Origin of the sequence: Streptococcus oralis (assembly GCF_021497945.1) — a bacterium.
GTDB classification, from domain to species: Bacteria; Bacillota; Bacilli; order Lactobacillales; family Streptococcaceae; genus Streptococcus; species Streptococcus oralis_BR.
On sequence record NZ_CP046524.1, the window covers coordinates 262,137 to 319,807 of the forward strand.

Annotated in this window: 49 protein-coding genes, 2 pseudogenes and 1 riboswitch (2 of these 52 cut by a window edge); of the genes and pseudogenes, 36 read left to right on the forward strand and 15 right to left on the reverse strand. The window is 40.9% G+C overall.

From position 1 onward, the window contains the following. Both GOM47_RS01425 and GOM47_RS01430 read left to right on the forward strand, forming a co-directional pair. Positions 1-538, forward strand: partial view of an ABC transporter ATP-binding protein gene (locus GOM47_RS01425; RefSeq protein ID WP_235080836.1) — the 3' portion only. 530 nt of this gene lie to the left of the window's left edge; only the last 538 of its 1,068 coding nucleotides appear in the window; its start codon lies off the left edge, out of view; its stop codon occupies positions 536-538. A 10-nt stretch (positions 539-548) separates the two neighbouring features. Then, positions 549-1,478, forward strand: a complete 930-nt coding sequence (locus tag GOM47_RS01430; protein ID WP_001291316.1) for an ATP-binding cassette domain-containing protein — start codon at positions 549-551, stop codon at positions 1,476-1,478. Positions 1,479-1,565: 87 nt separating this feature from the next. Here GOM47_RS01430 and GOM47_RS01435 read toward each other — a convergent pair whose 3' ends face one another. Continuing rightward, on the reverse strand, positions 1,566-3,005 hold the full coding sequence (locus GOM47_RS01435; protein WP_235080837.1) for a TrkH family potassium uptake protein: 1,440 nt from the start codon (positions 3,003-3,005) through the stop codon (positions 1,566-1,568). 3 nt (positions 3,006-3,008) lie between these two features. Then, positions 3,009-4,358 carry a Trk system potassium transporter TrkA gene (trkA, locus tag GOM47_RS01440; RefSeq protein WP_235080838.1) on the reverse strand — a complete coding sequence of 450 codons (1,350 nt, stop codon included), beginning with the start codon at positions 4,356-4,358 and terminating at the stop codon, positions 3,009-3,011. 400 nt (positions 4,359-4,758) lie between these two features. Here trkA and GOM47_RS01445 point away from each other — a divergent pair, with 400 nt between their 5' ends. From GOM47_RS01445 to rpsI, 11 genes are all read left to right on the forward strand, one after another. Further along, positions 4,759-5,262, forward strand: coding sequence for a tRNA (cytidine(34)-2'-O)-methyltransferase (locus tag GOM47_RS01445; protein WP_235080839.1), 504 nt, complete (start codon positions 4,759-4,761; stop codon positions 5,260-5,262). Positions 5,263-5,302: 40 nt separating this feature from the next. Continuing rightward, positions 5,303-5,521: riboswitch (FMN riboswitch) on the forward strand. 153 nt (positions 5,522-5,674) lie between these two features. Next, on the forward strand, positions 5,675-6,238 hold the full coding sequence (locus GOM47_RS01450) for an ECF transporter S component (RefSeq protein WP_235080840.1): 564 nt from the start codon (positions 5,675-5,677) through the stop codon (positions 6,236-6,238). Next, a complete protein-coding gene (locus GOM47_RS01455; protein WP_235080841.1) occupies positions 6,228-6,878 on the forward strand; it encodes a phosphatase PAP2 family protein in 651 nt (216 codons plus the stop codon). The genes GOM47_RS01450 and GOM47_RS01455 overlap by 11 nt, the downstream gene beginning before the upstream one ends. Positions 6,879-6,905: 27 nt before the next feature. After that, positions 6,906-7,325 carry a chromosome partitioning protein ParB gene (locus tag GOM47_RS01460; protein WP_235080842.1) on the forward strand — a complete coding sequence of 140 codons (420 nt, stop codon included), beginning with the start codon at positions 6,906-6,908 and terminating at the stop codon, positions 7,323-7,325. Positions 7,326-7,329: 4 nt separating this feature from the next. Next, positions 7,330-7,779, forward strand: coding sequence for a GNAT family N-acetyltransferase (locus GOM47_RS01465; protein ID WP_235081266.1), 450 nt, complete (start codon positions 7,330-7,332; stop codon positions 7,777-7,779). Between the two features lie 269 nt (positions 7,780-8,048). After that, the gene (gene pheS / locus GOM47_RS01470; RefSeq protein WP_235080843.1) at positions 8,049-9,095 is read left to right on the forward strand and encodes a phenylalanine--tRNA ligase subunit alpha; all 1,047 of its coding nucleotides are present in this window, start codon (positions 8,049-8,051) and stop codon (positions 9,093-9,095) included. Positions 9,096-9,226: 131 nt separating this feature from the next. Continuing rightward, a complete protein-coding gene (gene pheT, locus GOM47_RS01475) occupies positions 9,227-11,632 on the forward strand; it encodes a phenylalanine--tRNA ligase subunit beta (RefSeq protein WP_235080844.1) in 2,406 nt (801 codons plus the stop codon). A gap of 250 nt (positions 11,633-11,882) precedes the next feature. Further along, entirely contained in the window at positions 11,883-12,776 is an 894-nt protein-coding gene (locus GOM47_RS01480; RefSeq protein ID WP_000895276.1) for an ABC transporter ATP-binding protein, read from the forward strand. Further along, positions 12,773-13,972 (forward strand): ABC transporter permease, encoded by a 1,200-nt coding sequence (locus tag GOM47_RS01485; RefSeq protein WP_235080845.1) that lies wholly within the window; start codon positions 12,773-12,775, stop codon positions 13,970-13,972. Before GOM47_RS01480 ends, GOM47_RS01485 begins: the two co-directional genes overlap by 4 nt. Before the next feature lie 210 nt (positions 13,973-14,182). Beyond that, positions 14,183-14,629, forward strand: a complete 447-nt coding sequence (rplM, locus tag GOM47_RS01490; protein WP_002876943.1) for a 50S ribosomal protein L13 — start codon at positions 14,183-14,185, stop codon at positions 14,627-14,629. Between the two features lie 18 nt (positions 14,630-14,647). Further along, complete coding sequence (gene rpsI / locus GOM47_RS01495) at positions 14,648-15,040, forward strand: 30S ribosomal protein S9 (protein ID WP_000075969.1); 393 nt, start codon at positions 14,648-14,650, stop codon at positions 15,038-15,040. A gap of 391 nt (positions 15,041-15,431) precedes the next feature. Here the strand turns inward: rpsI and GOM47_RS01500 are convergent, their stop codons facing one another. Further along, positions 15,432-16,310 (reverse strand): LysR family transcriptional regulator, encoded by an 879-nt coding sequence (locus GOM47_RS01500; protein WP_235080846.1) that lies wholly within the window; start codon positions 16,308-16,310, stop codon positions 15,432-15,434. A gap of 112 nt (positions 16,311-16,422) precedes the next feature. Further along, on the reverse strand, positions 16,423-16,773 hold the full coding sequence (locus GOM47_RS01505; protein WP_235080847.1) for a helix-turn-helix domain-containing protein: 351 nt from the start codon (positions 16,771-16,773) through the stop codon (positions 16,423-16,425). Between the two features lie 359 nt (positions 16,774-17,132). Between GOM47_RS01505 and GOM47_RS01510 the strand changes: the two genes are divergently transcribed. Together GOM47_RS01510 and GOM47_RS01515 are read left to right on the forward strand one after the other, a co-directional pair. Next, the gene (locus GOM47_RS01510) at positions 17,133-18,758 is read left to right on the forward strand and encodes a malolactic enzyme (RefSeq protein ID WP_235080848.1); all 1,626 of its coding nucleotides are present in this window, start codon (positions 17,133-17,135) and stop codon (positions 18,756-18,758) included. Between the two features lie 83 nt (positions 18,759-18,841). Continuing rightward, entirely contained in the window at positions 18,842-19,789 is a 948-nt protein-coding gene (locus GOM47_RS01515) for an AEC family transporter (protein WP_235080849.1), read from the forward strand. A 431-nt stretch (positions 19,790-20,220) separates the two neighbouring features. On the opposite strand, the pseudogene GOM47_RS01520 reads toward GOM47_RS01515, so the two are convergent. Then, positions 20,221-21,489, reverse strand: a pseudogene (locus tag GOM47_RS01520) (ISL3 family transposase). 125 nt (positions 21,490-21,614) lie between these two features. Here GOM47_RS01520 and GOM47_RS01525 point away from each other — a divergent pair. The 8 genes and pseudogenes from GOM47_RS01525 to GOM47_RS01560 all read left to right on the forward strand — a co-directional run. Next, positions 21,615-21,857 (forward strand): annotated as a pseudogene (locus GOM47_RS01525) (type ISP restriction/modification enzyme); the annotation flags it as partial. 4 nt (positions 21,858-21,861) lie between these two features. Further along, positions 21,862-23,226 carry an SIR2 family protein gene (locus tag GOM47_RS01530; protein WP_235080850.1) on the forward strand — a complete coding sequence of 455 codons (1,365 nt, stop codon included), beginning with the start codon at positions 21,862-21,864 and terminating at the stop codon, positions 23,224-23,226. After that, a complete protein-coding gene (locus GOM47_RS01535) occupies positions 23,213-24,832 on the forward strand; it encodes an ATP-binding protein (protein WP_235080851.1) in 1,620 nt (539 codons plus the stop codon). Before GOM47_RS01530 ends, GOM47_RS01535 begins: the two co-directional genes overlap by 14 nt. A gap of 278 nt (positions 24,833-25,110) precedes the next feature. Then, positions 25,111-26,019, forward strand: a complete 909-nt coding sequence (locus GOM47_RS01540; protein ID WP_235080852.1) for a hypothetical protein — start codon at positions 25,111-25,113, stop codon at positions 26,017-26,019. A 525-nt stretch (positions 26,020-26,544) separates the two neighbouring features. After that, positions 26,545-27,156: a rhomboid family intramembrane serine protease gene (locus GOM47_RS01545; RefSeq protein ID WP_235080853.1), complete on the forward strand. Its 612-nt coding sequence runs from the start codon at positions 26,545-26,547 to the stop codon at positions 27,154-27,156. 195 nt (positions 27,157-27,351) lie between these two features. Continuing rightward, complete coding sequence (locus GOM47_RS01550; protein WP_000284675.1) at positions 27,352-28,038, forward strand: XRE family transcriptional regulator; 687 nt, start codon at positions 27,352-27,354, stop codon at positions 28,036-28,038. A 3-nt stretch (positions 28,039-28,041) separates the two neighbouring features. Beyond that, on the forward strand, positions 28,042-29,457 hold the full coding sequence (locus GOM47_RS01555) for a Y-family DNA polymerase (RefSeq protein WP_235080854.1): 1,416 nt from the start codon (positions 28,042-28,044) through the stop codon (positions 29,455-29,457). After that, positions 29,454-29,816, forward strand: a complete 363-nt coding sequence (locus tag GOM47_RS01560) for a hypothetical protein (protein WP_235080855.1) — start codon at positions 29,454-29,456, stop codon at positions 29,814-29,816. Before GOM47_RS01555 ends, GOM47_RS01560 begins: the two co-directional genes overlap by 4 nt. A 326-nt stretch (positions 29,817-30,142) precedes the next feature. On the opposite strand, the gene GOM47_RS01565 is transcribed toward GOM47_RS01560, so the two are convergent. Next, positions 30,143-36,562: an alpha-L-fucosidase gene (locus tag GOM47_RS01565; RefSeq protein ID WP_235080856.1), complete on the reverse strand. Its 6,420-nt coding sequence runs from the start codon at positions 36,560-36,562 to the stop codon at positions 30,143-30,145. Between the two features lie 341 nt (positions 36,563-36,903). After that, the gene (locus GOM47_RS01570) at positions 36,904-37,380 is read right to left on the reverse strand and encodes a glutathione peroxidase (protein WP_235080857.1); all 477 of its coding nucleotides are present in this window, start codon (positions 37,378-37,380) and stop codon (positions 36,904-36,906) included. Between the two features lie 222 nt (positions 37,381-37,602). On the opposite strand from GOM47_RS01570, the gene GOM47_RS01575 reads away from it, so the two are divergent. After that, positions 37,603-40,806, forward strand: a complete 3,204-nt coding sequence (locus GOM47_RS01575; RefSeq protein ID WP_235080858.1) for an LPXTG-anchored hyaluronate lyase — start codon at positions 37,603-37,605, stop codon at positions 40,804-40,806. A gap of 125 nt (positions 40,807-40,931) precedes the next feature. Here GOM47_RS01575 and GOM47_RS01580 read toward each other — a convergent pair whose 3' ends face one another. From GOM47_RS01580 to GOM47_RS01595, 4 genes are read right to left on the reverse strand one after another with little or no spacing between them, the layout of a single operon-like run. Next, entirely contained in the window at positions 40,932-41,561 is a 630-nt protein-coding gene (locus tag GOM47_RS01580; RefSeq protein ID WP_235080859.1) for a bifunctional 4-hydroxy-2-oxoglutarate aldolase/2-dehydro-3-deoxy-phosphogluconate aldolase, read from the reverse strand. A 9-nt stretch (positions 41,562-41,570) separates the two neighbouring features. Continuing rightward, positions 41,571-42,572 (reverse strand): sugar kinase, encoded by a 1,002-nt coding sequence (locus GOM47_RS01585; protein ID WP_235080860.1) that lies wholly within the window; start codon positions 42,570-42,572, stop codon positions 41,571-41,573. A 30-nt stretch (positions 42,573-42,602) separates the two neighbouring features. Further along, positions 42,603-43,244, reverse strand: a complete 642-nt coding sequence (locus GOM47_RS01590; protein WP_235080861.1) for an RpiB/LacA/LacB family sugar-phosphate isomerase — start codon at positions 43,242-43,244, stop codon at positions 42,603-42,605. An 18-nt stretch (positions 43,245-43,262) separates the two neighbouring features. Continuing rightward, positions 43,263-44,078: a gluconate 5-dehydrogenase gene (locus GOM47_RS01595; RefSeq protein WP_235080862.1), complete on the reverse strand. Its 816-nt coding sequence runs from the start codon at positions 44,076-44,078 to the stop codon at positions 43,263-43,265. A gap of 269 nt (positions 44,079-44,347) precedes the next feature. Here GOM47_RS01595 and GOM47_RS01600 point away from each other — a divergent pair, with 269 nt between their 5' ends. The 8 genes from GOM47_RS01600 to GOM47_RS01635 are packed head-to-tail and all read left to right on the forward strand — an operon-like array spanning position 44,348 to position 51,362. After that, a complete protein-coding gene (locus GOM47_RS01600) occupies positions 44,348-44,782 on the forward strand; it encodes a PTS sugar transporter subunit IIA (protein ID WP_007519198.1) in 435 nt (144 codons plus the stop codon). A gap of 11 nt (positions 44,783-44,793) precedes the next feature. Next, positions 44,794-45,984 carry a glycoside hydrolase family 88 protein gene (locus tag GOM47_RS01605; protein ID WP_235080863.1) on the forward strand — a complete coding sequence of 397 codons (1,191 nt, stop codon included), beginning with the start codon at positions 44,794-44,796 and terminating at the stop codon, positions 45,982-45,984. 10 nt (positions 45,985-45,994) lie between these two features. Continuing rightward, a complete protein-coding gene (locus tag GOM47_RS01610) occupies positions 45,995-46,486 on the forward strand; it encodes a PTS sugar transporter subunit IIB (protein WP_009730649.1) in 492 nt (163 codons plus the stop codon). 14 nt (positions 46,487-46,500) lie between these two features. Beyond that, positions 46,501-47,280 (forward strand): PTS mannose/fructose/sorbose/N-acetylgalactosamine transporter subunit IIC, encoded by a 780-nt coding sequence (locus GOM47_RS01615; RefSeq protein ID WP_000026610.1) that lies wholly within the window; start codon positions 46,501-46,503, stop codon positions 47,278-47,280. Further along, positions 47,267-48,085 (forward strand): PTS system mannose/fructose/sorbose family transporter subunit IID, encoded by an 819-nt coding sequence (locus GOM47_RS01620; RefSeq protein WP_000148013.1) that lies wholly within the window; start codon positions 47,267-47,269, stop codon positions 48,083-48,085. Before GOM47_RS01615 ends, GOM47_RS01620 begins: the two co-directional genes overlap by 14 nt. Continuing rightward, entirely contained in the window at positions 48,085-48,378 is a 294-nt protein-coding gene (locus tag GOM47_RS01625) for a preprotein translocase subunit YajC (protein WP_235080864.1), read from the forward strand. The genes GOM47_RS01620 and GOM47_RS01625 overlap by 1 nt, the downstream gene beginning before the upstream one ends. Before the next feature lie 21 nt (positions 48,379-48,399). Beyond that, entirely contained in the window at positions 48,400-50,301 is a 1,902-nt protein-coding gene (locus GOM47_RS01630) for an alginate lyase family protein (RefSeq protein ID WP_235080865.1), read from the forward strand. A gap of 59 nt (positions 50,302-50,360) precedes the next feature. Then, on the forward strand, positions 50,361-51,362 hold the full coding sequence (locus tag GOM47_RS01635) for a LacI family DNA-binding transcriptional regulator (RefSeq protein ID WP_000412460.1): 1,002 nt from the start codon (positions 50,361-50,363) through the stop codon (positions 51,360-51,362). Positions 51,363-51,472: 110 nt separating this feature from the next. On the opposite strand, the gene GOM47_RS01640 is transcribed toward GOM47_RS01635, so the two are convergent. From GOM47_RS01640 to GOM47_RS01650, 3 genes are read right to left on the reverse strand one after another with little or no spacing between them, the layout of a single operon-like run. Next, entirely contained in the window at positions 51,473-51,808 is a 336-nt protein-coding gene (locus tag GOM47_RS01640; protein WP_084872233.1) for a hypothetical protein, read from the reverse strand. A 10-nt stretch (positions 51,809-51,818) separates the two neighbouring features. Next, on the reverse strand, positions 51,819-52,361 hold the full coding sequence (locus tag GOM47_RS01645; protein WP_235080866.1) for a DUF3278 domain-containing protein: 543 nt from the start codon (positions 52,359-52,361) through the stop codon (positions 51,819-51,821). 15 nt (positions 52,362-52,376) lie between these two features. Further along, positions 52,377-52,571, reverse strand: coding sequence for a helix-turn-helix transcriptional regulator (locus GOM47_RS01650; RefSeq protein ID WP_001082470.1), 195 nt, complete (start codon positions 52,569-52,571; stop codon positions 52,377-52,379). 162 nt (positions 52,572-52,733) lie between these two features. Between GOM47_RS01650 and rsmH the strand changes: the two genes are divergently transcribed. Genes rsmH through mraY form a run of 4 tightly spaced genes read left to right on the forward strand, consistent with a single transcriptional unit; the run spans position 52,734 to position 57,253 of the window. Continuing rightward, positions 52,734-53,684: a 16S rRNA (cytosine(1402)-N(4))-methyltransferase RsmH gene (gene rsmH, locus GOM47_RS01655; protein ID WP_000159388.1), complete on the forward strand. Its 951-nt coding sequence runs from the start codon at positions 52,734-52,736 to the stop codon at positions 53,682-53,684. A 10-nt stretch (positions 53,685-53,694) separates the two neighbouring features. Further along, positions 53,695-54,012: a cell division protein FtsL gene (ftsL, locus tag GOM47_RS01660; protein WP_000840795.1), complete on the forward strand. Its 318-nt coding sequence runs from the start codon at positions 53,695-53,697 to the stop codon at positions 54,010-54,012. Between the two features lie 3 nt (positions 54,013-54,015). Next, positions 54,016-56,271 carry a penicillin-binding protein PBP2X gene (gene pbp2X / locus GOM47_RS01665; RefSeq protein WP_235080867.1) on the forward strand — a complete coding sequence of 752 codons (2,256 nt, stop codon included), beginning with the start codon at positions 54,016-54,018 and terminating at the stop codon, positions 56,269-56,271. A 1-nt stretch (position 56,272) separates the two neighbouring features. Next, positions 56,273-57,253, forward strand: a complete 981-nt coding sequence (mraY, locus tag GOM47_RS01670; protein WP_000625795.1) for a phospho-N-acetylmuramoyl-pentapeptide-transferase — start codon at positions 56,273-56,275, stop codon at positions 57,251-57,253. 69 nt (positions 57,254-57,322) lie between these two features. Here mraY and GOM47_RS01675 read toward each other — a convergent pair whose 3' ends face one another. Continuing rightward, on the reverse strand, positions 57,323-57,671 hold the end of the coding sequence (locus GOM47_RS01675; RefSeq protein ID WP_235080868.1) for an SIALI-17 repeat-containing surface protein. It continues 4,775 nt past the right edge of the window; 349 of the gene's 5,124 nt are visible here — the last part of the coding sequence; its start codon lies off the right edge, out of view; the stop codon is at positions 57,323-57,325.

The following is a 57,671-nucleotide window of genomic DNA, read 5'->3' on the forward strand; positions in this document are numbered from 1 at the left end:
TCCAGATATCTTGATCTGTGACGAGCCAACAACGGCCCTTGACGTAACCATCCAAGCGCAAATCATTGATTTGCTTAAAACCTTGCAAAATGAGTACCACTTTACCATTATCTTTATCACCCATGACCTTGGTGTGGTAGCAAGTATTGCCGATAAGGTAGCGGTTATGTATGCTGGTGAAATTGTAGAATACGGTACTGTTGAGGAAGTCTTCTATGATCCACGTCATCCATATACTTGGAGTCTCTTGTCTAGCTTGCCTCAGCTTGCTGATGATAAAGGGGAATTGTACTCTATCCCAGGAACACCACCGTCTCTTTATACTGAGTTGAAAGGTGATGCCTTTGCCCTTCGTTCAGATTATGCGATGCAAATTGATTTTGAACAGAAAGCACCTCAGTTTTCAGTCACTGATACCCACTGGGCTAAGACTTGGTTGCTTCATGAGAATGCTCCTAAAGTTGAAAAACCTGGAGTCATTGCAGATTTGCATGACAAGATTCGTGATAAAATGGGCTTTGCTCATCTAGAAGACTAGGAGGAAGGAAATGTCTGAAAAATTAGTAGAAATTAAAGATTTAGAAATTTCCTTCGGTGAAGGAAGTAAGAAGTTTGTGGCGGTTAAAAACGCCAACTTCTTTATCAACAAGGGAGAAACTTTCTCTCTTGTAGGTGAGTCTGGTAGTGGGAAAACAACGATTGGTCGTGCCATTATTGGTTTAAATAATACCAGTAAAGGAGAGATTATCTTTGATGGCCAGAAAATTAATGGGAAAAAATCTCATAAGGAATCCTCAGACTTGATTCGTCGTATCCAGATGATTTTCCAGGACCCTGCAGCCAGCTTGAATGAGCGTGCGACAGTTGACTATATCATCTCTGAAGGTCTTTACAACTACCACTTGTTCAAAGACGAAGAAGATCGAAAAGAAAAAGTTCAAAAGATGATTCATGAAGTTGGACTTTTGAAAGAACACTTGACCCGTTATCCACACGAGTTTTCTGGTGGTCAACGTCAGCGTATCGGGATTGCCCGTGCCCTTGTGATGGAGCCTGATTTTGTTATTGCAGATGAGCCAATTTCAGCCTTGGACGTATCAGTGCGTGCGCAAGTTTTGAACTTGCTCAAGAAGTTCCAAAAAGAGTTGGGCTTGACTTATCTCTTTATCGCGCATGACTTGTCAGTTGTTCGCTTTATCTCAGATCGTATCGCGGTTATCTATAAGGGAGTTATCGTCGAAGTGGCGGAGACAGAGGAGTTGTTTAACAATCCTGTCCACCCATATACTCAGGCGCTTCTATCTGCTGTACCGATTCCAGATCCAATCTTGGAACGCAAGAAGGTCTTGAAAGTTTACGATCCTGACCAACATGACTATGAGACAGACAAACCATCTATGGTGGAAATTCGTCCAGGTCACTATGTTTGGGCTAACCAAGCAGAAGTTGCTCGTTACAAAGAAGCTCTTAAAAAATAAACAGATTAGGAGAGGACCGAATGGTCTTCTCATTTTTAATAGAAAAATTCCCCTTTTACGAGCTTGTAAAAGGGGATTGTATTGTAATTAACGTTTAGACCAAGTGCGTTTCATAAAGAGTAGTAAAATTGGGTAAATCTCTAAGCGACCTGCAATCATTGCAAAGGAGAGGAGGATTTTAGAGATGGGACTAAAGATGGCAAAACTCGAGGTTGTACCTAGAATAGGTCCGATATTGTTAAAACAGCTGAAGACCGCACTGGTCACGACTAGAAAATCATTGCTATCAAGACTGACGATAAAGATGAGAGAGAGTATAATCATCACGTAGATAGCAAAATATTTAAGAATCTTGTGCTGGGTATCCTTATCAATCACAGTTTTATTGACATGCAGAGTCAAGACACGGTGAGGGGATAAAATAGATAAAATCTGATTTTTGGCAATTTTTGTGAGGATGAGTCCACGGATAATTTTGAGACCACCAGCAGTTGAACCAGCTGAGCCACCGATTCCCATGAGGAAGAGGAGGATAAACTGGGAGAAGAGAGGCCAGTTGGTAATATCTCCGTAACCAAATCCAGTTGTCGTGATGATATTGGATACTTGGAAGAGAGCCATCTCAAAACTCTTAGAGACACCTTGGTAAAGGTGGAGGGTATTGAGAGTGATCAAACCTGTAGACACTAGGACAATAATCACATAAGCCCGCAGTTCTTCATCTCCAAAGAAGGCCTTGACCCGACGGAGCATGAGGTAGTAGTAGAGATTAAAGTTAACCCCAAAAACCAGAACTCCGATACTAACTAGATAGGTGATGAGTGAGCTACCGTAGTGGGCAATTCCGTCGTTATAGACGGTGAAGCCTCCTGTTCCCGCTGTTCCCATAGCGATGACAAAGCTATCAAACAAGGGCATACCTGCTAGATAGTAGATGACAACAAAGAGGGAGAATAGCCCTAGGTAAAGTAGATAGAGGATCTGGGCAGTGTTTTTTAGCTTGGATACGACCTTGCCAAAGACAGGTCCAGGGACCTCAGCCTTCATCACTTCCAAGTGGCTATTCTTGGCATTGTCCATAATGGCAAGTGCAAAGACGAGTACCCCCATTCCTCCGATCAAGTGGGTGAAACTTCGCCAGAAGAGGAGGGAACGACTGAGAACGGAAACATCTGTTAGGATAGTAGCACCAGTCGTTGTAAAACCAGAGCTAATCTCGAAAAATGCATCGATGATGCTGGGAATTTGTCCTGAAAAGACAAAGGGTAAGCCACCAAAGAAAGACCAGAGAATCCAACAGAGGGCAACGATTAAGACACCCTCCTTGGCATAAATCCGTTGATTTTTAGGTTTCCGTAAAACGCCAAAACAACCAAGAAGGACTAATATTCCAATCGTAGAAAAAAGAGCTATAAATACTTGGCTGGATTCTTGGTAATAGGTCGCTACACCAACAGGTACTAGAAGGAGAGCTGCCTCAATCAAGAGAAGTTTTGAGAGGAGGTAACGAATCATACTTTTATTCATTTTTTACCTCTCAATCAAATCATAAATTTTGGTGATGTTCGGCAATAAGGTCGTCACGAGCAACTTGTCTCCTACCTCAAGCATATCCTCTCCAGTAGGGAAGATTGTTTTTCCTTTTCGGATAATAGCTGCGATGAGAACCCCTTTTTTCAATTTCAACTGTGATAGAGGTTTGGCAGTCATTTTATTAGCTTCCTTGATATGGAATTGTAGGGTTTCAATTTGACCATTTGCAAGATGGTGCATGGCTTGAAGGTCTGAGTATTGGGCGTTTACCCGACCACGGATAAAGTGCATAATGGTATCCACTGCGATGATTTTCGGCGTGATGATACTTGAAAAATCAGGCGCATGGATAATTTCTAGGAGGCTGGTCCGGTTGACCTTGGTGATATTTTTCTGAACACCAACACGGTCAAGAAACATAGAGGTGATGATGTTTTCCTCATCAACCCCGGTTAAGGTTGTGACTGCATCATAGTGGGGAGCACTTTCTTCCAGCAAAATGTCTTTTGCAGTTCCATCTCCTTGGACAATATAGAGATTTGGGAATTTTTCACTAAAGAAACGAGCTCTTTCAGGATTAATTTCGATGACCTTGGTGTCAATACGGCTGTCTTTCAAGATGCCAACAAGATAGTAGGCAATTTTTCCAGCTCCAACGATAAGCAAACTTTTCACTGCACGCGATTTGAAATAGTTGTGGAAAAGCATCATATCCACACGATTTCCCGTAACAAAAATCCGATCCTTGTCCTGGATAGTAACATCACCACTTGGAATCATGAGTTGATGGTCTCTTTCCATAGCGCAGACAATGATGTTGCCAAATTTCTTACGAAAGTCTGAGATTGGCATTTGACAGAGCCCGCTAGAATCTTTGATAACAAACTCCATCAGGCTGACACGACCTCCAGCAAAACGCTCAACTGAGAGGGCATTAGGGAAATCGATGATATTTGAGATGGCACGGGCTGCTAAGAGTTCTGGGTTAACGATAAGTGAGAATCCAAGAATATTTTTCTCTTTGAAATAGGCATTGGAGTATTCAGGATTTCGCACTCGAACGATGGTTTCTTTAGCGCCCATTTTTTTGGCAAGTACCGCTGAAATCATATTCACTTCATCGTATTCAGTTAGAGCGATAAAGATATCACACTCTTGGACGCCGGCTTGCTCCAAGATGGCAAAGTCAGCACCATTTCCAAGGAGGCCCATGATATCAAAGCGACTGACAATATGGTTAAGTACAGCTTCATTTTGCTCGATGAGGACAACGTCATGGTTTTCCGCTACTAGTGAACGACAGAGGGCAAAACCGACTTTCCCTCCACCAACAAGGACAATTTTCATATAAAAAACCTACTTTTTCATGATGTAACTATCATACCCTTTTTTAGCAAAAAATGCACTTGCTAAGGCGATTTTTAGGGGAAGAAAGGCTTTTTTCAAGTTTTTGAAGCTACATTTGCTTAACTTCTATAACGATGTCTCTGATTTGAAGTGATTTTACTCTCTTGCTAAGGCTATTTTGAAAGTGAATGTCTCGGTATGAAAATATAATAAAAAAAGTAAAAAAATCAAGTCGTTTCTATTGACATTGATTCTGAAAGTGTTATACTAAGAAAGTAGTTTCGCTGATTTACTTCAAACCTGTTGTGAGGTAAGTTAACGATGCCTTAACCACGCTGTTTGCTGAGCTTGACTCCGAGCAGTGTGGCTATTTTTTTGCAATGGTGAAAGGAAGAAAGTCGTGACAAATCACATTGTATTATTTGAACCTCAGATCCCACAAAATACAGGCAACATTGCGCGTACTTGCGCTGCGACCAATTCTCCCCTCCACATCATCAAGCCAATGGGCTTTCCCATTGATGATCGCAAGATGAAGCGAGCTGGTTTGGATTACTGGGATAAGCTTGAGATTTATTTTTATGATAACTTGGCAGACTTTATGTCTCAGATGAAAGGGCAACTTTACTTGATTTCCAAATTTGCAGAAAAGGTCTATTCTAAAGCAGATTTGGCAAGTAGTGGGGATCATTATTTTCTCTTTGGGCGTGAAGATAAGGGCTTACCAGAGGATTTTATGCGCGAACATCCCGAAAAGTCTCTCCGTATTCCTATGAATGATGAGCATGTTCGCAGTCTCAATGTTTCCAATACAGTCTGCATGATTGTCTATGAGGCTCTTCGTCAGCAGAACTTTGCAGGTCTTGAGCTTGTTCACACCTATGAAGCAGATAAATTGAAATAATCAAAATGCTTGCACTTGCAAGCGTTTTTTGTTATGATTAGAGGGTCTTCAGGGCTGGGTGTGATTCCCGACCGGCGGTAAATTTGACTAGCTATTTTAGCTTTCTCGTTGTTGTCTTGTCTCGATATACTTTAAGTATTATCTTCGACTGCGACGCCTAGATAAATCTAAAATATCTTAGCCAAATAAGTCCGCGAGCGCAAGCTGATGTGGTGCGATTCCACAACCGACAGTATAGTCTGGATGGGAGAAGACGAAAGAATGGCTTTGTCTGTTCTGATGAGTTTATAGATGAATTGCAACCGCTTGCTCAACAGAGTGAGGGGGAACTTTTGGGATATAAAAAGTGAGAATAGATAGAGGGATCCTTTCCAACTTCTTCTGATTTTATAGAAAATTGGAGGAACCTGTTATGACAAACACACGTCGAATTTCGACCATCGCGATTTTATCAGCCATTTCATTTGTGCTGATGTACTTTGACTTTCCGCTTCTACCAGCGGCGTCCTTCCTCAAGATCGAATTTAGTATCTTGCCAGTCCTTGTGGGTCTGGTGGTCATGGACTTACCTGCTGCTCTAGGAGTTCTCTTGATGCGTTCACTCTTGAAGTTGCTTCTGAATAGCCAAGGAGTGAATACTTACATTGGTTTGCCGATGAATATCGTAGCTTTGGGAGTTTTTGTCATCGTATTTGCTTTGATTTGGAAAAAGGAACGGACAACCCTTCGTTTCCTACTAGGATCTCTAGCTGGAACTATTGGCTTGACCGTGGCAATGTTGGTTCTCAACTATGTCTATGCGGTTCCTTTATACGCGCAGTTTGCTAACTTTGATATTAGAGAAATTATAGGACTTTCTAACTACTTGATGACCATGGTTTTACCTTTTAACCTGATTGAAGGTTTAATCTTTGCCGTTTCATTCTGGTTGTTATACGTCCTCTTGAAACCAACCTTAAAACATTATGAGAGATAAACAAACATTTTTAATGAAGGGCAGTTTTGCCCTTTTACTTTTCGTCCTTCTTGGCTATATGGTTAAGTTCTATCCTGAAACGCTGGTCGAATTTGACCAACCGATTCAGACTGCCCTTCGTGGGGACTTGCCAAATTATTTGACAGTTCTATTCCGTGCACTTACGCATTTGATTGATATTCCAGTGATTATCACCTGGGTTGCCATTGCAGCCTTTATCTTTTATCGTAAGCAGTGGAAGATAGAAAGCTACTTCATGGCGGGCAATCTAGCCTTAGCCGGTCTTTTGATTGTGACCTTTAAAAATATTTACCAGCGCCCACGACCAGCTATCTTACACTTGGTAGAGGAGAAGGGATTTTCCTTCCCAAGCGGGCATTCTCTTGCAGTGACACTGATGGTAGGTACTTTGATTGTCATTCTCAGTCAACGAATTAAAAATCCAGTCTGGAGAAAAATCGTACAAATCGTTCTTGGGTTCTACCTAGTCAGTGTACTGGTGTCAAGGGTCTATCTGGGGGTTCATTATCCATCTGATGTTCTTGCCAGTTTCTGTGTGGGCTTGGGAGTCTTGTTTATCGAATTTCCCTTCTATGACAAGCTTCGCTTCCAATGGCGATTTAAAGGCAAGCAGAAGTGAGTATCGAATTCCCTTGAGGAGAAAGAAATGAAAGTCAACATAAAAGCTCTCCATCCGACTCAACTATACTTATCAGAAAAGAAACTAGAAGGCATCCAGACACTTTATCAATCGGCAGAAATCATCAATGTTGTTCCAATCAGTATTCTTGCGTTCGGAGACTGCTTGTTGATTACAGACGGGCATCACAGGGCTTATCAGGCTTTATTGGCAGGTAGGGATACGATTTCTGCTGAGTGGGATAGAGATGGTGGCGATGAACTGTATTATCTCTATGCGCAAGCTTGCGAGGAAAGAAAGATTTACTCTGTTTTGGATTTAAAAGACCGTATCTTAGCTCAAGATGAGTATGAAGCAAAATGGTATAACTGGTGCGATGGTTTTAATCAAGCAGCAACTCTTTTATTAAAAAGGAAAGCAGATGAAACAGGTCCTACAAATAGGTAGTGTATTGCGTCTTGTTCCTTATTATAAGGTCAATCATTGTGAGGAAGCTTTTGCTTGGTATCAGGATGTGAACTTGGTTTACCTCGTAGATGGTGTGAAGAGTCCTTACAGTCCAGCGACCTTGGAAGCTATGTATTCCTATTTGGATCAGCATGGTGAGCTTTTTTGGATTGAAGTCAAGGAGAAGGGAGAATGGTTTCCAATTGGGGATGTTACTCTATCTCAGGATAATCTTCCCATTGTGATTGGGAATCCCGCTTACCAACATCGAGGACTTGGAAAAAAGGTTCTAAGTACTTTGATTGAATTGGCTCGAGTAAAAGGATGGAAAGAATTGAGAGTCAAGGAAATCTACACCTACAATCATGCTTATAGGAGGTGTTTCAAGTCGCTTGGATTTGTGGAAAATGGAACAACAGAAAAAGGAACGAGTTTTATATTGAAATTAGTCTAATCTAACTTGTTTTTTAACTAAAAATTTGATAAACTATGTAGTAATCGAATAGAAATCCGCAAGACTAGTAACTCAAGGGAAGTATATCAGGGAGGAGGGCCATGACTGTAAGCTCTCTATATGAAAGCTGAGTGAATTCACTTGCGCATGGATTTAGAAATGAAGGTCTGACTTGTCAGATGAAACGGATGGTACCGCGTGTCAACGCTCCGAGTGGAGTTTTTGGCATGTGGTTTTCTTTTTATCTACGAGCGACTGATGGAGGAATTATGTCAACTATTGAAGAACAATTAAAAGCGCTTCGCGAAGAAACGCTGGCTAGCTTGAAGCAGATTACTGCTGAAAATGAAAAAGAGATGCAAGAATTACGTGTCTCTATCCTTGGTAAAAAAGGTTCGCTTACCGAAATTCTTAAAGGGATGAAGGATGTTTCTGCTGAGATGCGCCCAATCATCGGGAAACACGTCAACGAGGCTCGTGATGTCTTGACGGCCGCTTTTGAAGAAACAGCAAAGCTCTTGGAAGAAAAGAAAGTTGAAGCACAACTTGCTAGCGAGAGCATCGATGTGACCCTTCCAGGTCGTCCAGTTGCGACTGGTCACCGTCACGTCCTTACGCAAACCAGTGAAGAAATCGAAGATATTTTCATCGGTATGGGTTATCAAGTCGTGGATGGCTTTGAAGTTGAAAAAGACTACTACAACTTTGAGCGGATGAATCTTCCAAAAGACCATCCAGCTCGCGATATGCAGGACACTTTCTATATCACAGAAGAAATCTTGCTCCGTACTCACACGTCTCCAGTTCAGGCGCGTGCCATGGATGCCCATGATTTTTCAAAAGGTCCTTTGAAGATGATCTCACCAGGACGTGTATTCCGCCGTGACACGGACGATGCGACCCACAGTCACCAATTCCACCAAATCGAAGGCTTGGTTGTTGGGAAAAATATCTCTATGGCTGACCTTCAAGGAACGCTTCAGTTGATTGTCCAAAAAATGTTTGGTGAAGAGCGTCAGATCCGTCTGCGTCCATCTTACTTCCCATTCACAGAGCCATCTGTTGAGGTGGATGTTTCCTGCTTCAAGTGTGGCGGAGAAGGCTGTAACGTATGTAAGAAAACAGGTTGGATCGAAATCATGGGTGCCGGTATGGTTCACCCACGTGTCCTTGAGATGAGTGGTATTGATGCAACGGTTTACTCTGGTTTTGCCTTTGGTCTTGGTCAAGAGCGTGTAGCCATGCTCCGTTACGGAATCAACGATATCCGTGGATTCTACCAAGGAGATGTCCGTTTCTCAGAACAGTTTAAATAAGATTGAAACCTGAAATACAGTTCTATATAGTCGTTCTCGTTTTCTCATAGTTTAGAAATAGAAACGACTGACTCGAAGAAAAAGAAAGGAATTGAAAAGGTCTTACTCGGTGGGATCTTACAATCAGAATTATGCTTGTATCTTATAAATGGTTAAAAGAGTTGGTGGACATTGATGTGCCATCACAAGAGTTGGCTGAAAAAATGTCAACTACAGGGATTGAAGTGGAAGGTGTGGAATCACCTGCTGCTGGTCTCTCAAAAATTGTCGTCGGTGAGGTCTTGTCTTGCGAAGATGTGCCCGAAACACACTTGCATGTTTGCCAAGTCAATGTGGGCGAAGAAGAAGCCCGTCAAATCGTCTGTGGCGCCCCAAATGTGCGCGCAGGCATCAAGGTTATGGTGGCTCTTCCGGGAGCTCGCATTGCGGACAACTACAAGATTAAAAAAGGAAAAATCCGTGGTTTAGAGTCATTAGGGATGATCTGTTCATTAGGTGAATTGGGCATTTCTGACTCAGTTGTTCCAAAAGAATTTGCAGATGGGATCCAAATTTTGCCAGAGGATGCTGTTCCAGGAGAAGAGGTCTTCTCTTACCTAGACTTGGATGATGAAATCATCGAGCTTTCCATCACTCCAAACCGTGCAGACGCTCTTTCGATGCGTGGGGTTGCGCACGAAGTCGCAGCTATCTATGACAAGGCAGTCAACTTTAAAGAATTTGCTCTTTCAGAAACAGACCAAGTTGCAGCGGATGCTCTTTCTGTCAGCATTGACACAGACAAGGCTCCTTACTATGCAGCCCGTATTTTGGATAATGTGACTATCGCACCAAGTCCACAGTGGTTGCAAAACCTTCTTATGAATGAAGGTATCCGTCCTATCAACAACGTAGTCGACGTGACCAACTATATCCTGCTTTACTTTGGTCAACCGATGCATGCCTTTGACTTGGATACCTTTGAAGGGACTGACATCCTTGTGCGTGAAGCGCGTGCCGGTGAAAAATTGGTGACCTTGGACGGTGAAGAACGTGAACTTGCAGAAACTGACCTAGTCATCACTGTCGCAGACAAGCCAGTTGCCCTTGCAGGTGTCATGGGTGGTCAAGCAACCGAAATCTCTGAAAATTCTAGTCGCGTTGTCCTTGAAGCAGCTGTTTTCAATGGCAAATCTATCCGTAAGACCAGCGGTCGCTTGAATCTTCGTTCTGAGTCATCTTCTCGCTTTGAAAAAGGCATCAATGTGGCAACAGTCAATGAAGCCCTTGATGCGGCAGCTAGTATGATTGTAGAACTTGCGGGTGCGACGGTGCGTAAGGGCATCGTATCGGCTGGTGAACTTGATACCTCTGATGTAGAAGTTTCTTCAACCCTTGCAGACGTTAACCGTGTCCTTGGTACAGAGCTTTCATACGCAGATGTAGAAGACGTTTTCCGTCGTCTTGGCTTTGGGCTTTCTGGAAATGCGGAAGCCTTCACTGTCAGCGTCCCACGTCGTCGTTGGGATATCACCATCGAGGCAGACCTCTTTGAAGAAATCGCTCGTATCTACGGTTACGACCGCTTGCCAACTAGCCTTCCAAAAGATGACGGTACAGCCGGTGAATTGACTGCGACACAAAAACTTCGTCGCCAAGTTCGTACTATCGCTGAAGGAGCAGGTTTGACAGAAATCATCACCTACGCTCTGACAACGCCTGAGAAAGCAGTTGAGTTTACGGCTCAACCAAGCAACCTTACAGAACTCATGTGGCCTATGACAGTGGATCGCTCCGTTCTCCGTCAAAATATGATCTCAGGTATCCTTGATACAGTGGCCTACAATGTAGCTCGTAAGAACAAAAACTTGGCTCTTTACGAGATTGGAAAAGTCTTCGAACAAACAGGCAATCCCAAAGAAGACCTACCAAACGAAATCAACAGCTTTGCCTTTGCCTTGACAGGATTGGTCGCAGAAAAAGACTTCCAAACAGCAGCGGTTCCAGTTGATTTCTTCTATGCTAAGGGAATCCTTGAAGCCCTCTTTGCTCGTTTGGGACTAGGAGTAACTTATACAGCAACATCTGAAATCGCTAGCCTCCATCCAGGTCGTACAGCTGTGATTTCACTCGGTGACCAAGTTCTTGGTTTCCTTGGCCAAGTACATCCAGTCACTGCCAAGGCTTACGATATCCCAGAAACTTATGTAGCGGAACTTAACCTTTCAGCTATCGAAGCTGCTCTCCAACCGGCTGCTCCATTTGTGGAAATCACGAAATTCCCAGCAGTCAGCCGTGATATCGCCCTTCTTCTCAAGGCAGAAATTAGCCATCAAGAAGTTGTAGACGCTATCCAAGCTGCAGGTGTGAAACGATTGACAGACATCAAACTCTTTGACGTCTTCTCAGGTGAAAAATTGGGACTTGGCATGAAGTCAATGGCTTATAGCCTAACCTTCCAAAATCCAGAAGATAGCTTGACGGACGAAGAAGTCGCACGCTATATGGAAAAAATCCAAGCTTCTCTCGAAGAAAAAGTCCATGCAGAAGTGCGTTAACTCATCAATCCATCCTTCGGGGTGGATTTTTAGTTTCAAAAGGACAGTTCAGGATCAAAAATGAACAATTGGGGAGTAAAAGCTCTCAGCTATACTTTATTGGGTTATAATTGGTCTATCACTTGGGTACTCAAAACCCTTAGAGAGTTTAGTTTTTAAGGAAGGATGAACAAGATAAAAATGTACATAAATCCTTGTAAAGGCTATCAAAAAGGAGTATAATAAGTGCAACATATTTCGGAGGTGGAAAATGCTAGAAGTAAGAAATCTAGAGAAAAGTTTCGGTTCCAAGCAAGTCTTGTTTGGTGTAGATTTTCAGGCAAGTCCAGGACGGATTCTGGGGCTGGTCGGGAAAAATGGTTCTGGGAAAACAACGATTTTCCACAGTATTTTGAAATTTTTGGACTATCAAGGAGAGATCAGTCTGGATGGACAGGAGATTCGTCAGGAGACTTACGCTCGGATAGGTTATTTGCCTGAAGAACGCAGTCTCATGCCCAAGTTGACAGTCCTTGAGCAAGTTCGTTACTTGGCTACTCTAAAGGGCATGGATGCTAAGGAGGTCAAAGAAAAACTTCCTCAATGGATGGAAAAACTGGAAGTGAAGGGGAAATTGACTGACAAAATCAAGAGCCTCTCAAAAGGAAATCAGCAGAAAATCCAGTTGATTATCACCCTCATCCATGAGCCAGACTTGATTATCCTGGATGAGCCCTTTAGTGGTCTGGATCCAGTCAATACCGAGTTGCTCAAGCAGGTTATCTTAAAAGAAAAAGAGCGTGGGGCGACCATTATCTTTTCTGACCATGTCATGACCAATGTCGAGGAGCTTTGCGATGATATTCTCATGATTCGAGATGGGCGTGTGGTCTTGCATGGACCAGTCCAAGAAGTTCGCAATCAATACGGTAAAACGCGTCTCTTTGTTTCAAGTGAACGAAGCAAGGAAGAACTGGAAAGTCTTCCTCATGTCAAACAGGTGAGCTTGACCAAGCAAGGCAGTTGGAAATTGATTTTAGATGATGAGAGTGCTGGAAGGGAACTCTTCCCAATCCTCACTCAAGGTCAATACATCGCGACCTTTGACCAACAAGCTCCAACAATCGATGAAATCTTTAAACTAGAATCAGGGGTGGAAGTATGAGAAATATGTGGGTAGTTATTAAAGAAACTTATCTGCGACATGTCAAGTCCTGGAGTTTCTTCTTTATGGTGATTTCGCCGTTTCTCTTTTTAGGATTATCTGTAGGAATCGGCTATCTCCAAGGGTCTTCTATGGCCAAGAATAGCAAGGTAGCAGTGGTAACAACTGTTCCAACTGTGGCAGAAGGGCTCAAGGGTACCAATGGCATTAACTTTGACTATCAGGATGAAGCCAGTGCCCAAGCTGCTATCAAGGATGAGAAAATCAAGGGTTATCTAACTATTGATCAAGAGGACAGTGTCCTCAAGGCCGTTTACCATGGTGAAACTTCTCTTGAAACAGGTATCAAGCTAGCAGTAACCAATAAACTCAATGAACTGCAATACCAACTCAATCGTTCGGCAGCCAATTTGTCTCAAGAACAGGAAAAACGCCTGAGTCAAACCGTTGACTTTACTGAGAAGATTGATGAATCCAAAGAAGATAAAAAGATGGTTCAAACCATTGCGGCCGCAGGGCTTGGTTTCTTCCTTTATATGATTTTGATTACTTATGCTAGTGTCACTGCTCAGGAAGTAGCCAGCGAGAAAGGAACCAAAATCATGGAAGTGGTCTTTTCTAGTATCAGAGCTAGTCATTATTTCTACGCTCGCATGCTGGCTCTGCTTCTTGTGATTTTGACTCATATTGGAATTTACGTCGTGGGTGGGCTGGCTGCCATTCTGCTCTTTAAAGATATCCCTATCTTGGCACAATCTGGTATTTTAAACCACTTGGGAGAGGCCTTCTCGCTCAATACCTTATTGTTTGTCTTGGTTAGTCTCTTTATGTACGTTGTTTTAGCAGCCTTCCTAGGATCCATGGTTTCTCGCCCTGAGGATTCAGGAAAGGCCTTGTCGCCATTGATGATCTTGATTATAGCAGGATTTGTGGGTGTGACCTCTCTAGGTGCTGCTGGGGATAATTTAGTTCTGAAAATTGGTTCCTATATCCCTTTCATTTCGACTTTCTTTATGCCATTTAGAGCTATAAATGGGTATGCAAGTGGTCTGGAAGCTTGGACTTCTCTTGCCATAACGGTTGCTTTTGCAGTCACTGCAACAGTCTTTATCGGACGCATGTATGCCAGCCTAGTCCTTCAAACGGATGATTTAGGAATCTGGAAAACTTTTAAACGTGCCTTAGCTTATAAATAGGAGAGCCTCGCAAAAGCGAGGTTTTTCTAGATGTTAAACACTGAAATCAGCAAAAATATTTTTCATATCTATTGACTTTTAGTGGTAAAATTTGGTATGATAGTAGACGGTATTGTTTACCCCATTTGTAAGGCCCCGGAACCTTTCAAATACCCCGCGGACTGGAACATCCGCCCTGTAAACAAAAACGATATTCATATAGGAGAAATCATGAACAAAACTACATTCATGGCTAAACCAGGCCAAGTAGAACGCAAATGGTACGTTGTTGACGCAACTGATGTACCTCTTGGACGCCTTTCAGCAGTTGTTGCTAGCGTACTTCGCGGAAAAAACAAACCAACATTCACACCACACACTGATACAGGTGACTTCGTAATCGTTATCAATGCTGAAAAAGTTAAATTGACTGGTAAAAAAGCAACTGATAAGATCTACTACACTCACTCAAACCACCCAGGTGGATTGAAATCAATCTCTGCTGGTGAACTTCGTTCTAAAAATGCAGTACGTTTGATCGAAAAATCAGTTAAAGGTATGCTTCCACACAATACTCTTGGACGCGCTCAAGGTATGAAGTTGAAAGTATTCGTTGGAGCTGAGCACACTCACGCTGCACAACAACCAGAAGTTCTTGACATTTCAGGACTTATCTAAGGAAAGGAACAATAAAGTATGTCACAAGCACAATATGCAGGTACTGGACGTCGTAAAAACGCTGTTGCACGCGTTCGCCTTGTTCCAGGAACTGGTAAAATCACTGTTAACAAAAAAGATGTTGAAGAGTACATCCCACACGCTGACCTTCGTCTTGTTATCAACCAACCATTCGCAGTTACTTCAACTGTAGGTTCATACGACGTTTTCGTTAACGTTGTAGGTGGTGGATACGCTGGTCAAGCAGGAGCTATCCGTCACGGTATCGCTCGTGCCCTTCTTCAAGTAGACCCAGACTTCCGCGATTCATTGAAACGCGCAGGACTTCTTACTCGTGACTCACGTAAGGTTGAGCGTAAGAAACCAGGTCTTAAGAAAGCCCGTAAAGCTAGCCAGTTCTCAAAACGTTAATTCGTTGCTGGACAGCAGAATACAAACGAAAACACTTTGCATCTTGCAAGGTGTTTTTTCTATGAGAACTGGCGGTGCTCAATTAGGATAGCTCTAGCGACTTTAGTCGCGTAGAGATATGCTATGCACAGTTACCCCAAGAAAACAAGTGAAGCGATGTTTGATTGGAAGGTAACCACTGCACTCAAAATGTTCTTCGAAAGAATTACTGTACACCTTTCGGGTTGTTCTTTTTTATCGACACTTTGTAGATTTATAATTGGGGATCTCGTTGAATGGTATCAGGTAAATGAAAAATTCGGTGATAATATCCTATTTCTTCGTGCTTTAGTCTAATACCTATAATGTAAAAAACTCTAGCTATTAGGTAGTTGATAGTTAGAGTTTTTTTCTATTCATATGATTTAATGAGATTAAATAAGGATTCTACTTCTGATGACAGTGTAGCTGATTTGAGATAAGCGTAATAAACTGTAAATGTTATCTGGTCCTCCGGTATTAGAGGGATTTTTATTAAATCATCATCTTCATCAGAAAGTGCGATATCAGCCAGTAAACTAAGGCCGATACCTTTCTTTAAAAGTTCTTTAAGAATGACAATGTCGTCACTCTTGAAGAATATTTCTGCCCTGTTTTGATACTTCTGATTAAGAAGTTCAAAAGCTTTCAAGTGAACAAAGTGTTCGTCTAAAAGGATAAAGGGTTGATCTACTAAATCTCGAAAAATGAGGGAAGAAGCAGTAGCAAGAGGATGGTTCTTGGATAAAACGACATACAGTTCTTTATGAAATAGTTCATGCGTCTCTATTGAAGGATGATTGAGTGGTTCAATCAAACCGAGTAAGCTTGCATCAAGGTCTCCCTTGAGGAGAAGGTTTAATAACTCCACGGAGCCACCGCGGATGGGACGTATTTTTTTTAAAAAATCAAATTCTTTTTCTTCATTTAGAGAAGCAAAGAGATACTGTATGATAATAGGAGGAAATCCTACAGTAGAGTAATGAGCCAAAGAACGATTTATTTCTTTGCGAGCAGAAATGACCTCAGGTAAGATCAGTTCTGTGTGTTTCAGAAGGATTTCTCCTTGATGAGTCAGTTTGAAGGATCGGTGTGAGGGATCGTGGTGAATCAACTTACAATTAAAGGCCTCCTCTAATCGCTTGATGGCATAAGAAATAGAAGGTTGGCTAACTTTGTGCTGTTTTGCTACGTCTGTATAGGATTGGACTTGGCAGAGATCATAAAAATACTGTAGGTCTTTTAAGTTCATAAAGGCTCACTTTCAACATCTAGGGAAATAACCAGATAAATAATATTTATCCGTATCACTTCGTTTGACTATACGTTTTTTTACCAGTTATAATGTATGTGAGTCAGGGATATCAGAGATTATCTAAGATACTTTCAAAAATGACCAACATCTTTTCTCGTTTATCAATAGGGAGTTGTTTAATCTTCATGTTCAATCTCTTTAGTGAAAGATTTTCAGTCTTATCAGAGGTGGATTCAAGGCTACTAAAATTGAAAAACTCCTCTGGGGTCATCTGTAAGGCATCAATCACTTTTTCTAGACTGTGAATGGTCAGATTCACACTTTGGTTTTCTAGTTGATTGATATACTTAAGACCAAGTCCCGCCTGTTCAGAAAGTTCTTCCTGGCTCATTTTATTCTGTGTTCGAAAATATTTCACTTTTTGGGAAATATATTGTTGTAAATAGTTTTTAGTTGTCATATAAATAGAATACAAGTTTTGTATGACAAAAAAACACCTTAAAAAATACAAAGTACTTTATAGTAAACTTAAAGGATATTTATTTTAATTCGGATTGCCAATTTGTATGATTAGTTTCTTTTACTCGAAACTTTTAGTAAAGAGTGATCATCGAGAGTTTTATGAGTTCAGAACTTTATAAAATATAACAACTTAAAGTGCCATTAACAGTAGTGTTTTAAGTATAAAGAGCTTATTAGAAAATTGTTCTCGTAGACTCATTATAACATATGCGTACACAATAGTATTTTTTAAACAACAAAGTTTTCCAAACAATTCATTTTAAGTGGTATAATATTAGTAAAAAAGGAGGTTGCACTATGACTGCACATGATATTTTAAACAATCCTTTCCTTAATAAGGGAACTGCCTTTACCTTAGAGGAGCGAAAGGAACTAGGCCTTATTGGGTTATTGCCACCTTATGTCCAAACGATTGAAGAACAAGCAGCGCAAACTTATGCACAAATGGAAACAAAAGCCAATGATTTGGAAAAACGTTTGTTCTTAATGGAAATCTTTAATACCAACCGGACTCTTTTCTATTATCTCTTTTCTCAACATTTGGAAGAATTTAATCCAATTGTATATGACCCAACCATTGCAGATACGATTGAAGGCTATAGTGACCTTTTTGTAGATCCACAATATGCGGGATATCTTGATATCAATCATCCTGAAAATATTGAAGCTACTTTGAAAAATGCTGCCGGGGATCGCGAGATTCGACTCATTGTTGTAACAGATGCAGAAGGAATTCTTGGAATTGGAGACTGGGGAACAAATGGTGTCGATATTTCTGTTGGGAAATTGATGGTCTATACGGGTGCTGCTGGAATCGATCCTTCTATGGTCCTTCCTTTAGTCATTGATGCAGGGACTAACCGTGAAGAACTTCGTAACAATCCTAATTACTTAGGAAATCGTCACGAACGGGTCCGCGGAGATCGTTACTACGACTTCATTGACCAATTCGTTCAAGCAGCAGAACGTCTCTTTCCTAAACTCTACCTTCACTGGGAAGACTTCGGTCGCTTGAATGCTGCCAATATTCTTGAAAAATACCGGAAGCAAATTCCAACCTTTAATGATGATATTCAAGGTACAGGAATCGTTACCTTAGGTGGTATCTTTGGTTCATTGGATATTAGTGGTGAAAAATTAACAGATCAAGTTTATCTCTGCTATGGTGGTGGTACTGCGGGTGCAGGAATTGCCTCTCGTGTTCTTCGTGAAATGGTGAGTGAAGGTCTTTCCGAAGAAGAAGCTTATAAACGTTTCTTTATGGTTGATAAACAAGGTCTTCTCTTTGATGACATGGATGACCTAACTCCTGAACAAAAACCGTTTGCTAAGAAACGTGCCGACTTTAGTAACGCAGACAAGTTGACTGACCTGCTTGAAGTAGTGAAGACTGTGAAGCCAACCATTCTTGTAGGAACTTCAACTCAACCTAATACCTTCACTAAAGAAATAGTAGAAGCTATGTGCGAAAATACTGAACGTCCAATGATCTTCCCATTATCAAATCCAACCAAGCTGGCCGAAGCAAGCGCCAAAGATTTGATCGAATGGTCAGATGGCAAAGCTTTTGTCGCAACAGGAATTCCTGCTGATACGGTCTCTTATAAAGGTGTAGACTATGTGATTGGTCAAGCCAATAATGCCTTGATTTACCCGGGTCTTGGTCTAGGTATGTTAGCTTCTGAAGCAAGTCTACTGACAGATGAAATGATTGGAGCAGCGGCTCATTCATTGAGTGGTATTGTCAATTCAGGCCAACCAGGAGCTCCTGTCTTGCCACCATTCAAGTATGTAGCAGATGTTTCTATTAAGGTAGCTGAAGCAGTCGCTAAAAAAGCGCAAGAACAAGGTCTTGCACGTGCTAAAGAAACTGATATGGCTAAAGCAGTTCGTGATTTGAAATGGTATCCAACCTATAAATAAGTAAATGGAAATGGGGTGTACGAGTGCGACTGGATGCTTCGTACGCCCTAAACTATACGCTATGACATATAGAAAGGGAGACTATGGAAATCTTTTTAACTTCAATTCAGAGTATTGTACCTATTATTGTCATTATCATTTTAGGTTACTTCTTACAAGTCCGTGGTTGGTTTCAAGAGAGTTTTGGAAATGATTTATCAAAACTCATTATGAATGTGGCCATGCCAGTGGCAATTTTTACCTCTGTTCTTAAATATTTAACGTTAGATAAATTGATTAGCTTGTCTGGCGGTTTGTTGTATACGTTTATCGCCTTCATTCTTGGTTACCTAATGGCCTTTATAGCTGTGAAACTTTTTAGAGTGCGCCCGGGCCGTCGAGGAACCATGATTAATACTTTCGTGAATGCTAATACCATTTTTATTGGTTTGCCTTTAAACATAGCTCTGTTTGGAGATCAAGCCCTTCCCTACTTCTTGGTGTATTATATTACAAATACGGTATCTACTTGGACATTAGGTGTCTATCTAATGACCTCGGATAGCAAAGAAGGAGCTTCAAAACAAGCTCAAAAATTCAATTGGAAGAAGCTCTTCCCAGCCCCTTTATTGGGATTTCTCGTAGCCCTCGTATTTTTAGTGCTCCGTCTTCCTGTCCCAAGTTTTGCGGAAAGTACCTTGACTTATATTGGTAGTTTAACAACGCCACTATCTCTTGTCTATATCGGTATTGTTCTTGCAAAGGCAGGCTTGAATACGATTGCTTTTGATAAAGATACAATTGTCACTTTGGTTGGACGTTTTATCCTAGCTCCTCTGACCATGCTTCTTGTATTGAAGTTTTTTGCCCCAAATATGACAACAGCAGAATTTAAGACCTTTATGATTCAGTCTGCTACACCAGCTCTAGCAGTTCTTCCAATCCTTGCCAATCAAGGAAAAGGAGATGTTGAGTTTTCAACGAATGTGGTGACTCTAAGTACAGTGCTCTTTATAATTGTTATTCCAATACTCCAAACTTTATTAGGATAATTAGGGTTATGGTCTGAGTGAAGGTTCTGAATTAAGAAATTCCCCTATTTTAAAAATATTGATTCAAATTTTATGAAATCAATCAGTAAATATCGTTCTGAATAGCCTTGATATTACGCTATTTTTAGTCCAAATGAAACTCATACTTTCCAAACCAGGTCTTAAGAAAGCTCGTAAAGCATCACAATTTAGTAAACGTTAATTCGAAAGAATTACTATACTTACAGAGAGCACCTTTCGGGGTGTTCTTTTTTATACTTTCTTACTAAATTGGTGCAATTGACACAGTTGTTGCGACTTTAGTCGCTTACAAATGTGGCTGCAACCTGATAAGGTTAGTTGCCTCAAAACGTTAATCAACACGATTATATCAACGTTTACAGACATTCAAGATTTTGGCTCTTTGTCAACTGTAGTGGGTTTCTGAAAAGTCATACTCTGGAGAGGACCGAATTGGTCCTCTCCTTTTTGATATTCAAAGAGATGAGAATTCTAGTTTTAAAATTGTCAAAGTTCCGAAATCCGAAAGCGTTGCGCTTGATGAGATTATTCGTAGCTTCTAGTTTTGCATTTGAGTAGGGCAGTTCCAGTGCGTTCATGATCTTGTCCTTATCTTTCAAAAAGGTCTTAAAAACAGTTTGAAAGTTAAGCTTCACACATGAAATGGTATCTTCAATGAGTCCAAAGAAATGGTCAGCCCGTTTCTCTTGGAAATGAAAAAGTAAGAGTTGATAAAGCTCATAATGTTCTCGGAGTTTTTGAGAGTACGAGAGAATCTTTTCAAGAATCTCTTTATTAGTTAAGTGCAACCGAAAAGTTGGACGATAAAATCGTTTATGCTTTAGTTTCCGACTATCTTGTTGGAGCAGTTTTCAGTAGCGCTTGAGTGCCTTATATTCGTGTGATGTTCGATTCAACTGATTCATGATTTGGATGCGAAGACGGTTCGTAGCCCGGCTGAGATGTTGTACAATGTGAAAGCGGTCGAGGACAATTTTCGCAGAAGGAAAGAGTTTTCTGGCAATATCGTAGTATGGGCTAAACATGTCCATTGTAATGACTTTGACTTGGTTTCGGACTTTTCTGGAATAGCGCAGGAAGTGATTGCGAATGGTTGCTTGAGTCCGTCCGTCGAGGATTGTGACGATCTTGAGCGAGTCAAAATCCTGAGCAATGAAGCTCATCTTTCCCTTCTTGAAGCCAGCTGAAACAGTCTCTTCCCAGATTGTTTCACTCCCAAGACATGTGAGTTGGAAGATAAATCTGTCTTGAATTTAAACTCTTTCAGTTTATGAATGACGGTGGAAGTAGATACAGATAAACTTTCTGCGATAGCAGTCATAGGGACTTTCTCGATCAATTTTTGGGCTATTTTCTGCTTGACGATGTTTGCGATTTGGTGGTTCTTCTTGACTAAGGAAGTCTCAGATACAGCCATTTCCTCCACAGTCTGTACAGCGAAAACGGCGCTTCTTTAAGCGAATCAATGTCTTGTGACCCACACATTCTAGATAAGGGATTTTAGATTCTTTTTGGAAGTCATATTTAGTCATTTTTCCTTGGCAGTGAGGGCATTTAGGTGCTGGATAATCTAGCTTAGCCATGATTTCCTTGTGTGTTCCAGTATCTAGAACATCCAAAATAGTGATGTTAGGGTCTTTTATTCCCAGTAAGTTTGTGATAAAATTGAGTTGTTCCATAGGAGTCTTTCTAATGATGGTTTGGTCGCTTTTTATTATAGGTCTTATGGGACTTTTTTCTAAAACAAAAGAGACCCCATAATTCCTACAGTGGTTTTACCCACTACAGAAATTATAGAGCCGATATTATTATCAAAAATATCCCTGAGAAGGCTTATGAATATATGGTCAATGGTCGCTCAGCTATTGAGTGGATTATGGACCAGTATCAGGTTAAGACGGATAAGAAATCTGGTATAACCGATGATACGAATGACTACAGTACAGATGAGAAGTATATCTTTAATCTACTGCCGAGCATTATCAATGTGTCAATGCAGACTGTAGATTTGGTTAATAGCTTGCCTAAGTTTGAAGTGGAGGAGTAGTTAAATGTTTTTTTTCTTTTTTGATGATGAGAATAAATCTAACGATAAACAGGTTGAATTGCATTATTTATCTAATTCTATTTCATACGGTGCAGATAAAATTGATGGCAAGGAGTTTTTTGATTCACTTGGTAAGCTCGAAAAGCAAGAATCAAAGGATGACTCTCAAAACGAATTTAAAGAGAGTGATTTTAAGCGCTTGATTAGTGAAAAAGTCCGAAAAACTATTTATGGAGAGAAATATTCAAATATTATTTTTCTTGCTGGGGCTGGAGCATCTGTAGTAGGAGGAAATCCAAATTATGGAAAAACAGTCAAAATGATTGCAGATGATGTATTTGAAAAACTACATGGCATAGACGAGCTCTACACATTAGAAGAATTGGCTGAAATGTGCAGGTACAAAGACGGAAAGATATTAGACTTCACAGAATTTGAATCATCTGAGAGTTCTACATTGGATAATGGTTTTAATTTGGAAGATTTTCTATCCGCATTATTCCATTATCGTCCATATGTGCCAGATGATGATAAAGTGAAGTTTAACGAAACACTTGATAAAATTTTACAACTGATTAAGAAAAACACAAACTACTCGTATAATGGTAAAGTCTTGAAGCATGGAGCATTACTAAAGTTTTTATCTGACCTATCAGGAAAAGATGGAAATAAATTTTCCGTTATCACAACTAATTATGATGTTTTGATTGAAGAAGCTGCATCAGAAAACAATTTTGTAATTTTTGATGGATTCAACTTTACTCCTCTTCCAAAGTTTGATAGCAATATGTTTGAATGGAATCTTGTGAAGGAGATCCAGAATGTCAATACCAGAGAAGTTGAATATAAGGAGAAGACATTTAATCTTGTTAAAATCCATGGTTCACTGACTTGGGAAAAACAGGATAATGGTGATATCGTAAGAAAAAATAAGGACAGTATTACTGAGACAGATAAAATGGTCATGGTTTTTCCAAGTTCAGATAAGTTTGCTCAAAGCTATCAGGAGCCATATTTTGAATTATTCACAAAATTTCAAGAGCTTATAAAGCGTCCCAATACTTTACTGATTTCTTCAGGTTTTAGTTTTGCGGATGATCATATTTCTAAGATGATTACACAGGCATTAAAAAATAACTCTAGTATGAAATTACTGGTAACAGACTTTAATATTGACCCAAACAGGCAGTGGGATGAGACGAATAAACAATATGATGAGATTGTGGAGTCGGATACTAAATATAATAAAAACTGGGGAGAACTTATACATCTGATGAATGAAGGTTATCCAATCTCATTTTTAAAGGCAACTATGAATAGTGACTTGGTTGATTATTTGTCTGGAAGGTATTTGAATGATGAAAATTGATAGTTTTTATGAAATAGCAGATAAAAGTAACTATTATCTTGGTATGATTTCTCAAGTAAATCGTTCATATTCTACTATTCAAATAGAAAATTTGTCGCTATTTTCATATAGAAAATTAAGAACAGATATTCTTGCTCCAAATACAATAAATTTCTATGTTTTGATTGATTCGAGTAACGGCTTATTCTTTGGGGAAATATTTCAGTCTAAAGTTCCAAATTCTGATAGTGTACACGAGATGTTGACGAATGGACAACAAGAAAAAATTTTTCCAGAAATAAGTATTGACGTACTAGGGTATATACCATTGGGGGAAAAGTATTTCAAACTTAATGGGACAAATACCGTTGGTATAACTGATAGGGTATATATTGCAAATGAAAAGGTAGTAGAGTTATTTATTAAATCAATCGAAGTAAGTCCAGACGACGAGAAGCAGCTATCTTCTTTTGCAAGACTCGCATTTAGCTCTCAAGAGTACCCAATAACATTACAACCTAAAACTCTATTTAATAGACATTTAATGACAGTGGGGACTACTAATAGTGGTAAATCCACATCAGCTTTGAGTATTTTAGATAAACTAGCAAATGATGGTATACGGACTTTAATTATAGATCCAACAGGAGAGTATTCCGATTCATTTACTGAGGAAGAAGTGGATAAGTACATACTTGGCGAAAATGCTTTTCTTCCGTTATCTCAAATTTCAATGAATCAGTGGTCAATTCTTTTTGAGACCAACGATGGCACACAACCAGCAGTATTGGCTGAAGCAATACGTTCACTACGATATCAATTCAAGATTGGAAATCAGGACATCTACAAAAAAGTAGGAAAGTCAGTGACAGAAGTTGAGAGTGATTTTTCAGAACTTACTGATGAGGATAGAAATTTTCAACTTGAGCATCTATCAGCTCAGATAGCTGTTGAAACAACTAAGCAAGATAATAGGGGGCATTTTATAGCTGACACTTTCAATTTTAATGTAAATCAGTATCTTATTCAAAAGGTAAATTATAAGTTAGACAACACTTCACTTGTAAATTTTTTCACTTCAACGGGGAATAGTTTAATTGATATTATCAACTCATTTACAGAAGGAGGAACTGGTAAGTCATTGTATATAGATGTTTCTCAAATTGGAACAACTGATGGTATTGGTGGGATGATTGTTGATCTAATTTCAAATTATTTAGTTAATTTGAGTTCAGAATCAATAAAACCGTTTGTAATGTTTGTTGATGAAGTCCATAGATATACAAAGGGACTCAATAATGAAGGTTTCACGTTTTATACTGGACTGAATAGTATTGCACGTGAAGGCAGGAAGAAAGGAATTTTTCTGTTTCTTACTACACAGAATCCAAATGATGTAGATAAGGTGCTCTTAGGTCAGGTTGGGACTTTATTAGTTCATCGCCTTACATCTCCTGATGAACTAAAGGCAATACAGAATCATTTATCTGAAAATCAGATAAATCAAGTGAAGAAATTAAATACAGGTGAAGCTGTTTTAACAAGTATTAATCTCCTGAAAGATCTATACATTAAGGTTGATAAATGTAATCGACTACATTACAATGATACTCCTAGCCTCCTATAAGGTTGATTTAAAAATAAGTTGACAAAATCTTTATTTAAATATAAAATTATATCGGTGTTAGTCCTCGGTTTTTGGCACTGGAAGTGTCTAGAAGGAGGAAGAAATAATGGAAGTTGATTTGACAAAAATTATTCTAGCCCTTATTGGACTAGCATCGGATGTTGTTGCTTCATATAAAGAAATCACTCTTGCACAACTTGCAAATGATTAGGTTTCTATTGAGTAACAGGTAAGCATATGGAACTGTGGTTTCGTATGCTTTTTTAGGAGTGAAAATCATGGCAATTAACCCTTTTGATAATAATGATTATGAGGTATTGATTTCAGACTTAATTGCAGATATATATTATTCTGAAATCAGCATAAGTAGTAGAATTGTATTACAGCGTAAATTGACCGAATTAATTTCCCGGAGATTATTAAATTTAGGTAAAGGTGAGAAAATGGAATTAGGAGACATCACCACTACTGAAAAAAATCAAAAATTTAAAACGACGGAGAGACTTAATTCTGTGAATGGTAAATTGCGTGAAGACTTTGAGGCTACGGTAAATAATTTGAGAGAGATAGGCAATAAGTATTCTCACACACAAAATAATAAAATTTCTAATCTAGAAGAGTGGGTTGAGGCTGAAAATCTGATTTGGGATTTATTCTCCTACTTATTTGTACAATATTTCTTAAAATATAATTTGAGTTTAAAATCTGATAAAAATGTATTATCAATGTTTTCTAAACTTCCCCCAGATATAAGATTTAGAACTTTGCAAAAATTGTTTGAGTTAAAAGGATTTGACAATATTCAGCTAATAGACAAATATTTATTAGCGATGGTTAAAAGCAAAGGGTGGGATGAGGCTTACTTTTGGTTAATTAGTCACAGGGAAGAAATCCAATCAATGAGCTATCCCTCAGAAGACGAGATTATTGAATATGTTGATGATTTTAATGAGGACGAGTTGCCATTACCTTTAAGAAAATTTCAAAATGCATTTGGATTGTTAAGTTCAATATTACGAAATCCTAGGGTGAAATCTGTATCAGGAGGAATTTATAACACATTCGAAGAAGCTGTAAAATATTACAATGAGGAATATCTTGAGACAGCTTTATCGTCTAGTCAAGAGCAGATTGAATTTAGAGAATTGTTATATTTTTGTTTTATAGGAAGAACACAAACAAACTAATACTAGTAAGAGGTGTTTATCTCATTTTCCAAAAAAGATGTCTTTTTCGGAAACATAAAGCAATATAGAAAATTCCATGATTGACTTGTAACTTATTCCAATCTTATGATATAATCTATATGCTTTTGAAGTAAAAACATTGAGGATCCAACATTTTGAAACTAAATGAGATATGGAGCTATGAAACCAGGTCTTAAGAAAGCTCGTAAAGCATCACAATTCTCAAAATGTTAATTCGAGAGAATTACTATACTTACAAAGAGCACCTTTTGGGGTGTTCTTTTTTATATTTCCATACTAAATTGGTGCAATTGACACAGTTGTTGCGACTTTAGTCGAATACAGTCAGTTGCCTCAAAACGTTAATTAACACGATACTATCAACGTTTTGAAACACTTAAGAGTTCACCTCATAGGTGCTTCTCTGTCTAACTTAATTTTATAAATTAGGAAATAAAAAAGTGGTATAATAGTCATAGATGAAGAACTGCAAAAATGAGAAATATGTAGAAGAAAATTATTAACATGAAAAGTATCCTCAAAACCTACCCAGTTGTCAGCACTTTAACTTTCATTTGTTTATTTTTAGGAATTCTCACTTCTATTTATGGGAATGCTATGTACGACCTATTGGCCTTTCATTCAAAACCAGTGTATTATTGGCAGTATATGAGTGGAACCTTGATGCATGGAAGTAAAGGAGCCCCCCTCTGGTTTTTATGGGTACATCTGTTTTTAAATGGGCTCATGATTCTACCTTTTGGCGGACTGCTGGAAAGGAAAAGAGGCTCCAAACATGTCTTGGTTATTTTTGTTACTGCGACAGTCGTCTCTTCTATCGCCTTTCACTTGTTAACACTGGGGCAAAAAATTCAGGCGACTGGGATTTCTGCGGTTGGTTATGCTTTTATAACTGGAGGAGTCATGCTCCTGTCAAATATATGGAAAGAATTTTCATGCACCGTAAAACTGTGTTATCTTTTCTTAATCCTTCTATCTAGCCTGATGCTTTTACCAATGATCACCGGATGGATTTCTACCTTCTTGCATCTTTCGGGGATTGCTAGTTACCTTTTGGTTTTATCCTCAGCCACTGCCTTAAGGAAAATGCTTAAGGCATCCGTTGATTCATCATGATATTAAGATTTACAGACATTCAAGAATTTTCTCTTGGATGTCTTTTTTGTTCAGAATAAATAAGTGTTGCTACTTAAACTTGGTTTTCCCAGTGGACAATCGTCCACTTTTTTTATATAATAAAACTAAACCAAAATGGTTGAGCTTTGAAATAGAGTCAACCTGCAACGAAAGCGTCACACTAGGAGGTGAATCATGTACCAACCAGAAAAACTCAAGGCTCGGAGAAAAGAGTTAAAATTGACACAGAAGGAAATTGCAGAGCGGCTTGGGATTAGTTTTCAGGCTTACTCGGCTTGGGAACGTGGCATCAAGGAACCATCCAAGGAGAAGGTTGCTCAGCTAGAGAAGATTTTAAAGGTAGTAGAAGGGTATTTTACCCAAATCGAAATTGTACGTCTCTATAATAGTCTCTCCCATCAGGGGAAGGAAAAGGTAGTGGTCTATGTTCGCAATCTAGCTCAAGAGGAACAAGCCAAGAAGGTAACGGCCATGCCAGAAAAACTTTTCGAGTACCGTGTCTATGAACGCATGTCAGCAGGGATCGGGGCTTCGGTTTATGATGATCGAAACTTTGATACGGTTTATTTCAATGAAGAACTGGCTCATGATTTTGCTTCCTGGGTGGCTGGGGACTCCATGGAACCTAAATATCAAAATGGCTCCGTGGCTCTGATTCGGGAAACAGGATTTGATTATGATGGGGCTGTTTATGCAGTGGTTTGCAACAACCAGACCTATATCAAACGGGTTTATCGGGAGGAAGATGGCTTGCGTCTGGTCTCTATCAATCCTAAATACAAGGATATTTTCATCTCCTATGAGGAAGATCCTCGGATTGTAGGGATTATCGTTGGGAATTTTGTGCCAATGGAGGGCTAGCCTATGGGCTACTTTGATTATTCCAGAGAGCCCAAAAGTGACATTGCCTTTGTTGATATGAAATCTTTTTATGCTAGTGTCGAGTGTGTGAAAAGGGGCTTACATCCGCTGAAGACCTCGCTTTGTGTCATGAGTCGCGCGGATAATTCAACTGGTCTTATCCTAGCCTCCTCTCCCATGTTTAAGAGGATTTTTGGCAAGTCAAATGTTGGCCGGGCCTATGATCTGCCCTTTGATATCAAAACGCGCAAATTTTCCTATTACAATGCTCGAAAGCAAGGCTTGCCAACTGACTCAGACTATGTTCGCTACATCGAAGATTGGGCTCAAGTGACTTTGATTGTACCACCTAGGATGGATGAATACATAGCAGTCAATATGGAAATCCAGCGAATCTTTCAAAACTATGGTAGTCCAGAGGATATTTATCCTTACTCTATCGATGAGGGCTTTATTGACCTGACTAGTTCGCTCAACTATTTCATACCAGACAAGCATCTCTCTCGCAAAGACAAGCTGGATATGCTTTCTGCTCGTATTCAGAGGGATATTTGGAGGCAGACAGGGATCTACTCTACAGTGGGGATGTCCAATGCCAATCCCTTACTGGCCAAGTTGGCTCTGGATAATGAGGCCAAGCACACCCCGACCATGAGGGCTAACTGGTCTTACCAAGACGTGGAAGAGAAGGTTTGGGCCATTCCCAAGATGACGGACTTTTGGGGGATTGGCAGGCGGATGGAGAAACGCTTGCATGCTCTGGGGATTTTTTCTATCAAGGAATTGGCAACCAGCAATCCAGATCAGCTAAAGAAAGCTCTCGGTCAGGCTGGCCTGCGTTTGTGGTTTCATGCTAACGGGATTGATGAGAGCAATGTTCATAAGCCCTATAAAGCCAAGTCCCAAGGTTTGGGAAATTCTCAAATCTTGCCGAGAGACTACGTGAAGTTACGGGATATCGAAATTATTCTCCGAGAAATGGCAGAGCAGGTGGCTATTAGACTGAGAAGAGCGGGCAAGAAAACAACCCTTGTCTCTATCTATGTTGGTTTCTCTAAACAGGAGGTCAGGCCGTCTATTCATACACAAATGAAGGTCGAACCTACCAATAATACCGCTATCTTAACGGATTATGTTTTGAAGCTATTTCATAACAAATACACTTCTGGAGCGGTCAGAAGTGTCGGAGTCAACTATTCAGGATTTGTGGACGAGTCCTTTGGTTTGATCTCTCTCTTTGATGATGTTGACAAGTTAGAAAAAGAAGAAAGGCTCCAGACGGCTATTGATTCTATTCGGGAACAATTTGGTTTCACCTCCCTTTTAAAAGCCAATGCACTGGAAGAAGCCTCTAGGAGTCTTGCTAGAAGCAAGCTGATTGGTGGACATTCTGCTGGAGGATTAGATGGATTACAATGATTGATCGTTCTTATTTACCTTTTCAATCTGCGCGAGACTATCAAGATCCAGGGATGCAGAAGTGGATGGGCTTTTTTCTCTCAGAGCATACCAGCTCGCTTGGTGAAGAAAAAAATCGTGTTGATTTTTCGACGAATTTGGATTCAGTTGAGAAGCTACTCTTGCTTTCTCAGCTTTATGTCGGGCAACTGAAGGGATGCTTTGTGGTCAAGGAAAAGAAGCATAAAATCACGATCATTGGTGAGGTGAGCGAATTATCACATCAAACTCTATCTATTAGGACAAATGAGGGATATAGGCTGGTAGAGATTGTAGATGTCCTCGAAATTCGACTGTGGGAGAAGGAGATTGATGATTAGAAAAGAGCTGCATGAAAACAAACTGCAGATGGACTATCCCTTGAACTCAACTAGCTTTGAAGATACGAGCAGAAGAGCGATTTCCATCGGAAGAGATAGCCATATAAGAAAAAAACTTTATAGTTTTTGCTGACAGTTTCCTTGAAATCGTAGTTGAATTTGAAAACACTTATCCTCAATGATCACCTTATTTATAGATGTATACCAGAACATCCATGTGAATTTATGGATGTTTTTTTGCTTTCCATTGATAAAAAAGAGAAGACCAGATGGTCTTCTCTACGGGGGAACTGAAATAATGGAAAAGAATCAATCAAAGATTTTGATTAGTCTTTGAAATTCTTTTTGAAGATGAGAAGAGACAAGACTGAAGTAACTGCTGCCAAGAAGAGGAAGGCAGTTGCTTCTTGTTCCCCAGTTGCTGGGAGTTGTTTTTCCTTTTCTTGTTTGACTGTAGTTGCAACAGGAGCGTTTTCATCTTTTACTGGTGAATTGTCTGTTACGACTGGAGTAGGTTTTTCAGTCTCTCTTGGTAGAACGTACTCAGGAAGAGTCAGAACTGGTGGAGCCTCTGTTCCAACTGAGCTTTGTTTACTACCTACCTCAATCACTCGATCTTGAGCCGGAGTCGATTCTGTTTGGAGAACTTTGCGATTGTCACCATCTACTTCAACATACTCGACTATCAGACCGTTTTTACCTTCTGATAAGATTTGCTCTTTTCCTTTATCTAGTAGGGCATTTTCGCGATGGATAGTCTTGAATGGTACGACCTTATTGACAATTTCCAAACTTGGAAGTGTAAAGACAAGGTTCTTAACTCCTTCTTCAGGAGATGAAGAAGTAATCGGTTTTTCCGGTTGAGCTGGTTTTTCCGGTTGAGCTGGTTTTTCCGGTTGAGCTGGTTTTTCCGGTTGAGCTGGTTTTTCCGGTTGAGCTGGTTTTTCCGGTTGAGCTGGTTTTTCCGGTTGAGCTGGTTTTTCCGGTTGAGCTGGTTTTTCCGGTTGAGCTGGTTTTTCCGGTTGAGCTGGTTTTTCCGGTTGAGCTGGTTTTTCCGGTTGAGCTGGTTTTTCCGGTTGAGCTGGTTTCTCAGGCTCAGCTGGTTTTTCAGGTTCAACTGGTTTTTCAGGCTCAGTCGGTTTCTCAGGCTCAGCTGGTTTCTCAGGTTCAGCCGGTTTTTCCGGTTCAGCCGGTTTTTCCGGTTGAGCTGGTTTCTCAGGTTCGGCTGGTTTTTCCGGTTCAGCCGGCTTTTCCGGTTCAGCTGGTTTTTCCGGTTGAGCTGGTTTCTCAGGCTCAGCTGGTTTTTCAGGCTCAGCTGGTTTTTCAGGCTCAGCTGGTTTTTCCGGTTCAGTTGATTTCTCCGGTTCAGCCGGTTTTTCAGGTTGAGCTGGTTTCTCAGGCTCAGCTGGTTTTTCAGGCTCAGCTGGTTTTTCCGGTTCAGCCGGTTTTTCCGGTTCAGCTGGTTTTTCCGGTTCAGCTGGTTTCTCAGGTTCAGCCGGTTTCTCAGGCTCAGCTGGTTTTTCAGGCTCAGCTGGTTTTTCCGGTTCAGCTGGTTTCTCCGGTTCAGCCGGTTTTTCCGGTTCAGCTGGTTTCTCAGGCTCAGCTGGTTTCTCAGGCTCAGCCGGTTTTTCCGGTTCAGCTGGTTTCTCCGGTTCAGCCGGTTTTTCCGGTTCAGCTGGTTTTTCCGGTTCAGCTGGTTTCTCAGGCTCAGCTGGTTTTTCCGGTTCAGCTGGTTTCTCCGGCTCAGCTGGTTTTTCAGGCTTAGCTGCTTCAAGCTTGCTAATTTGTTCAAGAGCGGATTCTAGCGCTTTATTAACTTCTTCTTGAGTCTTGGCCTCTTGAATTGCAGCGATTGCTTGGTTTGCAAGTTCAATTAATTTCTTCTTAGCTTCATTGTTAGTTCCAAGCTCACCGACTTTTTTCTCGATGGCTTCTGTCAAGCTAGCCATGGCCTTATTGTATTCGATTTCCGGCTGTTTCGGTTCAGCAGGCTGTTCTGGTTGTTCTGGACTAGGTTCTTCGCCAGGTTTTTGGTAGTTTTCGTCCTTACTGAGGATATCTTGCAAAGTACTTACTGTCAACATAACATCCTGGGCCTCTACAGTTTCAGCGCTGAGTTGGTTTTTCAATTTGTCTAGATTTGCTTGGAAAGCTTGGCGTGCAGTAGGTGTATTTTTCAATCCTGTTAGGTCAAAGTTGGCCAAATCGTCCTTCCATTTAGTGATGGATTGGAGAAGCTCTTCTTTGCTGTAGAGTTCGCTTCCTTCACCACGAGTGATGAATTGATCCACCTGAATACCGATATTTTGAGACAAATCGTTTCGATCAGGATCTAGTTGAAGGGTGACTGCGTGCAAGTTTTCGTCCAGACCTTTTAAGCTAACCAGAGTTTGATTGCCTTGGCGTTGGGCTGCGCGACCGCTAAAGTATTTCTTACCATCGATAGTTGAAGCATTTCCCATTCCATCTTGGTAAGGAACTTCTTTGCCGTCTAGGAAGACTTTGTAGATACCATGATTTGGATCAACATAGCCCTTGATATCAAGTCCAGTACCGTAGAAGTAGGCTGTGACAGTTGTTTTTTTCTTTTGCTCATCAGTTAAGCGACCAAAGGAAGCCCAAGACTCCGTCTTTTGGTATTTATCTGCCGAATTGGTTTCATGGTGCCAGCCAGGACTGTAATCCAACTGACTAGCTTGGTCATCATAACTTGTTTGATCCTTGATCAGCAATTCAGCTTTCATCACTTGGATGGTTGCATCGGTAGCGAAACCGAGCAGGGCACCATCAGTGACAGAAGTGAGCTTGGCTTTGAAGTCAAAGACAGAGTCGGCTTGTTCTGTAAAGTCAATCGTTGGGATGGTAACAGTCTTTTCTGTTTCTCCGTCTTTAAAGGTCACATCTTGAGTTGTATCTTGGTAAACTTTACCGTGAACTCCAGTTCCAGGTTCTGTGATGAAGCGAACAGTAGCAGTTCCCTTGCTTCCACCAACACGTTTAATCTTAACAGTGACTGGTTTTCCTTTTTCGACTTCGTAGTTAGTAGACTCGAGTTCAAACATCCCTTTACTATCATTGTTTAGGGTGTAGATTCCTTCTGTAGCAATTGGTTCGCCTGTTTTGTTCACGAGAGTAATAGTGTGTTGGCCTGGTGCTAAATCACCTGTCTCAAAGACTTTTTGGCTGCGTTTACGGCTTGCGTTCTTAGTTTGCACATCCGCAACTTTTTGGCCATCAACGTAGACGGACATTTCTCCATGACCTGGGTCGACTGTAGAGACGACATAGGCCTTGGTTCCTGTGAAGGTATAGCTTACTTTGGCATCTTTTTGATTGGTCCACATAGAAGTGCCACGAACTCCTTCAGATTCATTGTACCAAGTTGTTCCGGCTGTATCTGCCGTTGTGTTTGAGTGGTATTCAAGTCCAAGAGGGTAGCCATCTGTCTTTTCAATACTACTTGGCGTTTTGTAGACTGAGAAGTTGTTCAAGATAGGTGTAGCCTGTGCTCCTGTGATGGTCACACGGATTTTTTGAGCTTCTACAGGTTTACCTTGAATCAAGCGACGGTAACCAACAGTTGAACCTTCACCGTAAGTCACCCAGCGACCGTTGATTTCAACTTCAATCTTGAAACCAGAGATCCGTTGACCTTTGGCGATATCTTCTTTGAGTTCGACAACGTCAAAGCGTCTCTTTTGCCCTAAATCGACTGTGAAACTACCGGTTGTGGCATCATTTGAGAGCGCCCAGCTAGTATCATCTTTACCGTCAGTCAGGTGACTTTCCTTGTAGAGGTGGTTCTGACGAGTAGAACTTGCTGTTACAGTGGCACCTTTGGCAAAGTCAGTCGCATACATTTGGTCTAGAGTTGCCTTGAATTCCTTCAAGCGAGCTACATCTGCATCTGCGAATTTTCCTTCTTTATTTGGTGGAATATTGAGAAGAAGTGGCGTTCCACGACCAACAGACTTGAAGTAGATATCCATCAACTCTTTGAGTGATTTCGGCTGTTGATTGTCATGGTAGAACCAGCCCGAACGGATCGAAACATCAGCTTCCCCTACAGAGTACATATCACCATCTGGGTCACCATGGTTGAGGTATTCGTTTTTCACATCGTCTGTGATGTTGGCCCTTTTGACTTTATGCCAGACAGGGTCACCTGCGATACCCCGTTCATTTCCAATCCAGCGAACGCTTGTCGGTTGAGCAGAGAAGATAGCAATATCTCCTTCAGCTTCTTTGATATATTTGAACCATTCATCAAAAGTGTAGGTCACTTTTTGGGCACCGCTACCACGCGCACCGTCCATCCAAACCTCGATAAATTTCCCTTTATTACCGTATTTCGGATTACCTAGGATTTCTTTCAGCTGGTTGAGATAGTATTGGTTGTATTCTTTTTCGGTTGCAACATGGTATTTTGGATGATTGGCATCCCATGGTGACAAGTAAACACCCATATTCATGTCATACTTGCTAGCAGACTTGGAAACTTCTTCGAGAAGGTCACCCTTTCCATCTTTCCATGGGCTAGCAGCTACAGTATGATCTGTATACTTAGAAGGGTAAGCAACGAAACCGTCGTGGTGTTTAACAACCATAATGGTTCGTTTGAAGCCTGTTTCCTTCAGAGTGCGAATCCACTGGTCAGTATCCAAGTTGGTTGGATTGAAGTATCGGGGGTCTTCTTTCCCATTTCCCCATTCAGAATTGGTATAAGTGTTCATTCCGTAGTGGATGAAGGCCGCCAATTCTTCCTTGTGGTAATCGAGTTGAGCCTTGCTTGGAAGAGCCCCATGATTGCCAATCTCGGTTTCCTTATCTTCTGGATGAGCTACTGGTGGTGTTGGAGTCGTTGGATTAGCTGTATTAGCGACTGGCTCGTATTCAAAGACGACCTCATTCACCCCTTTTTGCTGGATCCTTGCTTCCAAGCTAGCTTTTACTGGACGGTAGCCAGCAATGTCTTTTGCATGGAAGGTGTTGACAAAGGAAACGTCATACTCTTGGCCGTCATTGTTATCAACTGTCGCTTCCGCTAGTTCAGTAGTGGTTCCTTTTTGACGGTAGTAAACTTTGAAGGAGCCTTTGTTGACTTTATAGACCACCTTGATGACACGTGTACCGGCAGGCGCTTTGCTGACAACATTGTGATCTTCAGACCATGTATCTTTTAGCTGTTTATTAACAGGTGATTTATCGATTGATACAATTTCATATTTGTCTTTATTCTTTTGATAGAAGTCCGTCTTCTCGATTTCTGACTTAAAGTTATAGTTGAACTCTGCTCCGACACTTGTCTGTTCGATAAAGGTGTCATTATCTTTGACAGGATTTCCTTCTTCGTCTTCGTGTTGGATAACCACGCGTCCGTATTCAACTCCCTTGGTCAAGGTAGCAATCCCATCTTGGTTGAAGGAATATTCGTTGCTTCCGATAACAGCTTTCTCATTCCGAAGCATACGCCCCTCATCAGTAAAGTAGTAACGATTTCCGTTGTCTCCCTGGTACCAGCCTTTCACACCATATTTGGCAATCAAGTCCTTCACCCATTTCAGTTGTTCAGGTGAAAGGACGAGTCCGCCACCAAAGCGATCCTTTTCAGGAACACCATTGTCAACGGTTCCGTGTTGGTGAACACCCAGAACTTTTCCTTGGCTATCCACAATCCCGCCACCAGACAAACCAGATACAGAAGTGGTTTTGTAGGTGATACCAGTCGTTCCCTTATCATCATAAGACTCAACAGATCGGATGGTCCCGTCTGCCTTGTAAAGCTGACCGGCTAGGATAGGCTGTTTCAGTTCTTTTGAGCTCGAGTCAGTTGGGTAGCCAATCGTACTGATGGCTTCTCCCGGCTGATGCGTCTTGTGCTCCGCTAAAGGCGCAAAGGTTGCTGCTTTGTTTGGACTAGCAATCGGAAGAGGAATAGGAGCTTCTACAAGAGCAAGGTCGTTCTTATAGCCTTTTCCAAACTCCTTCTTGTTCCAGAAATGGATGTCCTTTTCTCTAAATAAAACCGTAGTTCCAGAAGATGGAAGTGAGTTTTTCTTTTCGCTGTTTGAACCAACGTTATAGTAAAATTGGGCAGATTTTCCACCACGAATGTGACCTTCGCCAGTTTCTTTATTGGCTTCTAGGAAGTTATGTGCAACGGTAAGAATCAAATTAGGTGCAACAAAGATACCAGATCCTGAAACGAGGTAGCGTTGCTCTCCTGCATTGTAGGTGCTGTAAACCATAGTGGCAGCAGTAGCAGGTTGCCCCTCGTAGTTGATATGTTTGAGGTCTTCTCCACCTTTTATAATAGCACGGTTTCCGTTCTCAGTTTCTTTTGGCGCTTCTTCCTTATCCTTTAGAATGCTCTTAGTTTCTACTTTTGGACTAGCTTTCTGGTCAACGATAGTAGTCGTATCGAGTTCTTTGACAGGTGTGTCGGGGTAGGCACGGTCCTGAATGTCTTCAGGGAGCAAGTCAGCACTGTTGGTATCTGCAACAGGTGTTTCTTGTTTTTCAGCTTCTACACGCCCTTCTTCTTTGACTGGTTCAGCCTTGCTTTCTTCTATATCTGCGACTTGTTCAATTTGCTGATCTAAATTGGATCTTGTGGCAGGAGAGGTTTCGTCCGCACGCACGGTTCCAGAAGCAAAAAATGCCAGTCCGACGATGACAGAGGCCACACCTACGGTTAACTTCCGAATGCTAAATGTTTGCCCTTTTTCAAAAAGGTATCGATTCATAATATACTCCTAGTTTTTAGAAAGGCAGTCAGCTACTGCCCAAGCCCAAGTCTGACTTGGTTACAACTTGATTTAATGAAAAAACTCTCTGATAATTTGTAAGCTACCTTACCTCCTATTTATAAAGCGCTTTCATCTTGAGGTAAAAAATTTAAAAGGTCATTTCTCCCTTAAAATGACTGAAAACTTTTAATATAACAAATATACTAAATTAATAAAAGAATTGCAATAGCGAAAAACAAAAAAATAAGTATAAATTAAAGAGAATCAGTTACTTTTTAAAGAAAAAGCGCATCCTTTCAAGTCTCAAACTAAATGAAAGGACACGTTTTAAAAAGAAATTAGAGTATCTTTTGGAGAGACTCTTGAATAGTTTTGGGGTCTGTTTTGGAAGAGAAACGCTCAAGGACTTGCCCATCTCGGCCAATGAGAAACTTAGCGAAATTCCATTCGATTCGTTTTCCTAGAGGACCAGATTTCTGGTCTTTAAGCCAAACATAAAGAGGATCTGCTTCCTTGCCGTTGACCTTGATCTTGGCAAAGCGAGGGAAAGTTGTCTGATAATGTAGGCTACAGAAGCTATTGATTTCCTCTGCGCTGCCGGGTGCTTGTCCCATGAACTGATTGCAAGGGAAATCCAAGATTTCAAAACCCTGATCTTGATAGCGTTCATAGAGTTCTTGAAGTCCCTGATACTGGGGCGTTAAACCACATCCAGTAGCAGTGTTGACAATCAAGAGAACGTTGCCACGATAGCTCTCCAAGGGAGTTGCTTGGTTATTTTGGTTTAAAACGGAAAAATCATATATACTGGTCATGATGGCCTCTTTTCTTTTTCTACATTGTAACAGTTTTTACCCTTTTCGTCGAGTCGGATGGAAGAAGTTGTTGAAAAATAGGCCCCTGATATGATAGAAATCGTTTACAAATAACTTTTAAAATGGTATGATTTAATTAAACCGGTTTACTTAGCTGTTATAAATCTCTAATTTGAGATTTAGTTCCTATTGATTTTACAATATGTTTATTGGAGTGTATACATGCAAACAAAAACAAAGAAACTCATTGTGAGTTTGTCTTCACTTGTTTTATCAGGATTTTTATTAAACCATTATATGACAGTTGGAGCGGAAGAAACGACTACGAATACCATTCAGCAAAGCCAGAAGGAAGTTCAGTATCAGCAAAGGGATGCCAAGAATTTAGTTGAAAATGGTGATTTTAGTCAGACGGAGAACGGAAGCAGTCCTTGGACAGGAAGCAAAGCCCAGGGGTGGTCAGCTTGGGTAGACCAGAAGAATAGTTCTTCAGGTGCCTCAACTCGAGTCATTGAAGCCAAGGATGGGGCTGTCACTATCTCAAGTTCTGAGAAACTAAGGGCAGTGATTCACCGTATGGTCCCTATTGAAGCTAAGAAAAAGTATAAACTGCGTTTCAAGATTAAAACAGATAATAAAGTCGGGATTGCCAAGGTTCGTATCATTGAGGAAAGTGGTAAGGACAAGCAATTGTGGAATTCTGCAACGACGTCAGGAACAAAGGACTGGCAGACTATTGAAGCAGACTATAGCCCGACTTTAGATGTTGATAAAATCAAGCTGGAGTTATTCTATGAAACGGGAACAGGGACTGTTTCCTTTAAGGATATTGAGCTGGTAGAGGTAGCAGACCAGCCTTCTGAGGATTCTCAAACAGATAAACAGCTTGAGGAAAAGATTGATTTACCAATTGGGAAAAAACATGTTTTTGCTCTTGCGGACTATACTTATAAGGTAGAAAATCCTGACGTTGCTTCAGTCAAAAATGGACTTTTAGAACCTCTTAAGGAAGGGACAACCAATGTCATTGTCAGTAAAGATGGTAAGGAAGTGAAAAAGATTCCTTTGAAGATTCTAGCCTCTGTTAAGGATGCATACACAGCCCGTTTGGATGACTGGAATGGCATCATCGCTGGGAATCAATACTATGATTCTAAAAATGAACAGATGGCCAAGTTAAATCAGGAGCTGGAAGGAAAGGTAGCTGATAGCCTATCCAGTATTTCAAGTCAGGCGGACCGCACCTATTTGTGGGAAAAATTTTCAAATTATAAAACGTCTGCGAATCTAACTGCTACTTATCGGAAATTAGAAGAGATGGCCAAGCAAGTGACCAATCCTTCTTCTCGTTATTATCAAGATGAAACCGTCATTCGAACAGTCAGGGATTCCATGGAATGGATGCATAAACATGTCTACAATGGTGAAAAGAGCATTGTTGGGAACTGGTGGGATTATGAAATCGGTACACCTCGTGCCATCAACAATACCTTGTCTCTGATGAAAGAATACTTCTCTGATGAGGAAATAAAAAAATATACAGATGTGATTGAAAAATTTGTGCCAGATCCCGAACATTTTCGAAAGACGACTGATAACCCATTTAAGGCTCTAGGTGGAAACTTAGTTGATATGGGAAGGGTAAAAGTGATAGCTGGTTTACTGCGCAAGGATGACCAAGAAATTTCTTCTACCATTCGTTCGATTGAGCAAGTGTTCAAGTTGGTAGACCAAGGTGAAGGTTTTTATCAGGATGGATCTTATATCGACCACACCAATGTTGCCTATACGGGTGCTTATGGGAATGTCTTGATTGATGGCCTTTCTCAACTGTTGCCAGTCATTCAAAAGACCAAGAGCCCAATCGATAAAGATAAAATGCAAACTATGTACCACTGGATTGATAAATCGTTTGCTCCTTTGTTAGTGAACGGAGAGCTGATGGATATGAGTCGTGGACGCTCTATCAGTCGTGCAAATAGCGAGGGGCACGTGGCCGCAGTAGAAGTGCTAAGAGGGATTCACCGGATAGCGGATATGTCTGAAGGAGAAACCAAACAACGTTTGCAGAGTCTTGTGAAGACCATTGTTCAATCAGATAGTTACTATGATGTCTTTAAGAATTTGAAGACTTATAAGGATATCAGTTTGATGCAATCCTTGTTAAGCGATGCTGGAGTCGCAAGTACTCCAAGAACAAGTTACCTATCTGCCTTTAACAAGATGGATAAAACAGCTATGTACAATGCAGAGAAAGGGTTTGGATTTGGCTTGTCACTCTTTTCCAGTCGTACCTTGAATTACGAACACATGAACAAGGAGAACAAACGTGGTTGGTATACGAGTGATGGGATGTTCTATCTTTACAATGGCGATTTAAGTCACTATAGCGATGGCTACTGGCCCACAGTCAATCCCTATAAGATGCCTGGTACGACAGAGACGGACGCTAAGAGATCGGATAGCGATACAGGTAAAGTTCTACCGTCTGCTTTCGTTGGAACGAGCAAACTAGATGAGGCCAATGCGACAGCAACCATGGATTTCACTAACTGGAATCAAACATTGACTGCTCATAAGAGCTGGTTTATGCTGAAGGATAAGATCGCCTTTTTAGGAAGCAATATCCAAAACACCTCAACAGATACTGCTGTAACTACAATTGACCAGAGAAAACTGGAATCAAGTAATCCATATAAAGTCTATGTCAATGATAAAGAAGCCTCCCTCACAGAACAAGAAAAGGATTATCCTGAAACCCAAAGTGTCTTTTTAGAATCGTCCGATTCGAAAAAGAATATTGGTTACTTTTTCTTTAAGAAGAGTTCAATCAGTATGAGTAAGGCTTTGCAAAAGGGATCTTGGAAGGATATTAATGAAGGACAGTCAGACAAGGAAGTTGAAAATGAATTTCTTACGATTAGTCAGGCTCATAAGCAAAAAGGAGATTCTTATGGCTATATGCTCATCCCTAACGTGGATCGTGCCACCTTCAATCAAATGGTAAAAGAGTTAGAAAGTAGCCTCATCGAAAATAACGAAACCCTTCAGTCTGTTTATGATGCCAAACAAGGAGTTTGGGGCATTGTGAAATATGATGATTCTGTCTCTACTATTTCCAACCAATTCCAAGTCTTGAAACGTGGAGTCTATACCATTCGAAAAGAAGGGGATAACTATAAGGTTGCCTACTATAATCCTGAAACCCAGGAATCAGCGCCAGATCAGGAAGTCTTTAAAAAGCTAGAACAAGCAGCTCAACCACAAACTCAGGATTCAAAAGAAAAGGAAAAATCTGAAGAGAAAAAGAACCATTCGGATCAAAAAAATCTCCCTCAGACAGGAGAAGGTCAGTCAATCTTAGCAAGTCTAGGGCTCTTGCTACTTGGGGTGATTTATCTATTCCGCAGAGGAAAGAACAACTGATTTGCTCATCATCTAGATGAATCACGTGGAACCGTAGAAAATAGAAAAATCCGAAGAAGATAAAATGTCTTCGGATTTTTCTTTTTAAAAAGGATAAGTGTTAACTTATCCTTTTTCACTTCATTTTATCTGAGTGTAACATACTGTTGGGCAACCTCGCTGATGCGGTCAAAGTCGCCTTGGGAAGCGAGTTTATTGAGTTCGCCACCAATTCCAACGGCGTCTGCACCAGCAGCGAACCATTGAGGGATGTTGTTTAGGCCGACTCCTCCGGTTACCATTACGGAAACTTGTGGGATCGGTGCCTTGACTGCAGAGATATATGCTGGACTGAGAGCACTACCTGGGAAGAGTTTGATGATTTCACTACCGGCTTCAAGTGCAGTCGTTATCTCTGTGAGAGTAATACAGCCTGGAATGTAGGGAGTGCTATAGAGATTGCACATTTTTGCAGTTTCAGCATGGAAAGATGGAGAAACAACGTAATTTGCTCCGGCTAGAATAGCATCTCTAGCAGTTACGGCATCAAGCACAGTACCTGCACCGATACAAACACTCTGATCGTCCTGATACAAGTCTACAAGTTCCTTGATGATTTGCCCTGCATACTGATTGGTATAGGCGATTTCAATTGCTTTGATACCGCCCTTGATACAAGCAATCGAGGCTTGCAGTCCTTCTTCCTTTGTATTTCCTCGAATGACAGCGACAATTTTCTGTTTTTTTAGTTCAATAATCGTATCTGATTTGGTCATGTAATTCTCCTAACGAATGATATCTTGTGTATTTGCCAGTAATTTTTCAATACTAGCTGCCGAAGTGGAGAGGTGGTCTCCTGGGAGAGTGCATTTGAGAGTGGCACTGGCAACTGCAAAGTCAATGGTAGTTTTTAGGGAGGAATGATGGAGTAGTTGGTAAAGGGCACCAGATATAAAGGCATCCCCGCTACCAACTCGTTGATAGACTGCAGTTTTTAGTTGGACAGACTCTTCAAATCGTTCTCCCAGAGCATAGGCCTGATAGATATTTTTGTCTTGCTCATCACTAGAGCGGAGGGTATGGAAAATGGCCTTGAAACCATAGGTTTCTTTTAAAAGTCGCATGCGATTTTCCACCTCTTTTAGGCTGGCACTGTCTCTTGGAAACATCTCTAGATTTTGGTCATCAATCATGAGAGGATCAATACCAAAGCAATAATCAGCGAAATGAGCAAACTTAGAAAATTCATACTTAGCTTCTAGGACTGAAATCATCTTTGTTCTCAGATTGAGATCCATTGAAATGATAATCTCTCGGCGCTTGGCTTCTTCCAAGAGTAGGAGAAGGAGCGTACGGACCTCTTGACCGATAGCTACGGTGATTCCACTGAAATGAAAATGGCTAATCTCCTGAAAGAGAGAATCCATATCTAGCATGTTTGGCCGAATCTGGCTGATACTCGTATGTTTGCGGTCGTAGAAAACTTCACTTTGACGACAACCAAAGCCGTTCTCTAAATAGTAGAGGCCGATTCGATCGCCAAGCCGACAGATTGAACTGGTATCGATTTGGTGCTGTTTCAAGAATGTGATAAAACGATCTCCAATCTCGTTGGCAGGGAGTGCGGTAAAGACTTTCGTTGAGATACCCAGAGCTTGCAAATTACAAGCGATATTAATTTCTGATCCGCCAAAATAAGTCGAACTGGCAACATGATCGCCGATACTGGTGGCATCTAATGGTGAGATTCGAATTAATGGTTCGCCAAACAGTAAGATTTTCGTCATCCATTAGTTCCTTTCTGGTTTAGAATAGCTTTACTTGGCTAATACTTCTTTCAAATAAGTAGCGACTTCATCATCTTGGCAGTTTTCAAAGAAGTATTCTTGGAAGTATTTGCCAGAGATGGTGTCTTTGAGGAAGTCTTGGTCGATTGTTTTAAGGATGGTCATCAAATCATTGTGGGTGATTTGTTTCACCTCGTTCAAGATACGAGCGTTGTGTTGTTCAGGGATCACACGTTCTCTTGGGTAGCCACCACCCATTTCTTCAGCAAATAAGCGTTCAAACATCAATTTGAGGGTCAGTTCTGCCCCCCAACCAAATCCTTTGGCATAAGGAATAGACAAGGCGTTACCACCATTGATTTGAGAATAAAGGTAAGCGTCAGTTGGATCCACTGCTAGACCACAGACAACACCAGGGAAACTGTTCAAAGCAAGCATAGCCCCTACACCTGTACCACAGCCGGTAACAACAAAGTCAACTGCTTTTGTATTTAAAAGGATGGCAGCCATTAGGCCGTTTTGTACGTATGTTAATGGATTTTCACCTCCTTCTCCACGCATACCATAGTTAAATAATTGGTAGCCTTTTTTATCTGTTGCTTCTTTCAGACTATCGTAAATAATGTGATTCTTGCTAGCTTGACTATTTTCATTGATTAATGCGATTTTCATAAGATCTTCTTTCTATTTTTACTCAGGTTGTTTTCCGATGTAGGCTAAGATACCGCCATCTACATATAAGATGTGGCCATTGACAAAATTGCTGGCATCACTAGCGAGAAAGACAGCAGGGCCCATCAAATCTTCAGGATTTCCCCAACGTGCAGCAGGTGTTTTTGCAATGATGAACTGGTCAAATGGGTGGCGAGAACCATCTTCTTGCAACTCACGAAGAGGTGCTGTTTGAGGAGTGGCAATATAACCCGGTCCAATTCCGTTACATTGGATATTGGCTCCACCGTATTCAGACGCAATGTTGCGGGTCAACATTTTCAAGCCTCCTTTAGCGGCAGCATAAGCGCTAACTGTTTCACGTCCCAGTTCGCTCATCATCGAACAAATATTGATAATCTTTCCATGCCCTTTCTTTATCATAGAAGGAATAACTGCCTTTGAAACGATAAATGGTGCGTTTAAGTCAATATCGATGACCTTACGGAAATCAGCGACGCTCATTTCGCACATTGGAACTCGGCGGATAATACCAGCGTTATTAACGAGGATGTCAATGACACCAACCTCTTGTTCGATTTGCTTGACCATGGCTTGGATACCGTCCTCGTCTGTCACGTCACAGACATATCCATGGGCTTCGATGCCAACTTCACGATAAGCTTCAATCCCTTGATTGACCAGATCTTGATTGATATCGTTAAAGACAATAGTAGCGCCGGCCTCAGCGTAGGATTTGGCAATAGCAAATCCAATTCCATAAGAAGCGCCGGTGATGAGAGCAATTTTTCCTTTTAAAGAAAACTGCTCAATTGAGAATGATGTATTTGTCATTTGATACTTCCTTTCAAATTTGTTAAGACTTCTCTATAACCAAATTATATTCTAGTAAACCGGTTTTGTCAATGGTTAAATATTTTTATTTCCAAAAATCTTTGTTTTCCTAAAAAACGGAAGATTTTGAAATTTTTGTCTATTATATTGGTTAAATAAGCAATGAAAGCGCTAATATTTTTTTAAAAAACTATTGACAAGATAAAAATAAAGGGTTACAATGGGAAATGTAAAGTAAACCGGTAAACTCAAACAAGAAAGGAGAAAAGATGAAAATTGTACTTGTAGGGCATGGACATTTTGCCACAGGGATTTATAGTTCTTTACAATTGATTGCAGGCAATCAAGAAAATGTGGAGGCGATTGACTTTGTGGAAGGAATGTCAGCAGATGAACTCAAGCAAAAAATCTTACTTGCAATTTCAAATGAAGAAGAAGTTTTAATTCTAAGTGACCTCTTGGGAGGATCGCCATTCAAGGTTTCTTCTACTATAATGGGAGAAAATCCAGCCAAAACAATGAATGTTCTCTCGGGTTTGAACTTAGCCATGTTAATGGAAGCAGTCTTTGCTAGAATGGCTCATAGCTTTGATGAGGTTGTTAATAAATCAGTAGCGGCGGCCCAGGGCGGAGTCGTAAATGGTAAAGAATTGTTTTCAACGGATGCAGAGGCAGAGGAAGAAGATTTCGAATCGGGTATTTAAAGGGTAAAAGAATGATAAAAAAGGTTACGATTGAAGAAATAAAATCGCCTGATCGCTTCTTAGAAGTACCACTTCTGACGAAAGAAGAAGTCGGCCAGGCAATTGATAAGGTTATTCGGCAGTTAGAACTCAACCTTGACTATTTCAAGGAAGATTTCCCGACGCCAGCTACCTTTAATAATGTCTATCCAATCATGGATAACACGGAATGGACCAATGGTTTCTGGACAGGAGAACTGTGGTTGGCTTATGAATACAGTCAACAGGATGCATTTAAAAACATCGCTCGTAAAAATGTTCTTTCTTTCCTGGATCGTGTCAATAAGAGAGTAGAATTGGACCACCATGATCTCGGTTTCTTATACACACCATCTTGTATGGCTGAATATAAGATAAATGGAGATGGGGAGGCTAGAGAAGCGGCCTTGAAAGCTGCAGATAAGTTGATTGAACGCTATCAAGAAAAAGGTGGCTTTATTCAAGCTTGGGGAGACTTGGGCAAGAAAGAGCATTACCGTTTGATTATCGACTGCTTGCTCAACATTCAACTCTTGTTCTTTGCTTATCAAGAAACAGGTAATCAAAAATACTACGATATTGCAGAAAGTCATTTCTATGCTTCAGCTAATAATGTAATTCGTGATGACGCTTCGTCCTTCCACACCTTCTATTTTGATCCTGAGACAGGTCAACCCCTTAAAGGTGTAACGAGACAAGGGTATAGTGATGATTCATGCTGGGCACGTGGTCAATCATGGGGAGTCTATGGTATTCCTTTGACTTATCGTCACCTGAAAGACGAGTCCTGCTTTGACTTGTTTAAGGGTGTAACCAATTATTTCTTGAATCGTCTTCCAAAAGATCATGTTTCCTATTGGGATTTGATTTTTAATGATGGTAGTGATCAATCACGAGATTCTTCAGCAACAGCTATCGCCGTCTGTGGGATTCATGAAATGCTAAAACATCTCCCAGAGGTGGATGCTGACAAAGATATTTATAAACATGCTATGCATGCCATGCTTCGTTCCTTGATCGAACATTATGCAAATGATCAATTTACCCCTGGTGGGACAAGTCTCCTCCACGGTGTGTACTCATGGCATTCAGGTAAAGGAGTGGATGAAGGCAATATCTGGGGTGACTACTATTACCTAGAAGCGCTAATCCGTTTCTACAAAGACTGGAACCTATATTGGTAGGAGGAGAAATATGACAACGCCAAATATTATTATGACCCGTATCGATGAACGTTTGATTCACGGGCAAGGGCAACTTTGGGTAAAATACTTAGGTTGTAATACGGTCATTGTTGCCAATGACGAAGTGAGCACGGACAAGATGCAACAAACTCTGATGAAAACAGTTGTGCCAGACTCAGTTGCCATGCGTTTCTTCCCTTTGCAAAAGGTGATTGATATCATTCACAAAGCTAATCCTGCTCAAACAATCTTTATCGTTGTAAAGGATGTGAAGGACGCTTTAACCTTGGTAGAAGGTGGTGTCCCTATCAAAGAAATCAATATCGGGAACATTCACAATGCTCCTGGTAAAGAGCAAGTGACCCGCTCCATCTTCCTAGGTGAAGAGGACAAGGCAGCCCTCAAGGAATTGAGCCAAAAGCATCAAGTAACATTTAATACGAAAACAACTCCAACAGGAAATGACGGAGCTGTTGAAGTTAACATTCTGGACTATATTTAAAAGAGGAGATCGTTATGTCGATTAATGTATTTCAAGCGATTTTAATTGGATTATGGACAGCTTTCTGTTTTAGTGGAATGCTGTTAGGGATTTACACCAATAGATGTATTGTTCTGTCATTTGGTGTCGGAATTATTCTAGGTGATTTGCCTACTGCTCTTGCAATGGGAGCTATTGGTGAATTGGCTTATATGGGATTCGGTGTTGGTGCTGGAGGTACTGTTCCACCAAACCCAATCGGACCTGGTATCTTTGGTACCTTGATGGCTATCACTAGCGCTGGTAAAGTCAGTCCAGAAGCGGCTCTTGCCCTCTCTACTCCGATTGCTGTGGCGATTCAATTCTTACAAACTTTCGCCTACACTGTACGTGCTGGTGCGCCTGAAACAGCGATGAAGCACTTGAAAAACCATAATTTGAAGAAATTTAAGTTCACTCTAAATGCAACAATTTGGTTGTTTGCCTTTATTGGATTTACCTTGGGTTGCTTGGGTGCCCTTTCAATGGATACCTTGTTGAAACTCGTAGACTACATTCCACCAGTATTGCTTACAGGTTTGACAGTTGCTGGTAAAATGCTCCCAGCTATCGGTTTTGCGATGATCTTGTCAGTGATGGCTAAGAAAGAGTTGATTCCGTTTGTCTTGTTGGGATATGTTTGTGCAGCTTATCTAAATATCCCAACAATTGGTATTGCAATTGTTGGTACTATCTTTGCTTTGATTGAATTTTATAACAAGCCAAAAACAGCGGATCATGTGGTAGAGGAGGAAGCACACGATGACTGGATCTAACAAATTAACAAAACGTGATTATCTTAAAACGTCTTTGCGGGCATTCTTTTGTCAAAATGGATTTAACTATAGTAACTATCAAGGGTTGGGATATGCCAATGTGATGTATCCTGCTTTGAAAAAACATTATGGAGAGGATCAGGAAGGTTTCTACCAAGCCTTGGAAGAAAACTGTGAATTCTATAATACCAACCCACACTTCCTGCCTTTTATTACCAGCTTGCACCTTGTAATGTTGGAAAATGGCCGACCAGCAAAAGAAACACGTAGCATCAAGATGGCCTTGATGGGACCATTGGCAGGTATTGGGGATTCTCTTTCTCAATTCTGTTTAGCTCCTTTGTTCTCAACCATCGCAGCTTCGTTTGCTCAAGAAGGCTTGGTTGTCGGTCCAATCTTGTTCTTCCTTGCGATGAATACGATTTTGACAGCGATTAAATTGTCAACTGGTCTGTATGGATACAAACTAGGAACGACTGTGATTGATAAACTAAGCGAGCAGATGGCAACGATTTCTCGTATTGCCAATATTATCGGTGTAACCGTAATTGCTGGTTTGGCGGCGACATCTGTTAAAATTATGGTGCCGATTACCTTTGCTGCAGGGGAAGTTAAGGCAGATGCTAAACAAAGTATCGTAAGTATTCAGGGAATGCTTGATAAGGTTGCTCCAGCTCTTCTACCAGCCCTATTTACACTTTTAGTTTATTACTTGATCAAAGAAAAGAAATGGACAACATATAAACTTGTTATTTTAACAGTTATCATCGGAATTATCGGAAGCTGGCTTAAGATTCTGGCTTAATGGATACGACATTGTTTTATGGAATAGTGATTGTCTTGGCAGTGAGCCCCCTTTTACTGTCAAGCTTTCAGTCTATTCGTCAACAAAAGTTGCTTCACAAACAGATGGAGCAACGACAAGAGTATCTTGCTTCTTTAACATCTGGTGATGAAGTATTGTTGTTGTCTGGAATTCATGGAAAAATCATTTCTATCAAAGATGAATTGCTCTCTTTGCAGATTGCAAAAGGAGTGGTCATCTATGTAGAGAAGGAAAGTGTAATGGGAAAGACAAAAGAACTGCTTTTTAAGTAGTTCTTTTTCTGGTAATAGATAATGAAAGAAGAAAGAAGACAATTTTTTGAAAGAGTTGATGGGGACCAATGTCGTGACTATATCTTGTCCCACTGTTCAAAAGACTATGAGAAAGTCAAGAATTCCCTTGAACGCTTGATGGACAATCGTTTTATGTTTGATAGTCCTTGGGACATGGAACCTTGTTCAACGATCCATCAAATCCAGCCGATGGTATGGGATCAAGTATTTGAAGATGATCCAGAATGGACTTATATGCTCAATCGACAAGAATATCTCTTGCAGTTTATGATAGGGTATCTGGTAGAAGGAGATGAGGGCTATATTCAAAAGTGCAAGTTCTTTCTATTTGATTGGATTGAGCAGGTGAGAGAGTTTCCTCCTCAATCTTTGATGACTAGAACCTTGGATACGGGCATTCGTTCCTTTACCTGGTTGAAACTACTCTTGCTCATCTTGAAATTTGACTTGCTAGAAGAGGAGGAACTAGAGAAAATTTTGGTCAGTTTAGAAAAGCAGATTGACTTTATGAAAAGCCACTATCGTGCCAAGTACACTCTTAGTAACTGGGGGATTTTACAAACGATTCCGATACTTGCAATCTACCATTTCTTTTCAGATAAGATTGACCTAGAAGAAGCTTACCGTTTTGCTTCAGAGGAGTTGAAAAAGCAAATTGAGACGCAGATTTTAGAGGATGGAAGCCAGTTTGAACAGTCGATTCTCTATCATGTAGAGGTTTATAAAGCCTTGCTAGACTTGTGTATATTGCTTCCAGACTTGCAAGATAGCTTTCAAGAGTTGATGGAAAAGATGGCGACTTACATTCAAATGATGACAGGCTTGGATGGACGGACTTTGGCTTTTGGTGATAGTGATTCTACAGAAACGGCAGAGATTTTGAGCCTGTCTGCTGTGGTTTTGAACAAGGAAGACCTTCTTAACGGTCTGGATGTTAAAGTCGATTTGGTTAGTCTCTTGTTTCTGGGGCGAGAAAAGGTCAAGCAACTGCAGGAATTTGAAAAGAGAGCTTGGCAGCCTAAGTTCAGGATCTTTGAAGACTCTGGGCATGTCTGCATTAAGGATGAACATCGTTATCTATTTTTCAAAAACGGCCCGCTGGGAAGTTCCCATAGCCATAGTGACGAGAATAGTTTTTGCTTACAGTATCAAGGTCAACCGATTTTCATAGATGCGGGGCGTTATTCTTATCGGGAGATAGATGAACGTTATCTCTTAAAGAGTGCCTGGAGTCATTCGACCTGTATGGTAGATGGGAAAGCTCCAGAAAGGATCGTGGGATCCTGGGAATATGAATACTATCCTCACTCCCTATTTTGTCACCACAAAGAAAGAGAGGGAGTGCATTATATTGAGGGGGCTTATTTGTCAGCAGAACCTGATTTGCCTTATCTTTACAGGAGAAAAATTCTCATGTTGGCAGAGGATGTCTGGCTCTTGGTAGATGATATCAGGTGTCAAGGTCAGCATGAGGCGTTGACTCAGTTTATCCTTGACAAGGATGTGACCTATCAAGATGGGAAAATCAATCAGTTGAAACTATGGAGTGAAGTTGATTTTGATTTGGAAGCTACCATTATTTCTCCTAAATACAATGAGTTTGAAAAAAGTAGCAAACTCACCAAACACCAATTCTTTGAGAATCAGATGCTGGATTATACCATCATTGCGCATGAGAGTTTTGAAATCATCCGTCATTCTGTTTACCAGACAGATGGTCATCAAGTAGAAAATGCTCTGGCCTTTGAAGTGAAAAATGACGAAACAGACAAGCTGATTCTGTTGTTAAGCGAGGATATTTGTGTAGGTGAAAAATTATGCCTCATTGACGGAACAAAAATGCGTGGGAAATGTCTAGTATATGATAAAATAAATGAGAGAATGATTCGCTTGCAGTGCTAGAAATAGGCATTTTGAATGGTGAATATGTTATACTAAGTATTAGTAGGAGGTGTTTTAGATTGGAGAAGAAACTGACCATAAAAGACATTGCAGAAATGGCTCAGACCTCGAAAACAACCGTGTCATTTTACCTAAACGGGAAATATGAAAAAATGTCCCGAGAGACACGTGAAAAGATTGAAAAAGTTATTCATGAAACAAATTACAAACCGAGCATTGTTGCGCGTAGCTTAAACTCCAAACGAACAAAATTAATTGGTGTTTTGATCGGTGATATTACCAACAGTTTCTCGAACCAAATTGTTAAGGGAATTGAGGATATCGCCAGCCAGAATGGCTACCAGGTAATGATAGGAAATAGTAATTACAGCCAAGAGAGTGAGGACCGGTATATTGAAAGCATGCTTCTCTTGGGAGTAGACGGCTTTATTATTCAGCCGACCTCTAATTTCCGAAAATATTCTCGTATCATCGATGAGAAAAAGAAGAAAATGGTCTTTTTTGATAGTCAGCTCTATGAACACCGGACTAGCTGGGTCAAAACCAATAACTATGATGCCGTTTATGACATGACCCAGTCCTGTATCGAAAAAGGTTATGAGCATTTTCTCTTGATTACAGCGGATACGAGTCGCTTGAGTACTCGGATTGAGCGGGCAAGTGGTTTTGTGGATGCTTTAACAGATGCTAATATGCGCCACGCCAGTCTAACCATTGAAGATAAGCATACGAATTTGGAACAAATTAAGGAATTTTTACAAAAAGAAATCAATCCCGATGAAAAAACTCTGGTATTTGTTCCTAACTGTTGGGCCCTTCCTCTAGTCTTTACCGTTATCAAAGAGTTGAATTATAACTTGCCACAAGTTGGGTTGATTGGTTTTGACAATACGGAGTGGACTTGCTTTTCTTCTCCAAGTGTTTCGACGCTGGTTCAGCCCGCCTTTGAAGAAGGACAACAGGCTACAAAGATTTTGATTGACCAGATTGAAGGTCGCAATCAAGAAGAAAGGCAACAAGTCTTGGATTGTAGTGTGAGTTGGAAAGAGTCGACTTTCTAAGATGAAAGGGAAATGACTTGCAACCTCTGTTAAGAAATAAAAGAATCCCATCTAGCATGAGCTGGATGGGATTGTTTGCCTATAAAATGAGAAATTATGGGAGTGATCTCCTAAATCAACTGTTTTTGATCTACTTCTTTAACCACTTGATAAAAGTTATAGAAGTAGACCAAACTTGAGATGATGGTTACGACTAGGAATATTGAAAATTTCCATTGGACAGGGTTGGTTAGAAGCTGTGGAAAGGATATAAGGAGGAAGAAGAGGGCGGCGTTGAGGACAGGTACCCGTTTTGATTGCATTTTCTCAAGTCCTTTATTGAGTGCAGGAAGAAAGAGGAGTAAGAGTATTAAAACTGTATGAGAAACAGCTCCTGAAACAAGGGCGAAGGAAAGGAAAATACTGATAAAAACATGACCGATCAGTAGTCTAGCTAGTGATTTCATAAGGCACCTCCTAGTCGTCTTCTTGCTCTTTCTTGGCTTTTCGAATGCGAAGAGAGACAACAATTTGCATCATCAGTCCAAAAAAGAACGCTCCCAGTATAGTTTTTAAAATATGTTTTGAATTCAGAAGAGAACTGATGAAATTTGGATTTTCACTGGTTAGGGTATCGATGAGTGGCATTATAAAAAATATCGCTATGCCGTAGATTAGACCGGCTTTTAGACCAGGAAAATGCAGTTGTTTACTTTCTTTCTTACTTAACATTTCGGGATCAATAGCTGTGATGCCCGTTTTCTTGGTTTGAGAGACCACATAGAGGGCAGCTACCATCGAAATGCCAAACACCACGAGAGGATAGCCGATAGCGACAATTTGCGGGTATTTATAAGCAAGGACAAAGGGGATGAGGTTGCCAAATATCATCAGATAAAAGAGAACGATAAAGACTTGATTCCCGATACGATCGACCTCGCGCCGTTTGTGTTCATCAAGGGGGCCGGAAATGCCGTATGTGCGTTTGATAAGTTTGTCAGTGAGAGTTTCTTTTTTCATTTGTTTGCTCCTTTTTTAAAAATCGTCTTCCCAAAAGAGACTGTTGAGGTCAGTTTGGAGGCTACGGGCGAGATTGAGACAAAGTTCCAAAGTTGGATTGTACTTGTCGTTTTCAATCATGTTGATGGTCTGTCTCGAGACACCGATATCTTTGGCGAGCTCGAGTTGGGAAATACCCAGTTCCTTGCGGAATTCTTTGACACGATTCATCTGTTCTCCTTTCTGATATGTCGTATATATTTGACCATATTATATTTTTTTAGGAGGAAGGTGTCAAGTATATACGACATTTTTTGGAGAATTTTTTTCGAAGGTCTTTAGCTTTGTCTGACAAGTGCAAGCTGGTCAGATTTGTGGTAAAATAGATAGGATATGACAAAAGAATTTCATCATGTAACGGTCTTGCTTCATGAAACGATTGATATGCTTGACGTAAAACCTGACGGTATCTACGTGGATGCGACTTTGGGTGGAGCAGGCCATAGCGAATATTTATTAAGTAAATTGAGCGAAAAAGGGCATCTCTATGCTTTTGACCAGGACCAGAATGCTATTGACAATGCGCAAAAACGTTTGGCACCCTATATCGAAAAGGGGATGGTAACCTTTATCAAGGATAACTTCCGTCATTTGCAGGCACGTTTGCAAGAGGCTGGTGTCCAGGAAATTGATGGAATTTGTTATGACTTGGGAGTGTCCAGTCCTCAGCTGGATCAGCGTGAGCGTGGCTTTTCTTATAAAAAGGATGCGCCACTGGATATGCGGATGAATCAGGAAGCTAGTTTGACGGCCTATGAGGTGGTCAATCATTATGACTATCATGACTTGGTTCGGATCTTTTTCAAGTATGGGGAGGATAAGTTTTCTAAACAGATTGCCCGCAAGATTGAGCAAGCACGTGAGGTGAAACCAATTGAGACAACGACAGAGTTGGCAGAGATTATCAAGTCGGCCAAGCCTGCCAAGGAGCTCAAGAAAAAGGGACACCCTGCCAAGCAGATTTTCCAGGCTATCCGAATCGAAGTCAATGATGAGCTAGGGGCAGCAGACGAATCCATCCAGCAGGCCATGGACATGCTGGCTCTGGATGGGAGAATCTCAGTCATTACCTTCCATTCGCTGGAAGACCGCTTGACCAAGCAGTTGTTTAAGGAGGCTTCAACAGTGGAAGTTCCCAAAGGCTTGCCCTTCATTCCAGATGATCTTAAGCCTAAGATGGAATTGGTATCCCGCAAACCAATCTTGCCAAGTGCCGAAGAGCTAGAAGCCAACAATCGTTCGCATTCAGCCAAGTTGCGCGTGGCTAGAAAAATTCACAAGTAAGAGGAAAAACATGGCAGAAAGAATCGAAAAAACAAGTCAGTTATTGCAAACGAAGTTTAAAGGTTTTTCACGTGTGGAAAAGGCCTTCTATGTTTCGATTGCTGCAACAATGATTATCCTGGCAATTAGCGTTGTGTTTATGCAAACCAAGCTATTACAAGTTCAGAATGAATTGACCAAGGTCAATGCTCAAATCGAAGAAAAGAAAACTGAGCTAGACGATGCCAAGCAAGAGGTCAATGAATTGATTCGTTCAGAACGTTTGAAAGAGATTGCAAACTCCAAGGATTTGCAGCTGAATAACGAAAATATCCGAGCAGCGGAGTAAGAAATGAAACATTGGAAAGAAAAAATCATCCGTTATGCCGTTCGTAATCGTAAATCTCCAGAAGAAAATCGTCGAAGAGTAGGAAAAAGCCTGAGTTTATTGGCTGTCATACTCTTCGCTGTCTTTTTGGTCAACTTTGCGGTCATTATCGGAACGGGTAAAAAATTTGGTAAGGACTTGGTTCAAGAAGCAAACAAGGTCCATCAAACAACCAAGACGATTCCTGCAAAACGAGGAACCATCTACGATCGTAATGGAACGCCTATTGCTGAGGATGCGACTTCGTATAATATCTATGCCGTTATTGACAAGACCTACAAGTCAGCAACAGGCAAAATTCTCTATGTAGAGGATTCTCAATTTAATAAGGTGGCTGAGATTTTCCATAAATACCTAGATATGGAAGAGTCTTATGTCAAAGAACAGCTTTCTCAACCAGATCTAAAACAGGTATCCTTTGGTACCAAGGGAAATGGGATCACCTATGCCAATATGATGGCTATTAAAAATGACCTCAAAACTGCTGGCGTTGAGGGAGTTGACTTCACAACTAGCCCTAACCGTAGTTATCCCAATGGACAGTTTGCTTCTTCCTTTATCGGTTTAGCGCAACTCCATGAAAATGAGGATGGGACCAAACGTTTGATTGGGACATCTGGATTGGAGAGTTCTTTAAATAACATTCTGGCGGGTACAGATGGGATTATCACCTATGAGAAGGATCGTCTGGGAAATATTGTTCCGGGTACGGAGCAGGCTTCCCAACACATGGTAGACGGAAAGGATGTTTACACAACCCTTTCTAGTCCTTTGCAATCCTTTATGGAAACCCAGATGGATGCCTTCCAGGAAAAGGTAAAAGGCAAGTATATGACGGCTACCTTGGTCAGCGCTAAAACAGGGGAAATCCTCGCTACGACCCAACGTCCGACCTTCAATGCCGATACCAAGGATGGCATCACAAAAGACTTTGTCTGGCGAGATATTCTTTATCAAAGTAACTATGAACCAGGATCAGCCATGAAGGTTATGACGTTAGCTTCTTCTATTGATAATAATACCTTCCCAAGTGGAGAATACTTTAACAGTAGTGAATTGAAAATAGCTGACGCGACCATTCGAGATTGGGATGTTAATGATGGTTTGACTACTGGTGGGATGATGACTTTCTCACAAGGTTTCGCTCACTCCAGTAATGTTGGAATGAGTCTACTTGAACAAAAAATGGGAGATGCTACTTGGTTGGATTATCTAAACCGCTTTAAGTTTGGAGTGCCGACGCGTTTTGGTCTGACTGATGAGTACACAGGTCAATTGCCTGCAGATAATATTGTCAATATTGCCATGAGTGCATTTGGTCAGGGGATTTCTGTAACGCAGACCCAGATGCTACGTGCCTTTACAGCCATCGCCAATGATGGGGTTATGTTGGAGCCTAAATTTATCAGCGCCCTCTATGACCCGAATGACCAGTCTGTTCGTAAGTCTCAAAAGGAAATCGTCGGAAATCCTGTATCAAAAGCGGCAGCTTCCTCTACTCGGGATCACATGGTCATGGTCGGAACAGATCCTGTCTATGGTACCATGTACAACCACAGTACAGGAAAGCCAAATGTCAATGTTCCGGGGCAAAATGTCGCTCTGAAATCCGGGACTGCTCAGATTGCTGATGAGAAGAATGGGGGTTACCTGACAGGTGAAACCAACTATATCTTCTCTGTTGTGTCGATGCATCCTGCAGAAAATCCTGACTTTATCCTCTATGTAACGGTGCAACAGCCAGAGCATTATTCGGGTGTTCAGCTTGGGGAGTTTGCCAACCCAATCCTTGAGCGAGCTTCTGCCACGAAAGAGTCCCTCAATCTTCAGTCAACTGCCAAGAGCTTGGATCAGGTCAGCAAGACGACAAGCTATACCATGCCAGCTACCAAGGACTTTACTCCAGGAGACCTAGCAGAGGAATTGCGTCGTAACCTTGTCCAACCAATCGTTATCGGAACAGGAACCAAGATCAAGGAACTCTCGGTTTCTGAAGGAGATAATTTGGAAGCCAATCAGCAGACCTTGATCCTGTCAGATAAGGTCGAAGAAATGCCTGATATGTATGGCTGGACAGATGAAAATGTGCAAACATTTGCCAAATGGCTGAATATAGAAGTCGAGTGGGAAGGTAGTGGCAAAACGGTCAAGAAACAAAGTGTCCGTGCCAATACAGCCCTCAAAGACCTTAAAAAAATGAAAATAACTTTAGGAGATTAAGATGATTAGTTCCATTAGTGCTGGAGTTCTAGCCTTTCTATTGACCTTGATAGGTATTCCAGCCTTTATCCGATTTTATCGAAAAGCACAGATTACAGGTCAGCAGATGCACGAGGATGTCAAGCAACACCAAGCTAAAGCTGGGACTCCAACCATGGGAGGTCTTGTCTTCCTGATCGTTGCAGTTGTTGTGAGCTTCCTTGTCGCTCTCTTTACCCAACAATTGACCAACAATGTCGGCATGATTTTGTTTATCTTGGTTTTGTATGGTTTGGTAGGTTTTTTGGATGATTTCCTCAAGGTCTTTCGTAAGATTAACGAAGGCTTAAATCCCAAGCAAAAGCTTGCTCTCCAGCTCCTTGGAGGAGTGATTTTCTACCTCTTTTATGAGCGTGGTGGCGACATGCTTTCAGTCTTTGGCTACCAAGTTCATCTAGGCATTTTCTATATTTTCTTTGCCCTTTTCTGGCTAGTTGGCTTTTCAAATGCGGTGAATCTGACGGACGGGATTGACGGCTTAGCAAGTATTTCCGTAGTGATTAGCTTATCGGCCTACGGTGTGATTGCTTATATGCAAAATCAACTGGATATCCTTCTTGTGATTCTTGCCATGATTGGTGGTTTATTAGGCTTCTTCGTCTTTAACCACAAGCCTGCCAAGGTTTTCATGGGAGATGTGGGAAGTTTGGCTCTAGGTGGGATGCTGGCAGCAATCTCTATGGCTCTCCACCAAGAATGGACCCTTTTGCTGATTGGGATTATCTATGTCTTTGAGACAAGCTCTGTTATGATGCAGGTTACCTACTTCAAACTCAGTGGTGGAAAGCGTATTTTCCGTATGACGCCTGTCCACCACCATTTTGAACTTGGAGGATTCTCAGGCAAGGGCAATCCTTGGAGCGAGTGGAAGGTTGACTTCTTCTTTTGGGGAGTTGGGCTTCTAGCAAGTCTCTTGACCTTAGCCTTTTTATACCTACTGTAAAACTAACTTTTGATGACAAAATAAAACAGGATGAAGGGAATCTTCATCCTGTTTTTGTGTGCTTAAAGGTTAGTTGGAGTCATCCTTTCTTCCTTTTAACATAAAAGTGCCTGTAAGGGCTAGGCTGAGTCCTGCTAAGAAGAGGAGTGGGTTGGACGCTTCTCCTGTTGCTGGAAGTTCTTCTTTAGGAGAATGATTTCCAGTTTTCGCAGGGATCGGACTAGCTGAAAGTTGTTCGGCCTCGTGTGCCAAGGTTTCTGCATCTGAAGTACTTGGTTTTTCATCTGTACTAGGGGTTGTTCCAGCAGCTTGATAGACGACAGCATAGGTACTGAAATGACTAGTGATGAATTCTGCCTTTCCGTCTTGAACGGTGAAATCAAGGGCTTGCAACTCCTTGGTCGGAGTGATGTAGTAG

What these genes read in the sequence shown, in the direction of transcription:
- GOM47_RS01430 (WP_001291316.1), top strand. Translation starts at nt 549, where the DNA reads ATGTCTGAAAAATTAGTAGAAATTAAAGATTTAGAAATTTCCTTCGGT.
- GOM47_RS01435 (WP_235080837.1), bottom strand. Translation starts at nt 3,005, where the DNA reads ATGAATAAAAGTATGATTCGTTACCTCCTCTCAAAACTTCTCTTGATT.
- trkA (WP_235080838.1), bottom strand. Translation starts at nt 4,358, where the DNA reads ATGAAAATTGTCCTTGTTGGTGGAGGGAAAGTCGGTTTTGCCCTCTGT.
- GOM47_RS01450 (WP_235080840.1), top strand. Translation starts at nt 5,675, where the DNA reads ATGACAAACACACGTCGAATTTCGACCATCGCGATTTTATCAGCCATT.
- GOM47_RS01455 (WP_235080841.1), top strand. Translation starts at nt 6,228, where the DNA reads ATGAGAGATAAACAAACATTTTTAATGAAGGGCAGTTTTGCCCTTTTA.
- GOM47_RS01460 (WP_235080842.1), top strand. Translation starts at nt 6,906, where the DNA reads ATGAAAGTCAACATAAAAGCTCTCCATCCGACTCAACTATACTTATCA.
- pheS (WP_235080843.1), top strand. Translation starts at nt 8,049, where the DNA reads ATGTCAACTATTGAAGAACAATTAAAAGCGCTTCGCGAAGAAACGCTG.
- pheT (WP_235080844.1), top strand. Translation starts at nt 9,227, where the DNA reads ATGCTTGTATCTTATAAATGGTTAAAAGAGTTGGTGGACATTGATGTG.
- GOM47_RS01480 (WP_000895276.1), top strand. Translation starts at nt 11,883, where the DNA reads ATGCTAGAAGTAAGAAATCTAGAGAAAAGTTTCGGTTCCAAGCAAGTC.
- GOM47_RS01485 (WP_235080845.1), top strand. Translation starts at nt 12,773, where the DNA reads ATGAGAAATATGTGGGTAGTTATTAAAGAAACTTATCTGCGACATGTC.
- rplM (WP_002876943.1), top strand. Translation starts at nt 14,183, where the DNA reads ATGAACAAAACTACATTCATGGCTAAACCAGGCCAAGTAGAACGCAAA.
- rpsI (WP_000075969.1), top strand. Translation starts at nt 14,648, where the DNA reads ATGTCACAAGCACAATATGCAGGTACTGGACGTCGTAAAAACGCTGTT.
- GOM47_RS01500 (WP_235080846.1), bottom strand. Translation starts at nt 16,310, where the DNA reads ATGAACTTAAAAGACCTACAGTATTTTTATGATCTCTGCCAAGTCCAA.
- GOM47_RS01505 (WP_235080847.1), bottom strand. Translation starts at nt 16,773, where the DNA reads ATGACAACTAAAAACTATTTACAACAATATATTTCCCAAAAAGTGAAA.
- GOM47_RS01510 (WP_235080848.1), top strand. Translation starts at nt 17,133, where the DNA reads ATGACTGCACATGATATTTTAAACAATCCTTTCCTTAATAAGGGAACT.
- GOM47_RS01515 (WP_235080849.1), top strand. Translation starts at nt 18,842, where the DNA reads ATGGAAATCTTTTTAACTTCAATTCAGAGTATTGTACCTATTATTGTC.
- GOM47_RS01530 (WP_235080850.1), top strand. Translation starts at nt 21,862, where the DNA reads ATGTTTTTTTTCTTTTTTGATGATGAGAATAAATCTAACGATAAACAG.
- GOM47_RS01535 (WP_235080851.1), top strand. Translation starts at nt 23,213, where the DNA reads ATGATGAAAATTGATAGTTTTTATGAAATAGCAGATAAAAGTAACTAT.
- GOM47_RS01540 (WP_235080852.1), top strand. Translation starts at nt 25,111, where the DNA reads ATGGCAATTAACCCTTTTGATAATAATGATTATGAGGTATTGATTTCA.
- GOM47_RS01545 (WP_235080853.1), top strand. Translation starts at nt 26,545, where the DNA reads ATGAAAAGTATCCTCAAAACCTACCCAGTTGTCAGCACTTTAACTTTC.
- GOM47_RS01550 (WP_000284675.1), top strand. Translation starts at nt 27,352, where the DNA reads ATGTACCAACCAGAAAAACTCAAGGCTCGGAGAAAAGAGTTAAAATTG.
- GOM47_RS01555 (WP_235080854.1), top strand. Translation starts at nt 28,042, where the DNA reads ATGGGCTACTTTGATTATTCCAGAGAGCCCAAAAGTGACATTGCCTTT.
- GOM47_RS01560 (WP_235080855.1), top strand. Translation starts at nt 29,454, where the DNA reads ATGATTGATCGTTCTTATTTACCTTTTCAATCTGCGCGAGACTATCAA.
- GOM47_RS01565 (WP_235080856.1), bottom strand. Translation starts at nt 36,562, where the DNA reads ATGAATCGATACCTTTTTGAAAAAGGGCAAACATTTAGCATTCGGAAG.
- GOM47_RS01570 (WP_235080857.1), bottom strand. Translation starts at nt 37,380, where the DNA reads ATGACCAGTATATATGATTTTTCCGTTTTAAACCAAAATAACCAAGCA.
- GOM47_RS01575 (WP_235080858.1), top strand. Translation starts at nt 37,603, where the DNA reads ATGCAAACAAAAACAAAGAAACTCATTGTGAGTTTGTCTTCACTTGTT.
- GOM47_RS01580 (WP_235080859.1), bottom strand. Translation starts at nt 41,561, where the DNA reads ATGACCAAATCAGATACGATTATTGAACTAAAAAAACAGAAAATTGTC.
- GOM47_RS01585 (WP_235080860.1), bottom strand. Translation starts at nt 42,572, where the DNA reads ATGACGAAAATCTTACTGTTTGGCGAACCATTAATTCGAATCTCACCA.
- GOM47_RS01590 (WP_235080861.1), bottom strand. Translation starts at nt 43,244, where the DNA reads ATGAAAATCGCATTAATCAATGAAAATAGTCAAGCTAGCAAGAATCAC.
- GOM47_RS01595 (WP_235080862.1), bottom strand. Translation starts at nt 44,078, where the DNA reads ATGACAAATACATCATTCTCAATTGAGCAGTTTTCTTTAAAAGGAAAA.
- GOM47_RS01600 (WP_007519198.1), top strand. Translation starts at nt 44,348, where the DNA reads ATGAAAATTGTACTTGTAGGGCATGGACATTTTGCCACAGGGATTTAT.
- GOM47_RS01605 (WP_235080863.1), top strand. Translation starts at nt 44,794, where the DNA reads ATGATAAAAAAGGTTACGATTGAAGAAATAAAATCGCCTGATCGCTTC.
- GOM47_RS01610 (WP_009730649.1), top strand. Translation starts at nt 45,995, where the DNA reads ATGACAACGCCAAATATTATTATGACCCGTATCGATGAACGTTTGATT.
- GOM47_RS01615 (WP_000026610.1), top strand. Translation starts at nt 46,501, where the DNA reads ATGTCGATTAATGTATTTCAAGCGATTTTAATTGGATTATGGACAGCT.
- GOM47_RS01620 (WP_000148013.1), top strand. Translation starts at nt 47,267, where the DNA reads ATGACTGGATCTAACAAATTAACAAAACGTGATTATCTTAAAACGTCT.
- GOM47_RS01625 (WP_235080864.1), top strand. Translation starts at nt 48,085, where the DNA reads ATGGATACGACATTGTTTTATGGAATAGTGATTGTCTTGGCAGTGAGC.
- GOM47_RS01630 (WP_235080865.1), top strand. Translation starts at nt 48,400, where the DNA reads ATGAAAGAAGAAAGAAGACAATTTTTTGAAAGAGTTGATGGGGACCAA.
- GOM47_RS01640 (WP_084872233.1), bottom strand. Translation starts at nt 51,808, where the DNA reads ATGAAATCACTAGCTAGACTACTGATCGGTCATGTTTTTATCAGTATT.
- GOM47_RS01645 (WP_235080866.1), bottom strand. Translation starts at nt 52,361, where the DNA reads ATGAAAAAAGAAACTCTCACTGACAAACTTATCAAACGCACATACGGC.
- GOM47_RS01650 (WP_001082470.1), bottom strand. Translation starts at nt 52,571, where the DNA reads ATGAATCGTGTCAAAGAATTCCGCAAGGAACTGGGTATTTCCCAACTC.
- rsmH (WP_000159388.1), top strand. Translation starts at nt 52,734, where the DNA reads ATGACAAAAGAATTTCATCATGTAACGGTCTTGCTTCATGAAACGATT.
- ftsL (WP_000840795.1), top strand. Translation starts at nt 53,695, where the DNA reads ATGGCAGAAAGAATCGAAAAAACAAGTCAGTTATTGCAAACGAAGTTT.
- pbp2X (WP_235080867.1), top strand. Translation starts at nt 54,016, where the DNA reads ATGAAACATTGGAAAGAAAAAATCATCCGTTATGCCGTTCGTAATCGT.
- mraY (WP_000625795.1), top strand. Translation starts at nt 56,273, where the DNA reads ATGATTAGTTCCATTAGTGCTGGAGTTCTAGCCTTTCTATTGACCTTG.